Below are 54,736 nucleotides of genomic sequence, written 5' to 3' on the forward strand. Positions count from 1 at the left end.
AACCCGGAAGCTAAGCCTTACAGCGCCGATGGTACTGCAGGGGGGACCCTGTGGGAGAGTAGGACGCCGCCGAACAATTATTCAAAAAGGCCCACACCTTACGGTGTGGGCCTTTTTGCATTTCGCACTTCAGGACGGCTCCACCAGGCCCGTGTCGTAGGCCAGAATCACCGCCTGGATTCGGTCCCTCGAGCCCGTTTTGGCGAGGATGCGGCCCACATGGGTTTTCACCGTCGACTCCGCCAGGTGGAGGCGGGTGGCTATCTCGGTGTTGGTCCAGCCCTTGCCGACCACCGTGAGGATCTCCAGTTCGCGATCGGTGAGGCTGGTGAGCCGGGCGTCCACGGGGGTGGAGTCCCGGGTGTCGGCGGTGCCTGGTTTCGGCAGGTGGTGGACGTACGCGTCGAGGAGGCGGCGGGTCAGGCTGGGGGCGACCACCGCGTCGCCGGTGGCCACGGCGCGGATTCCGGAGAGGAGTTCTTCCGGCTGGGCGTCCTTGACGAGGAAGCCGGAGGCTCCGGCGCGGAGGCCGGCGTAGGCGTACTCGTCCAGGTCGAACGTGGTGAGGATCAGGACGCGGGTGCGGTCGCCGGCGGCGGTGATGCGGCGGGTGGCCTCGATGCCGTCCAGGCCGGGCATGCGGACGTCCATCAGGACCACGTCGGGGAGCAGTTCCGCGGTCATACGGACCGCCTCGCTGCCGTTGGACGCCTCGCCGAGCACCGTCATGTCGTCCTGGCTCTCCAGCAGCATCCGGAAACCGAAGCGCTGGAGGGGCTGGTCGTCGGTGATGAGAACGGTGGTCACTGCGGGAGTTCCTCCGGGAGGTGCAGATGGACGCGCCAGCCCTGTTCGGGGTGTGGGCGTGGGCCGGCCTCAAGTGTGCCGTCGTACAGGGCTGTTCGCTCGCGCATTCCGGGCAGGCCGCGGCCGTTGGTGGTGTCGGCGGGGCCGTGGGCCTTGCTGCCGGTGTCGGTGACTGTCGCGGTGACGGCGCCCTTCTCACCGTAGGAGAGCCGTATGTGGGCCGTGGTGTGGGGGCCGGCGTGTTTGAGGGTGTTGGTGAGGGCTTCCTGGATGACGCGGTAGACGGTGAGCTGGCGGCCCGGGGGGAGGGCCGGGGTGCCGTCGACGGTGGTGTGGACGGGGAGGCCGGCTGCCCGTACGCCGTCGATGAGCTGGTCGAGGTCGGTGAGTGTCGGCTGGGGGGTCAGTTCGGCTTCGGGAGTGGTGGGGTCGTGCTCCTCGCGCAGGACGTCGAGGAGGCGGCGTAGTTCGCCGAGGGCCTGGCGGCTGGTGGTGCCGATGGCGTGCAGGGCCTGGGCGGCGCGTTCCGGGGACTTGGCGGCGGCGTACTGGCCGCCGTCGGCGAGGCCGGTGATGACGGAGAGGTTGTGGCCGATGATGTCGTGCATCTCGCGGGCGATGCGGGCACGTTCGGCCGCGGTGGCCAGCTGGGCCTGCTGGTCGCGTTCGATCTCCAGGCGGCGAGCCCGGTCCTCCAGGGCTTCGGTGTGGTCGCGGCGGGTGCGGACGGTGATGCCGATGGCCGCCGCCACGGCGATGGACATCAGGAGGGGGACGATGTCCTTGTCGGGGCTTCCCTGAGGGTGGCGGGCTGCCAGTACCGCCATGGGTGCGGTGATCAGCGCCGTCGCCCACCACAGGTTGCGGGTACGGCGGCGCAGGGCGATGTGGAAGACCACGAGCAGTTGGAGCAAGGCCGCCTGGAGGGCGATCCCGGTCCAGGCGTTGACCAGGGCGAAGGGGGCCATGACGAGGAGCGTGGCCCGGGGGTGGGCGCGGCGCAGGAGAAGAGGGACGGAGAGGGCGAGGCTCAGGGCGAGGACCAGGCCGCCGGGGTTGTCCTGGGCGCGGGCCACGTTGCGCCAGCCGCCGCCGTAGTAGTCGATCAGGGCTGCCGTCACCCAGAAGCCGGTCAGGTGGAGGTCCCACAGGAGGGGGTGGCGTCGGTCGAAGACGCGTATCCGGCGGCTGATGCGCTGGATGTGCTGGGTGAGGGGTTCCGTCGTTCGCTCGGGTGTGGCCTGCTCTTCCGTCACGTCGTCCATCGTCCGGGTTGCGGTGGCGGCGGGACAGGCCCGTGGGCATCATTCCGGGTGAGCGATGTCGTACCCGGGTACTACCGTGGCCGTCATGAGCACCATGAGCCCCGGGGCCTACGTCATCCGGTCGATACGGGCCGACGAGTGGCCCGCCGCCAAGGAGTTGCGGCTGGACGCGCTGCGGGACCCGGTCGCGCCGCTTGCCTTTCTGGAGACGTATGAGGAGGCTCTGGCCCGGCCGGACTCGTTCTGGCAGGAGCGTGCCGCCCGTGCCTGCGAGGGGGCCGACGAGGCGCAGACGATCATCGCCGAGCGGCCCGACGGGGTGTGGGTCGGGACGGTGACCGTGCTGGTCGAGGAGCCGGGGACGACCGACTGGGCGGGGTTTGCCGTGGAGCGGAAGCAGGGGCATGTCGTCGGTGTCTTCGTGCGGCCCGAGGAGCGCGGGAGCGGTCTGACCGAGGTGCTCTTCGACGCCGGGCTGGAGTGGGCGTGGTCGCGGGGCGCCGAGCGGGTGCGGCTGATCGTGCACGAGGAGAACGAGCGGGCGCAGCGGTTCTACCGGAAGGTCGGGTTCGAACCCAGCGGGGTGACCGTGCCGCTCGCGGCGGCTCCGGGGCAGGTCGAGTTGGAGTTCGTCATCGAGCGGCCGTGAGGTGGTCCGCCGGGCGGGGTGTGGACGCGCCCGCTTACACCGGGAGTTCGTCGTGGGGCCAGCGGGAGCGGGCTTGTTCCCGGGACCGGAGCAGGGCCAGGGTCGGCATGCCCCGGTCCGCTCCGGTTACCAGCAGCTCCGGGAGCTGGGGAAGTGGAGCCACGGCGGCGACGTCGTCCAGGACGAGCGTCAGTGGTGGGTCGAGGCGACCGGAGGATGACCGTTCGGCCATGCGCCGGCCGCGCTCGACCACGCTCGAGACGAGGGCTGTCAGGAAGGGCATCGCGCCCGGGTTGCTCCTGGGGTCCTCGATGGATTCACCCACCACATAAAGCGTGCCCCCTTCATGGACAAAGGAATCCAAGGCAAGGGCATCAGTTCGGTTTGGAGTGCAGGCCTGGCGGATGTTCACCGTGAGGAGGGAGGCGAGGGCTCTGCCGGCCAACTCCTGGGCCATGTCCCGGCGTTCGGGGTGGGCGGTGAGGGCGGCTTCGAGTTCGCCCGCGGAGCCCGGTGCCGCCTTCGGATTGGTACGGAGGGTGCGTACGGCGTCCTGGACCTGGGTGCCCTGGGACCAGCGGTGCACATGGCGCATCGTGCGGCCGTCGATGGCGGCGGCGTGGAGGTAGCTGCGCAAGAGGGTCTCGGCGGTGTCACTGACGGCCTGGTCGAGGCGGGAGGTGGGGCGGACCGGGGTCAGCAGGGCGACCGCTCGTGAGGCGGCCGTCTGCTTGTCCTCGCAGCCGGTGGTGGGGGACCAGTGGAGGCGGGACGGGGTGTCGCAGAGGTGGGTGGGATCGTAGAGGTGGGTGGGGCCCAGTTTGGCTCTGGCGTCCTTGCTCTCCTGCCAGAGGTCCGGGTTCGAGGTGAGGACGAGGGCGGGGCCTGCCGCGTCGCGCACGGCCTGGGCCGCGGTCTGCCGGCGTTGCTCCCTCGGGGCCACGAGGATCTTCTCCGAACCGCCCACCGGCTCCGCGAGCACCGGGCTGTGGGCGTGCCGGTCGGGCTCAGGGTGTTGCAAGGGCGGTGACGGATGCACCCCCGTCGGCTGTGCCTGCGCCTGAGCCTGCGACTGCAGTTGGGGCTGGGGCTGGGGCTGGGGCAGAGGCTCGGGCTGGTGCTGGAGTCGTGGCTCCGGCCTCGGTGCCGGTACGTCGGCCGTGGCAGGGGCCGGGCCCGGTGGTGGCCCGGCCTCCTCCTGCTCCCCGGTGTTCCCGGTCTTGCCCGTCCGGCGTGCCGCGCGCACCGCTCGCCACCTGGCCACCGTCCCGAGTACGAACACGGTGAGGACGACCAGGACCATCAGCTGGCCTATGAACAGGCCCCAGAACAGGCCGTAGCCCGAGAGCTGGGGGGCCGCTGCCTCCGGCCAGGCGCCGGGGATGTCGTGGGGCTGCTCGATCAGGTGGCGCATGGCCAGGGGGGTGCGGGCGAAGGTGACGCCGGTCGGCCAGGAGCCGTGGGCGAACAGGGCGGCCAGGCCCGTCGCCGTCCACACCAGCAGGGTCATGCCGAGCAGAAAGCCGAGTAGGCCGATCAGCAGGCCATCGGGGATGCCTCCCTGGGCGTCCCGCTGGTCCCGGTGTGCGCGGCGGTCGTCCGGTCTCAACGCTTCCCCCTTACGCCACCGTCGACTCGGAGTCGCCCAGGTGCTGCTCCACGAAGGCCGCCGCTCGTTCCTCCGCCTCCAGCTCGGCGGCGCGCAGGGCGTCGTCGGCCAGGTGGTCGCTCGCCGATTCGGTCATCGCGCGGTCGGTGAAGACCAGGGGGCGTTCGGTCTCGGTGACCAGGTGTTTGACGACCTGGACATTGCCGTTGACGTCCCACACGGCGATGCCTGGGGTGAGGGAGGGGATGATCTCCACCGCCCAGCGTGGCAGACCGAGGACGCGGCCCGTCGCCCTGGCCTCGTCGGCCTTCTGGGCGTAGATCGTCCTGGTCGACGCCATCTTCAGGATCGCCGCGGCCTCCTTCGCCGCCGCGCCGTCGACGACGTCGGACAAGTGGTGGACGACGGCGACGAAGGACAGGCCGAGTCGGCGGCCGAACTTCAGCAGGCGCTGGAACAGCTGGGCCACGAACGGGCTGTTGATGATGTGCCAGGCCTCCTCGACCAGGAAGATGCGCTTCTTCCGGTCGGGGCGGATCCAGGTGTGCTCCAGCCAAACGCCGACGATCGCCATCAGGATCGGCATCGCGATGGAGTTGCGGTCGATGTGGGACAAATCGAACACAATGAGCGGCGCGTCGAGGTCGATGCCGACCGTCGTGGGGCCGTCGAACATGCCCCGCAGGTCACCGTCGACGAGACGGTCCAGCACCAGTGCCACGTCCAGGCCCCAGGCCCGTACGTCGTCTATGGCGACGTTCATCGCCTCGGCGGACTCTGGTTCGGGGTGGCGTAGCTGCTCGACGATGTCGGTCAGGACGGGCTGGCGTTCGACGATGGTCTCGTTGACGTAGGCGTGCGCGACCTTCAGCGCGAAGCCCGAGCGCTCGTCGAGGCCGTGGCCCATCGCGACCTCGATGATCGTGCGGAGCAGGGCCAGCTGGCCCGTCGTCGTGATCGAGGGGTCGAGCGGGTTGAGGCGGATGCCCATGTCCAGGGCGGCCGTCGGGTCCAGGCGGATGGGAGTTATCCCCAGCTCCTGCGCGATGAGGTTCCATTCGCCGACGCCGTCCTCGCCCTGGGCGTCCAGGACGACGACCTGCCGGTCGCGGAAGCGCAGCTGGCGCAGGACGTACGTCTTCTCCAGGGCCGACTTGCCGTTGCCGGACTCGCCGAGGACCAGCCAGTGGGGGGCGGGGAGCTGCTGGCCGTACAGCTGGAAGGGGTCGTAGATGTAGCCCTTCCCGGAGTACACCTCGCGGCCGATGATGACGCCCGAGTCGCCGAGGCCGGGGGCGGCGGTCGGGAGGTAGACCGCCTGGGCCTGGCCCGTCGACGTGCGCACCGGCAGCCGGGTCGTCTCGACCTTCCCGAACAGGAAGGACGTGAAGGCGTCGGTGAGGACGGACAGCGGGTCCCGCATCAGGTCCTACCTCCGAATGCCGGTGGCGAAGGGGAGTGTGTTGACGAATGCCCGGTGATGCTCGCGGTCGCACCATTCCAGCTTCAGATACGACTTTCCGGCCGACGCCCGGATGGTCCGCTTGTCGCGGGCGAGCGCCTCGGGGCTACGGGAGGAGACGGTGATGTAGCCGACGAGGTTCACTCCGGCGGCGCCGCTCGCGAGGTCCTCGCCGCGCTGGTCGAGGCGGTTGTGGGCGGCGACGTCGCGGGGGTCGACGGTGCGGTTCATCTTGGCGGCGCGGCTCGCCTCCGCCTCGTCGTTCGTCTTCTCGGTCAGCATGCGCTCGATGGCGACCTCGGTGGGTTCGAGATCCATCGTGACGGCGACCGTGCGGATGACGTCCGGGGTGTGGACCAGCAGCGGCGCCAGGAAGTTGACACCGACCGGGGTCATGGGCCACTCCTTCACCCAGGCCGTGGCGTGGCACCAGGGGGCGCGGGTGGAGGACTCGCGGGTCTTCGCCTGGAGGAACGTCGGCTCCATGGCGTCCAGCTCGGCCGGCCAGGCGTTGCGCTTCGTCATCGCCTGGATGTGGTCGATCGGGTGGTCCGGGTCGTACATGGAGTGGATGAGGGAGGCGAGCCGGCCCTGGCCGAGCGGCTGGCGGACCCGGATGTCGGCCTCCTGGAGGCGCGAGCAGATGTCGGTGAGTTCGCGGGCCATGACGACCGCGAGACCGGCGTCCCGGTCGACCTTGCCGCCGTGCGCGCGGGCCGCGCGGGCCATCGCGAGGGCCTCGGCGGCCAGTTCGCGGGTGAAGTGCATGCAGGCGACGAGGTAGGCGCGGTGCTGCTCGCTGCTCGTCGACACCATGGACTGGAGTTGGTCGTACGACTGCTGGAGCCAGCCCGGGGACCGCTCGTCGCCGCGTACGGCGACGTCCTTGGCGTGGGCGTCGGGGTCGGCGGGGAGGGTGCGGGCGAGCATCTGAAGGCGGGTCACGAAGCCGTCGCCGTTGGCCACATGCTTGAGCAGGGTGCCGAAGCGGTCGACGAGGGCTTCCTGGTCCTCGGAGTCCCGCAGGCCGACGCCGGGGCCCTCGATCTCGATGGCGGCGGTCACCGTGCGGCGGTCGGCGTGCAGGAGGACGGCGATCTCGTCCGGCCCGAAGGGGGCGGCGAGCCAGGTGATCCGGCCGATGCCGGGCGGCGGGCCGACCTCGACCTCGCGGCCGTCGAGGTGGGTGCCTGCCTCGACGGCCGCGGAGCGGTAGGTCGTGCCCTGGCGCAGGGTGCGCTTGTAGCTGCGGTTGATCTCGAACCACTTGTAGAAGGTCCGGTGCTTGTACGGCACGTACACCGCGGCCAGCGCGAGCATCGGGAAGCCCATGAGCAGCACGATGCGCGCCGACAGGACGGGGACGAGGAGGCCGCACATCATGCCGAGGAACGCGCCCGCGATGATCAGCGCGATCTCGCCGGTCTCACGGTTGCGTCCGACGACGGCGTTCGGCCGGGCGCGGCCGATCAGATATGTACGGCGGGGCGTGACCGGATGGGACACATGGGACTCGGTCGTCAACGCCCGTCACCTCCTGAACGATTGCTGTTGCGGGTGTTGCCGGCGTGGGGGGTGTTCACCGGGCTGCTCGAGCGGGGTGCGGGTGCGGCGGAGGGGACAGATCCGCCGCCTCCGTTCGAGGAGCGCGAGCTGTGTGCGGCGACGCCGCCGGAGGCGGGGTTGGAGGGGCGCGAGCCGCCGCCGTTGCTGTCCGCGCGGCTGCTGTGGGTCTTGATGCCCTGGGCGACGAGGGTCGCCGGGGAGCTGATGACCGCGGCGGCCTTGCCTTCGGCGCCGCGCATGATGCGGTTGTTGCGGGAGCCGGCGATCTCGTCGCCGAAGCCGGGGACGAAGCGGTAGATCATCGCGCTGGCGAAGATGGCGAGCAGGATGATGGCGAGGCCGGAGACGACGGCGGAGAACGCGTTCGGGCCGTCGTCGGAGGAGAGTGCGCCGGCGAGGCCCAGGACGATGACGATGACCGGCTTCACGAGGATGACCGCGATCATGATGCCGGCCCAGCGGCGGACGTGGCCCCACAGGTTCTTGTCGACGAGGCCGGCGTAGACGACGGTGCCGAGGAGGGCGCCGACGTAGAGCAGGGCGGCGCGGATGACGAGCTCCAGCCACAGGACGCCGGCGGCGAGGATGCTGACGAGGGAGACCACGATCAGCATGATCGGGCCGCCGCCGATGTCCTCGCCCTTCTCCAGGGCGCCGGAGAAGGTGCCGAAGAACGTGTCGGTCTGGTCGCCGGTCGTCTTCGCCAGTACGTCCGTGATGCCGTCGGTCGCCGATACGACGGTGTAGAGGATCAGGGGCGTGAACGCGGACGCCAGCACCGTCAGCCAGAGGAAGCCGATCGCTTCGCTGATGGCGGTGGTGAGGGGGACGCCCCGCACGGCCCGCTTGGCCACGGCCAGCAGCCACAGGAGCAGGGTGAGGATCGTCGACGCCGCGAAGACCACGGCGTACTGCTGGAGGAACTTGGCGTTGGTGAAGTCGACGTCGGCGGTCTCCTGCACGGCGTCACTGAGCTGCTTGACGGTCCAGCTCGCCGCGTCCGCACAGCCCTTGGCGAGGGAGCCGAGGGGGTCGAGGGTGGAGGTGGGGTCGGTGAGGGAGGGGGTGGAGCCGGAGCGGTTGGAGCCGTCGTTGTCTTGTTCGCAGTATTGCTTGGCAGGACCGATGAGCAGGTCACAAGGGTCGTCGCTGGGCGATGGTGCGGGTGTAGGTGTGGGAGCCGCGTAGGCGCGGCTGGCCAGCAGAACGACACTGGTCTGTGCGGTGACCAGCAAGGCCGTGAGCTTGAGTACGCGACGTGGGCTACCGGGCATAAGTGAACCCTCCGTACTCCTCGATGGCCTTGCTGATCTCGTCGGAGTTGGCAGCTCTGTCGTCACCAGGAACTGGCGCTGGGCCGTCCCTTTGAGTGTCCGCGGTGATCTTCCAGTCGTCGTTGATCCACTGCAGGTCGAAGGTCCAGGTTTTCCAGGTGGAACTCACGGGGTCGGTGGAGCTTTGACCGGACATGCCGATGAGGCCCATGTACCAGACGGAGACCTTCGCGCTGCCCTCGCCGAACTGCTCGACTTTGGTGCCCACAGGCACAGTCCGCGACACGAAAGTGCTGCCTTCTGGAGCGAAGCCATCGGCATCGAGGCCCAACTTGCTGAGAAAGTCAGCCGAGTATGCCTGGTCCATCGCAGCCTGGAGCTTGGCTGCTGCCGTCGGCGTGTAGATCGTGTCGACGATGCGATGCCGGCTCGCCTTGTTGAACATGCCTGTCGAACCCAGCGTCACCGCAAAGTTGGACGCCGCACTCTGCGCCCCCTGCTCATCCCGCGCGAACCCCGTCGGGATCCCCCCGGCCTTCCCCTGTACCGGCTTGGAGCCGCTTGCGGCGGTGGCCGTGGAATTCGGCTGGTTCTCGTCCCCGGCGGTGGTGTCGGAATCGTCGCCTCCACGGTTCGCGAAGGCGATCGCGGCGATGAGGAGGACCACCACGCCGACCACGGTCACCAGGCTCCGGGACGACGAGCGGCCACCTCGTCGCCCGCTTCCGTACCCGTCGGCGCCGCTCTCGGGCAGCCGTGTCCTGGTCTGACCGGTGCCTCCGTAACCGCCGGAGGACTCCCGTTCGTCTCCGAGACTCATGCCGCGCACGCCCCCTCGACGTCGGACAAAAACACGTAGGAGTACGACGGTAGCCGTGCTGGTTCCCGCATGGGTGCGGTGTGGTGACTCGACATCAGGGAAACGCAACCTCAGCCGGTTGGGCACGACGGGTGGGTGGGGGACGGGAGGGGCCGGGCGTGCCCGGAGCGGACGGAGGGATCGGGGTGAGGGGAGCCGACGAAACGGTTATACGGCCATGCCGTACACGATGGTGAACAGCGTGCCCAGTGAGCCGATGATGAAGACGCCCGTCAGACCGGCGATGATCAGACCCTTGCCCTGCTCCGCGCTGAACGTGTCGCGCAGCGCCGTGGCGCCGATGCGCTGTTTGGCCGCGCCCCAGATGGCGATGCCGAGGCAGATCAGGATGGCCACCGCCATCACGACCTCGATCATCACCTTCGCCTCGTTGCCCAGGCTGCCGAAGGGACCCCAGTCCGGAGCGATCCCGCCGATGATGGTGTTGATGTCGCCCTTATCGGCCGCAAAGAGCATGTAAGTCACCGCCCCTGTTGGGTAGTTCCGCAGTCCCCTGCGCCGCGCAGAGGTCAGGTCTCATTCTCGCCGACATTGTCGCCGTCGTATGTCGACTTGGCGTCATTGATGGGCGGGATTCGTACGAATAGCTCGTACGGTCACTCTGTGTATCACGGCAGGTCACGCCGGGCAACGAGGCCGGAGCGGAACCTGTCGTGTGGTTCCGTCGTTAGCCCTCTTCACCCCGGGTCCCGTTTCTGGCGGCCGGTCGGGTGAGCGGTCGTGCCCGTGTTCTGCGGGTGAAGGCTATCCCGGGAGGGCGAAGGGGGTGTGGCGGGGTGGCCTGCCCGTGGGGGTGGGTGTGTTGACGGGGGGTCAGGGCGCCGGGGTGGGGGGCGTCAGCGGGGTTTCAGGCCGTGCAGCAGGTGGTGGACCAGGCCCTCCACGCCCGCGAGGGCCGCTTCGGGGGTCAGCCAGCCGGCGGTGATGAAGGCGGACACGCCATGGAGGGCGGCGCCCGTGACGAGGTTCAGCTCCTCGGGGTCGCCGGGGATGATCTCGCCGCGCTTCTGGGCGTCCCCGAGGACCCGTTCGAGGGTGCCCACCGTGCGGTCCACGGCCGCTGCCATCTGTTCGGAGGCGTCGGGGTCGTGCTTACGGGCGTACATGAGCTCCAGGAGCTCGGCGTGGTCGATGGCGAAACCGAGATAGGCCCTGGCCAGGGAGGTGAGGCGGGGTTCCAGGGGGAGCTCGGGGTCGTCGGCGGTGCTCAGGGCCTGGGCGAGGCGCTCGTACCCGGCCAGGGCCAGCGCGTTGAGCAGGGCCTGCTTGTCCTTGAAGTGGCGGCCGGGGGCGGCGTGGCTGACGCCGACCTCGCGGGCCAGTTCGCGCAGGGAGAGGGAGCCGACGCCCTTCTCACGCAGGGTGCGTTCCGCGGCTGCGAGCAGGGCGGCGCGCAGGTCTCCGTGGTGGTAGGGGCGGGTCTCGGGCATGGGCACCATCGTAGCTTGATGTTGGCGTCGCCATCATTGTTGGCGGCGTCATCATTGTTGTCATTGACAGCATTGTTGGCGGCGCCTACATTCGAGACATGGCTGACCACACGAAGAAGAGCGACAAGGCATGGGACGCGGCCCGCCTCCCCGACCTCACCGGCCGCACGGCCGTCGTCACCGGCGCCAACAGCGGCATCGGGCTGACGGCGTCCGACGCCCTGGCCCGCGCGGGCGCGCATGTCGTGCTCGCCGTACGGGATCCGGAGCGGGGCCGGGCCGCCGCGGCGAAGGTGAGCGGCAGCACCGAGGTGCGGCGCCTGGATCTGGCGGATCTGTCGTCGGTACGGGAGTTCGCGGACGGCTGGCAGGGGCGGCCGTTGGACCTGCTGATCAACAACGCGGGCGTGATGATGCTGCCCCGGCAGCGGACCGCGGACGGCTTCGAGATGCAGTTCGGTACGAACCACCTCGGCCACTTCGCGCTGACGAACCTGCTGCTGCCGTACATCACCGACCGGGTGGTGACGGTCTCCTCCACAGCCCACCGTTGGTTCGGTGCGCGGATCCGCTTCGAGGACCTGGACTTCGCGTCCGGCTACGACCCGCAGCGCGCCTATGCGCAGTCCAAGCTGGCGAACCTCCTGTTCACGCTGGAACTCCAGCGCCGTCTGACGGAGTCCGGCTCCCCGGTGCGCGCCCTCGCCGCCCACCCCGGCTACGCCGCCACCAACCTCCAGAGCCACGCGGGCAACCCGGTGATGCGGGCGCTGATGAAGGTCGGCAACAGGTTCTTCGCGCAGGACGACCGGGCGGGCGCCCTGCCGACGCTGTACGCCGCCACGCAGGACCTGCCCGGCGCGAGCTACGTCGGCCCCGACGGGCTCGCTGAGATGCGGGGCACGCCGACGCTGGTGGGCCGGTCTGCGGCTGCCAGTGACGCGGCGGTGGCGCGGCGCCTGTGGACCGTGTCGGAGGAACTGACCGGGGTCGGCGCGCCTGTGGGGCAGGCGGGGCGGGCGGCTCGGGTGGACGCCGAGCGCTAGGCGGGACCGGTGGCCCGGGCCGCGCCGATGCCGGTGGCCGAGTGCTCGAAGGCCACGGAGTGCTCCGGGGCCGCGCCGAGCGCCGCGCAGGCCGTGCGGTGAAGGTCCGGCGCGGGCTTGGGTGAGCGGACCTCGTCGGCGGCGAACGAGTGGATGACATACGCGGCGAGACCGGCCGACTCCAGCGCCGTGTCCAGCAGTTCGCGCGGGCTGTTGGAGGCGACCGCTGTCTGTACGGCGTCCCGGCAGGCGCCTACCAGATCCGTCGCCCGGGGGCGGTGGCTCCCTGGGCCGGCTCCTTGCGGACCCCGGTCGGCGCCGTCCGGCAGCCCTCGGTGTCGACCGGCAGGCCGCCGCCGGAGTCGAGGACGACGCCCTGGGGCGCGGTGGGGGGCGCCTGAGTGCGCGTACTCCGGGGTATGCCGTACGCGGAGGTGATCGGACCATGCCGTCCATGCCGGTGCCCGGCCTGCTCGCCGTCTTCGCCCACCCGGACGACGAGTCCCTGTTCTCGGGCGGAGTCCTCGCCCGGCACGCCGCCGCGGGTGCCCGTACCGCGGTCGTCACGGCGACGTGGACCGCGGGCACCCGACGCGGCGCCGAACTGGCCGAGGCGCTGCGGATTCTCGGCGCGGGCGAGCCGCGGTTGCTCGGCTATGCCGACGCCGAGGTGCCACAGTCCGCGCCCGGCAGCCCGCCGTTGGTCGAGGCGCCGCTCGACGAGTCGGTGGGGAGGCTGGTCGCCCACATCCGGCGGTTCCGCCCGGAGATCGTGGTCACGCACGACGCCTACGGTGGTGTGTCCGGCCATCCCGACCATGTGCACACCCACCGGGTGACCGTCCTCGCCGTCCATGCGGCCGGGCTGGAGCGGCTCTACCCGGAGGCCGGTGAGCCCTGGCAGCCCACCGCCCTCTACCTGGCCACCCACCCGCACTCGGCCCTCGGGGCGCTCGGCGACCTGGCCCAGGCCGGCAAGGGCATGCGGACGGTGCCGGACGAGCGGGTCAGCGCGACCGTCGACGTGCGCCCCTGGCTGGAGCGGAAGTGGGCGGCCGTACTGGCTCATCGCAGTGAGGTGGAGCGGGGCGCGGCGCCGGGGCTGCTCGCCGGGTTTCCCACCGACGTCCGGGAGCGGATCCTCGGCACCGAGTGGTACATCCGGCACGACCCGGTCTCCCCCGTGTCGGGCCGGACGGAGCTGACCGCCTGAGCGCGCGTCAATCGGCGGACAGGGCCTCGCGCATGGTCTTCGCCGTGGCGGCGGGGTCGTAGCCCTCGGGGACACCCTCGACCAGGATGATGTCGCCCTCGATGTGCCGGGAGCGCAGCGGCGCGATCTCCTGGTACGCCGGTGAGTCCCACCAGGCGCGCGCCTGCGCGATCCCGGGGAAGCCGATCACCACGACATGCCCCGGCCAGCTGCCCTCCTTCGTCTCGTGCGGCGTGCCATGCACGAGGAAGTGACCGCCGTACGGTTCGAAGGTGCCGGGGATGCGCTCGATGTACTCGGCGATCTCCGGATGCGGGGCGGCGTCGCGGAGGTGGGCAATGGCGTAGGCGGTCATGGTTTCGTCCCCCTCGGTCGGGATCGGTGCCGGTGGTCATGAGCGTGGCATCCTGTCGCGCCGGGATCGATTACCCGCGAGGTAATGCGGGGCGGCCGCGGTCGGCAGGACGCCTGCGGACCGGGCCCGCCCGCCCGGGGGCGGGCAGGCGGGCCCGGTCGGCTAGGCCTGGGGTGTGGCCGGCCCCGGGGTGTCGGACACCCCCTGGGGACGGTCGAGTACCTGGGCGACGGTGAGGAAGGTTCTGACGCGGTCCGGGCGGGGTGTCTCGGCGACCGGGCGGAGATACCAGCGGGCCTTCGGGGCACGCTCGTTCCCGTTCTCCTCGCCGACCGCGGTGATGTCGTCCTCGGACACCTCGGTGAAGGCGTAGCCCTTCGCCGCGTCGCCCAGGACGGGGCAGTGCCGCACCGCCAGGCGCAGGCAGGTGCCGTGGATGGCGGACGACGTGATCACCGGCGATCCGTCCTCGGGTCGTTCGAGCGCCACCCAGGCCATGGTGTCGAGGTCGTCCCCGCACACCTGGCAGCCCCACAGACGGCGGCACAGCTCCGCCCTGATCCGCTCGACCTCCCGGAAGAGCGGCCCGCCGTCCCCCATCGGCGTGACCCAGGGAAAGGGCAGCCCGGCCACCAGGGGACGCGGCAGACCTGCCGGGTTCTGGAACTCCGCCCCCTTGTAGTGCGGCGGGTGGACGTAGACGACGTCCTTCATGCGCAGGCCGTCGTCCCGGTCACGCAGGTGGACGATCCTCTGGCCGGGGCGGACCCCCTCAGCGGGCAACGGTGCCCTCCTGAAGCCGCTCGATCATGCGCTCGGTCGTGGCCAGGGGGGCCTCCCCGGCGGAGGCGTCCGCGCCGGTGACGCCCGGCTGGTCGTTCCAGGTGTCGTGGCCCGCGAACGGGATGGTCTCGGACGGGGTGTACCGGGGCAGTTCGCGGTAGGTGTTCACACCCTCGACGGGCTTGCCGCGCACCAGTACCGGATCCAGGTACAGGCCCTGGCTCTCGATGCGGGTGGAGGTCGAGATGTAGCCGATGTCCAGCCCGCAGCGCCGCTTGGGCGAGGTGTTCGCCTCCGAGCAGTGCAGCAGATGCGGATGGTGGATGGAGACGTCGCCGGGGTTCAACTCGATGTCGACGACGCCCCGTTCCGCCGCCCACTGCGAGACCAGGTCGGTGTCGGCCTCGGAGAAGAGCATGTTGGGCTTGTCGGTGCGCAGGTTCGGCGGGTGCAGCGGCAGCTTGTGACTGCCGGGGATCATGCGCAGACAGCCGTTCTCGGTGGTGCTCTCGTCGATGGCGAGCCACACCGTCAGCGCCCGCATCGGCGCCAGCTTCCAGTAGGCGCCGTCCTGGTGCCACAGCACCGGATGGCCGTCGTACGGGGGCTTGCAGATGTAGTGCGCGGTGAAGCAGGCGAGGTCCGGGCCGAGGAAGCGCTCACCGATGTCCACCAGCCGTCGGTCCGACACCAGCCGTACCCAGAAGGCGTCGTTGCGGATCAGCGGGTGGTGAAAGTGCTCGGGACGCAGGTCCGGGTACCGGGCGGTCAGCCACTCGACGTGGCTGCGGGCCTCCCGCAGAAGGTCTTCGGGTATGACGTTGCGGATGATCGCGAAGCCGCGCTCCTCGTACTCGGCGGCGGCCTGCTCCAGTGGGGTGCTCATGTCTGTCTCCGAAAGAAGCGTTCGTCGTTTCTCTTTGGTGGTCGAAAGAATTGGTGGTCGAAAGGTGCGAGGTGCTCAGACCTCCCACTCGGCCGGGAGCGTGCGATGGCGGCGCAGCGGCGAGAGCAGCAGCAGGGCGAGGGGGAGGGCCATGACCAGCCCGCCGGCCCACAGGGCGGTCCCGGTGGACCAGTGGCCGGCGATCAGTCCGCCCACGAGCGCACCGATCGGGGTGGCGCCCTGGATGACGACGCTGTAGGCCGCGGTCACCCGGCCCATGTACGCGTCCGGAGTCACCCGTGCGCGCAGTCCCGCGGTGGAGACGGCCCGGCCGACGATGGCGAAGCCGATGAGGACCTCCGCGACCGCGATGAGAGGCACCGCGGCCTGCCGGAACACCCCGGCCAGCGGCGCCGCGACCACGGCGAAGGGGGCCAGGGCGGAGAACACCAGCGTCATGCGGATCTCGCCGAAGCGCCGGCGCAGGCGTGGCGCCAGCAGGGAGGTGACGAAGCCGGCGACGGCCCCGAGGGTGGACAGCAGGCCGTACAGCCAGGTGGCCACGCCGATCTCCCGCAGCAGGAAGACCGGCAGCATCGCCAGCAGAATGCCCGCGCCGATGTTGTTCAGTGCGGCCTGGTTGAGCAGCAGCCGCAGCAGCGGCTGCTGGAACAGGACGCGGATCCCGTCCTTGATCTCGTGCCAGAACCGCTGCTCGGCCTTGGCCGGGCCCCGCGCGACATCGCCGCGCGGGTGGAGTCCGCGCAGCAGCAGGAGCGAGGCGAGATGCCCCAGTGCGGCGGCGCAGTACAGCACCGGGGCGGCCACGCTCTGCGTCAGCACGCCCGCCACGCTGGGGGAGATGGCTCGGATGGCCGTCTCCGAGCTCTGGAGCCGGGCGTTGCCGTCCGCCACGCGCCGCCGGGGCAGCACGAAGGGCAGCACACTGCTGTGCGCCACGTCGAAGAAGACTCCGGCGAGGCTCACCACCAGGGCCACCACGACGAGTTGGGCCACGGTGAGCAGGTCGAGGAAGTAGGCGAGCGGCACACTGGCGAACGCGACCGCGTACGCGATGTCGGCGCAGATCAGCACCGGCTTCTTGCGCAGGCGGTCGATCCACACCCCGGCCGGCAGCCCGATGGTCAGGAAGCCGGCCCGGCTGCACATGAAGATCAGGCTCATCGTCAGTGGGCCGGCGTGCAGCAGGAGCAGTGCGGTGACCGGCAGGGCGAAGGAGGCCACCTCGGCAGCCGCGTAGCGGAATCCGTTCGCCGCCCAGAGCCGCCTGAAGTCAGGGACTTTGAGGACTTCTACGGCGTCATCGGCAGCGGGGTCGGCGGCGTCGGCGGACGAGGAGAGCGACACGGGGCGGTGCCTTTCTTCACTGGACGATCGTCAGCCCGGGGCTGTCGCCGAGGTCGGGCCGCGCGGCCAGCTCGGTGAGCGCGGTGCGGTCGACCTTGCCGTTGGCGTTCCTCGGCAGCTCGCCGGTGGCCAGGACGATCCGCTGCGGGATCATGTAGTGCGGCAGCCGGTCGCGCAGCAGCTGCGGCAGCGCCTTGACCTCGTCGATGCCGTCCGCGCTCACGAAGGCCGTGATGACGGTGGAGAACAGGGCGTCCGGTGTGGCCACGACCACGCAGTCGCGGATGCCGTCGACGGCGTGCAGATGCCGTTCGATCTCGCCCAGTTCGACGCGGAAGCCACGGGACTTAACCTGGGCGTCCCTGCGGCCGATGAATTCCAGCTCGCCCGCCGCGTTCTCCCGGACCATGTCCCCGCTGGCGTACCACGCGGGGCCGCCGTCCCTGGTGCGTACGAAGGCACGCGCCGTCTGTTCCGGGTCCAGGTAGCCCTCCATCAGCATGCTGCCGCGCACCAGCAGTTGGCCGGTCTCGCCGGACGCCACCGGGGCCAGGTCCTCGTCCACGACGGCGATCTCGGCGCCGGGCAGCACCCGGCCGATCGGGATGACCGCGTCGAGGGGTTGAGGGCCGCGCATCTCGTGGAAGGTGCAGACGTTGCTCTCGGTCGGCCCGTACACGTTGAGCAGCCGTATTCCCGGGACGGCTGCGAACAGGGCGTTCACATCGCCCGGCGGCAGCACCTCGCCGCCCACCACGGCGGCACGCAGCGACCCGAGCCGCGGCAGCAGCTCGGTGCCCCGGCGGGCGAGCCAGACCAGGGTCGACGTCACGGCGTACCAGACGGTGCCGCCCACCTGGTGGCAGAAGTCGATGTAGGCGGCCGGGAAGGGTGCCGCCGAGGCGGGCATCAGCGCGACGGCGGCGCCGACCCGAGCCGCCCCGAACAGGTGCAGGGTGGTCGGGTCGAAGTGCAGCGGCGCCGAGTTGACGATGACGTCCTGCTCGGTGAGCTCCAGCTCGGCGACCGACCAGTCGACGAAGGCGGAGGCGCTCGCGTGGGTGTGCACCACGCCCTTGGGGTGGCCGGTGCTGCCGGAGGTGTGGAACACGTAGGCGAGGTCCGGCAGGGGTGGCCGGGGGGTGGTGGCCGGGATCGCGAACCACAGGGGGTCGTGCGCCGAGGGCCCGGTCGGCAGCGGCAGCCAGGTGAGTCCGGGTGCCACCGTGAGCCACTGGTCGCGGGCCCGCGTGTCGGTGACGATGACGCGGGGCCGGCTGCGCTCGACGATGAGCCGGGCGCGGGCGACGGGGCCGTCCGGGTCGACAGGTATGTAGCCGGCGCCGGAGCGGAGGATGCCGTGCACGGCGGCCACGGCCGGACAGGATTTCGCGCCGTGCCAGGCCACGCTGTCCCCGGGCCGGACGTCCGCCCCGCGCAGCGCCTCGGCGATGACTTCGGCCATGGCGTCCAGCCGGGCGTAGTCGATGCTGCCGGTGCCGTCGATGACGGCGGTGCGCTCGCCATGACGGGCGGCGGTGGCCCGCAGGTCGTCCACCAGCGAGGGGCGGGCGGCCATCACAGCCCCTTGGACTTCAGGAACGCGCGGACGGCGAGCGGGGTCTCGAAGTGCGCCGGGAGGATCTCCGAGTCGCGCACGGTGACCGCGAACTCCTTCTCCAGCAGCGCCACCAGGCTGAGCAGCGACAGGGAGTCGATGATCCGGTGGGCGATGAGCTGGGTGTCCTCGCTCACCTCGGCGTCCGGCGCCACCTCGCGCACGGCCGCGAGCACCGCCCGCAGTACGGAGTCTTCTGCCATCACAAACCCAGCCCTTCCGCGATGATCTTCATCTGCATGTCCGAGGTCCCGGAGTAGTACCTGCTGGCCACCGCGTCGGTCAGCAGGGCGGCCGCCCCTGTCTCCGGCAGCAGTGCGTAGCCGCCGTACACGTCCGGGAGTTCCTGGCAGAACCGGTTGAACTCGGTGCTGACGTGCAGTTTCGTCAGGGAGGAACGGCCGTGGTCGAGGGCGCCCGCATCGGCCTGGCGAGCCGTGGCGAGCAGCAGCTCGCGTGCGCTGGTCAGGCTCATGTGCATCCGGACCAGACGCCTGCGGATCGTGTCGTACGAGGCGAGGGGCTGCCCGAACTGGCTGCGGGAGCGGGCGTGTTCCACGGCCTTGCGCAGGGCGCGTGCCATCAGCCCGAGGGTCGGGGCGAGGATGAACGCCCGCTCGTGGCGCATGGCGTGCATGAGGACGGCGAATCCGCCGCCGGGGCCGCCGAGCAGGTCGCCGTCGTCGACGACGCAGTCGTCCAGGTGCAGGGAGCCCAGGTCGGCGCCGGCCAGCCCGGTCTTGTCGATGACCGTGCCGATGTGCAGTCCGGGGGTGCCGCGCGGGACGAGGAACGCGGTGAGTCCGGACAGGGCGCTGCCGTCGGCCGTGCGGGCGAGGACGAGGAAGACGTCGGCCGCCGGCCCGTTGGTGACGAAGGTCTTGGCGCCGCTGAGCCGCCAGCGTCCCCCGGCGTCGCGTTCGGCGCTCGTGCGCAGGGACAGCAGATCGGAACCTGAGTCGTACTCGGTGGCCGCGAAGGCGCCTACCGCGGTGCCCGCGAGAAGCGGTGCCAGATACCGCTTGTGCTGGGCCTCGGTGCCGAACTCGAGCAGGGGTTCCTGGCAGGCCCACATCTGGGCGGCCATCGCGAAGGGCGGGCCGCTCAGACCGCTCTCCTGCGCGAAGGCCTCCAGCGCCAGGCACGCGGCCTCGTACCCGGCACCGCTGCCGCCCGCGGACTCGGGGACGGCGAGGGACATCAGGCCCTGGGCGGCGGCCGTGCGCCACAGGCCGTCGCTGTCGGGGGACTTGGCCGCCCAGGACCGCAGACCGCTCAGCCAGCCGGCGAACTCCGCCGGTGGCGAGGTCGGGTGCGTCACCACTGCTCGCCCTCCTCCCGGACGGGCCACCGGAACACATGGTGGGACTCGGTGAGCCCGAACTTGTCGAAGGTGGAGGGGCGTTGGCCGAGCGAGGCCAGCGCCAGAAGCTCCTGGTCCCGGCCCACGCCGAGGGTGGTGCCCAGCCAGTGGAAGATGTCCTCGGCGATGCCGGTGCCGCGGTCGTTCGGGCGCAGCTTGATCTCGTGGAGGATCAGCCGGCTCTTGCCGCCCGGCCGCAGCCGGCCGAGTGCGGTGAGGGCGAAGGCCGCGACGACCCGGCCGTCCGCCTCGGCGACATAGTGCGTGGTGCCGGGGGCGTGGGCGCGGTCCGTCATCCGGCGGGCGAACTCCGCGGTGTCACCGCCGCCGTAGATCTCACGGAGGGCCGCCACGTCGGCCTCGGTCGCCTCGCGGACGGTCCGTCGGCGTACCGGGCTAGCCACCGGCCACCGCCGACATGATCAGCACGGTGGTGCGCGGCGCCACTTCGACGTCCAGTGAGCCGAGATCGCGGATGTTGTCCTCTCCGAGATAGACGCTCACGAAGGGCAGAAAGCTCCCGTTGCCGTCCGCCAGGCGCCGGCGCAGTGCCGGGTGGCGTTCGTAGACCTTGTCGATGACCTCGCGGAAGGTGCCCGCGGGCACCGGGAACTTGGTCTCGCCGCCGGCGAACCGGGCGAGCGGGGTGGACAGGACGACCTCGACGTCCACGTCGGGCTCGGACATGGCGTGCTCCCTCCTGGGCGGCTCGGCCGCGTTCATGCGGTGGTGCTCCCGGTCGTGACGGCCCGCTCGGCGCGGTAGCGCTCCCAGCCCTCGACGGCCTGCCGGAGCTGGGCGTCGTAGTCGGCGTCCTGGATGAAGCCGTGCCCCCGGCCGTCGCGGAGCATCACGGCTCGCGCGCTCGGGTGGCCGCCCAGGCCGGCCATGATGGGCCGCAGGTGGTGCAGCGCGAAGTAGGAGTCCTTCTCCGACACCAGGGCGTGCAGATAGCGCCCGGCGCCGGGCGCGGCCCAGTCGGCGATGGTGTCGGTCGTCCTGTGCGGCGCGGCCATGCCGGGAAGGTGGGCGAAGGGCAGTGCCTCGCGTTCCCACTGGGGCAGGACCGTGGGGTCGTCGTGCGGGGAGATGACGAAGGCGAGGTCGTCGCCACCGGCTCGCATGCAGTGCTTGAGTGCCGCGTAGCCGCCCGAGGACAGGCCGTGCCAGACGGTGCCGCGCAGGCCGTGGCGGGACAGCAGGCCGGCGCGCAGGTCGTACATGCGCGGCGCGAACTCCTCCTCGCCCAGCAGGAACCAGCCGCAGCACGAGTCCTGCGTGTGCAGATGGATCGGGTCGGAGAAGGACAGGCACACGGACCGCTCGGCCTGCTGCCACTGCTTGCGGGCGAAGACCGGCGGCACATGTTTCTCGATGCGGCTGAACCCGTGGAAGAGGATGTGCAGATAGGGGCTCTCGACGACATCGGGCACGGTCACCTCGTACTCGAGGACGTAACCCTCCGGGTGCCGGAACCGGTCCCGCTGAATCTTCACTGAAAACCTCGCATTGGCTGGTCCTGGGCTTTGCGTGCGCTGGTCGTCAGGCGGACAGGGTGCGGCCCTCCGCGAAGGACAGTCCCGGGCAGACGACCCGGACGACGCTGAACGGTTCGGCCGGGCCGGTCAGCGGGACGACCAGCGGGGCGTGACCGGTGACGCCGGCGATCCGCCGGGTCACGTCGGCCAGTTCCCGCTCCATGTCCGAGTGGGCGGCTCCGTGGCGGCGCAGCGCCTCCTCGAGGCCGGTCGCCTCCTGGCCGGCGGGGAAGGGCGGCTGTGCGCTCGCGTCCCGCACGGTGTCCTGGTCGGAGGGGATGTCGTCACGGGTCGCGCTGATCTCGGTCAGCCGGCTCTGCACCGCCTCGGTCACCGCACGGGACAGGGCGACGACCGGGTCCAGGTGGCTGCCCGAGCCGGCGCACACGATCGGGAAGAGGGGCGACCACACGTACGCGGCGAACGTCGGCACGCCGAAGCGATTGGGAACGCAGGAGAGGTGGACGTCCACCCCGGCGTCCGTGAGCAGACCGAGCAGCGACCGCAGGTGCGGGTCCTGGATCGTGTCCGGGTCGATCCGCAGCCGCCCGGGGTCGGTGGCGGCCGGGTGGGCGGCCAGTACGTCGCGTTCGACCGCCTCGTACAGGGCGTGCAGCACGGCCTCGGTGAACGTGTTGCCGGAGGCCAGCCCGGTGCTGCTGGACTCGAACAGGCGCGGACGCCAGAAGTGCGGGCCGCTGTAGGAGAGCCGGACGAGGTCGAGGGGCACCGGTACGACCTGGCCGTCCGTCAGTGCCCGCGCCCGCACCCAGTCCAGCCGGACCTCGCCGGTCCACTCGTCCGTGACCCGGAGGTTCAGGTCGGTCAGCGCGTACGGGAGCCGCAGCTCCGCGGCGGTGGCGCCGAAGGCGTCCAGCTGCGGCCGCTCGGCATGCCACAGCTCGATGGACTCCATGACCGCGGAGAGCTTGGCCAGGAGCGGCGAGGCCCCCTTGCCCTGGGACACGGCCAGGGTCTCCGACTCCGGCCGGACGGCGAGGAAGACGGGGATGCCGATGGTGTCCAGGCGGGTGACGTCGGCGACCCGGGTGATGCCGTAGCGGTCCAGGAGCGGGGCGATCCGCTCCCATGTCGTCTCGGGGGCGACCGCACGGTGGGTGCCGGGCAGCGTGAGCTTACGCATGTGCCTCGCCTCCGACCGGTGCCGGCGCCTTGAGGGAGCTCAGACAGCCGAGGGCGAAGGGGCGCAGGGCGAGGGCGGCACGGCTCAGGGAGGGCAGACCGCGCCGGGCGCACTGGGTGAGCAGGGCGGCGTCCGTGTCCACGCGCCGGATCAGCCGGAGCAGCCGGGCGCAGGTGGCGTCGGAGATCTGGGTGAGGCTGCGCTCGGGGTGGGCGTCCAGATGGCGCCGGGTGAGCTCCAGCCATTCGGTGACGCGGGCCCGGTCCTCGGCCGACTCGTGCCGCAGCAGCAGCTTCACCTCGTCGGGGTCGGTCAGGTCGGGCAACGGGCACAGCAGGGCGGTGATGCGGGGACGCATCGCCGGGTCGTCGTACCAGTCGCCCGCGGCCGGGCCGAGGTGGTGCAGGACGTGGTCCCGCAAGCCGCGGGCGGCGCCGTCGGGCGCGGCGGGCGTGTGCCGGCGCAGGTATTCCCACCAGGTGTCGGGGAAGTCCTCGGCGAAGATCTGTTGGTAGGCGACGCGGTGCCGGAGCGCGGAGTCGTCGGGTGCGAAGGCGTTGCGCCAGCGTCGGTGGTATTCGGTACGCCAGTCCCGGGCCGTCGTCGCGACGGTTCCGCCTGTCAGCCGGCCTGTCCGCGGCCGGCCGGTGGTGGAGGGGGGCGACGTGGTCTGCGGTGCCCGGGAGTGCAGGCGTTCCGCCAGGGCCAGGGCTTCGAGGGCGTCGGCGCGCTTCTGGTCGAACGCGGCCGGATCGGCGGCCAGATGCTCGGCGTACCAGTCGGCGAAGGCGTTCTGCCCGCGCTCCCGTGCCACGGCGAGGATCCGTTCCCGGGTGCGCAGCGGGTAGTACTCCCGCTCCGTGTGCCGCATCAGGTCACGGACGGCCTCGGGGGTGAGGACGCCGGCCTCCTGGGCCGTCATGACCGCGGTGTACAGATTGACCAGGGGAACGTTGAGGCCGGTGAGCGAGCCCGTCTCGCCGTGGGCCACGCTGACGGCGTCGTCCCCGTCGAACACGCCGTCGCGGTACCAGCCGTAGATCCGGCCGACGCCGGTCATGCCGGACCGGTCCAGTTCGGCGGCTCGCAGCGCTCCGATGCTGGCCGCGCCGAGGACGCTCACCCCGCGGGACAGTGCGTCCAGGATCTCCTTGTGCCGCAGGGCGAGACGGTGGTGGTAGATCCCGTCCACGATGACGACGACGTCCCCGGCGGCGAACATCCGCGGGAACAGGTCGCCGTGTCGGACCGGGCCGTGCACCACGACGTCCGGATGGTGCTGCCGCACCAGAGGTTCGGGGCACGACGGCCCGACGAACACATGAACCGCCATGCCCCTCCCCCTTCTTCAACGGCGTGCCGGCGCTCGAACCGGATCGGGCCGATCAGTCAGTGCGAACCGCCGTGCGCACGTTGTGTCAGTTGCGCACTTCGCTGTCGGTGATGATCAGCGGGGTCTCGCCGAACAGGACCTCGAAGTCCTCGCCCGTGAGCTCCTCGACCTCGCTGGTGGTCTCGGTGATGACCTCAGCCATGTGTTTCTCCCATTCATTAAATGAGGGGAACTTTCGGCACCCGGATGGCGCCGAGTGGAAGCTACAACGACCCCTGACACGTGTCCAGGGAATTCAATTCCACGCCGCTGTGCGCGAGGGCGACTTCATGCGCAAGAAATAGGTTCACCGTCATCCGGAGACTTTGCTGAGTCTTTGCAGCAACCCCATTGCTGCTTTGCTTCACCTTGACTTTGCTTTGCGCTTCCCTTGTGTACTTTGACGTCCAACTACCGTAGTCGCGCGGGCAAACGCGCAGCTCAGACGAGTGCAGAAGTGATCGCGGCGTCGGCTTTGCGCCGCGTTGCACATTGGCCGAAGTGCAACGCTTACCGTGTCCGGAATCAGGTTGTTGACTGTGTGAGCAACGGCATGCAGGATCGATCGGTGGGCGATCATCTGAATTGCCCGCGAAATAAACGGGGGTGCGAGTGAGTTTTCAGCTCACGCCTATGGCTCTGGTTGTCGCCGCGCTTCTTTTTCACCAGGTCAATCGGCTGTGGGAATACGGTTTCTCGGGTGTCGGCCAGCACTGGGCACCGGTCTTCGGTGTCCGATTGCCCCGGCGGACGGCGGCGGCCGGACAACTGGCCGCATTGCCCGCCGCCGTGCTGCTCGCCCTGACGGTCCCGTCCCTCGCCGGCCGGAGCGCCGTGGTCGCGCTGATCGCGTTCTGGCTGCTCGCCACCCAGATGCGCCTGTCGGACCACTGCTGGCTCGGGGCCGTGGCAGTGGCCGTCATGGCCTTCACCCCGACCCCCGTCCACGCCGTGCTGGCCGAGGACCTCCTGGCGGGTGTGTATCTGACGGCGGCCCTGCTGAAGGTCAACGACGAGTATCTGTTCACCGATCGCAGCGCCGGCCGCGTCGTCACGGCCCACTACCTGCGGCTGCTCGGCCTGCCGGAGTTCCCACGCCTGCTGCGCGCCATGCCCGCCCTGGTGATCGGCACCGAGCTCCTGGTCGGCGTGCTCGCCTGCGTCCCCGGCGCCGAGTTGTGGGCGCTGGGGATCGCGATCCCGATGCACCTGGTCTTCGGGGTGTCGGGCAACTACCCCTTCTCCGTGGTGGCCTTGGCCCTCTGGGTGACCGCCTTCTCCCCCGACGGCAGGATCGAACCGGACGGTCCGGCGGCCGTGCTGTGGGCGGCGGCGCTCCTCGTGGGCCTGCTCTCGACGGCCACCGGACGGACCGCAAAGGGCCGCCGGTCGACGAGCTGGCTGATCAAGGACTTCTACCAGGGGGCGGTCTACGGCGCCCTGTGCGCGACGGCGGTCCTGGCCCCGGCGTCCGGCCCCGACCGGTCCGCGTCCTGGGTGCCTTACACCCACGCCCTTCTCGCGCTCGCCTTCGCGGTGAACTTCGGCCTGGTCGTCGCCGGCGTCAAGCTCGAGTGGAGCTTCGCGATGTTCACCAGCCTGCGCCCCTTCGGCCGCTCCTGGCTGGAACGGCACCGGCTGCGCGAAGGGCCGCGCTACTACTCCCTGACCCTGCCGGCCCGCATGCCGAAGGCGCTGTTGAAGGACATCGACCCGACGTTCGTCTATCTGGCCACCCGGGAGGAGAACGTGGTGCACGAAGGCGTCGCCCACCATGTGGAGGCCGTGGCGCGCAAACACGACGTCACCTTCGCGCCCCGGGCCATGACTCAGGTCGCCGACCGCCGTGAGCTGGTCCCCGCGCCGTCCGAGCGCTCCGCCCCCCGCCGCCGCTTCCTCGACTACCCGGCCGTGACACCGAAGCACCTGGACCGCCGGTACCTCGCCTGACACCGCCGGCGCACTCAGCGGCTTCTCCCCTTCGTGCTCCTCCCTCCCCGCGGCAGTGCGGGCTCCACCGGCTCGACCGGTTGCACCGGCTTGCGGGCGGGAAACTCCTAGACTGGCGCGGGCGGTACTCCCGGCGGGCGAGGGGCGGTTGACGGTGCGTAAGGCATGGATCGTGGCGGGCTCCGCTGTCGCGGTGGGCCTCAGCTTCGTGATGCTGCTCGTCGTCGGCGTCTACATCGTCGCCGGAAACCTCGCGGGATCGGCGGGCGGAGCGGCCAGAACGCTCGCCAAGGGGGCCGTGCCCGCCGCCTACGCCGAGCTCGTGCGCAAGTGGGGCAATCTGTGCCCCGCGATCAATCCCGCGCTGCTCGCGGCCCAGCTCTACCAGGAGAGCGGCTTCAACCCGAACGCCAAGAGCCCGGCGGCGGCACAGGGCATCGCCCAGTTCATCCCGGGCACCTGGGCCACGCACGGGATCGACGGCGACGGGGACGGCGACCGCGACGTCTGGGATCCGAATGACGCGATTCCATCGGCCGCGAAGTACGACTGCACGCTCGCCAAGTACGTGAAGGACGTACCCGGCGACCCGACGAAGAACATGCTCGCGTCCTACAACGCGGGGGCGTACGCGGTCATCAAGTACGGGGGCGTGCCGCCGTACAAGGAGACCCAGAACTACGTGAAGACGATCACGACGCTCCAGGAGAGCTTCGCCGCGCCCGTCCGCCGGGTCGACCCCAGCAAGCAGGCCGCCGGGGCCATCTACTACGCGCAGAAGAAACTCGGCACGCCCTACCTCTGGGGTGGTGACGGTACTGCTCAGGACGGTGGACGGTTCGACTGCTCCGGTCTGACCAAGGCCGCGTACGACAGCGTCGGGATCGAGCTGCCGCGGGTCGCCAACGACCAGTGGAACGCCGGCCCGCACCCGGCCAGGGACGAGTTGCTCCCCGGCGATCTGGTCTTCTTCTCGAAGGACCCCGGCAACTCCCGGGCCATCCACCATGTGGGGATCTACGTGGGTGGCGGGTACATGATCGACGCGCCGAGGACGGGCGCCGTGATCCGGTTCGACCCGATCGACACCGCGGAGTACTTCGGGGCCACCCGCGTCACCGAAGATGGCGCAAAAGCGCTCCCCACGCCCGCCTGAGACGGAGCGTGAAGCGACCCCCTGAGCTGCGGCGATGGGTCTCTCTTCGATAACGTCTGCGTGATCATTCAGTGGAGTGCGGAACGTATCAACAGGAGCCGTGCGTTCCTGGTTACGTAGCCGGATCTACACCACGGGGGTGGGCGGAGCGGCGTACGCACGATGCGCCGTAGAGAAGATGAAGGGGCCGCAGCGACATGGCTGGACTCGCAGAATCCGGGTCGAACCCCGACGTCGAGCTGCTTTACGACATCAATGGCCTGGCCAAGGACGCGCCGCACTGGTTCGACCGGGTCATGGAGTACGTCGGTGAGTACGGTCTGCTGCTCGCCCTGATCATGCTCGGCGTGTGGTGCTGGTGGTCCGTGCGGCGGCGCGGCGGGCAGGACGCCGCCTCGTCGGTTGCCGCACTCGTGTGGGCGCCGCTGGCCGCCGGGATCGCGGTGCTGGTGAACGTGCCGATACGAGGGTTCGTCGAGCGGCCCCGTCCCTTCAAGGACCATCAAGGGCTTGAAGTCCTGGTCACCGGCAAGACCGACTTCTCCTTCGTGAGCGACCACGCGACGATCGCGATGGCCCTGGGCGTCGGACTGTTCGTCGCCAACCGGAAGTTCGGGCTGATCGGGATCGGGCTCGCCCTGCTCGAAGGGTTCTGCCGGGTCTACATGGGCGTGCACTACCCGACCGACGTCATCGGCGGATTCGCGCTCGGCACGGCCGTCGCGCTGCTGCTGTCGCCGCTCGCCATGGCCCTGCTGACGCCCTTGATGTCCGCCATCGAGCGCTCGCCGCGGGGCGGTTGGCTGATCCGGGCGCGGGGTGCGTCGAGGTCGGAGGGACAGGACGCGGTGATTCCGGGAGCCCGGACGGAGACCGCGGGGGCCGAGGAGCGGGATCTGGCCGCCTAGGAGTGTCTGACACCCGCTGGACGGCGGCCGTTCCCCCCAGGGAGCGGCCGTTCCCCGTTGTTGTGCCCGGCCCTTCGCTACAGCGCCTGCGGGTAGGTGAAGAACTTCTGCGGGTCGTACTGCTTCTTCAGCTGCGTCAGGCGCGCCGCGGCGTCCCCGTAGTACGCCTTGCGCCAGTTGGTCAGACCCGGGTCGGCGTAGTTCTGGTACGCGGCGCCCGAGGCGTACGGCCGCATCGCGTCGTGGGCCGACTTCAGCCAGGCCTGTGACGCGGAGCCCGAGGTGCCGGCGCGCCAGGAGCCGAGGTACTGGGCCAGCATGCGGGAGCGGCGGTGGACGAAGGCCGTCGCGGTCGGGGAGACGCGGTTGACGGCTCCGCCGAGGGCCGTGAGGGCGATGCTTCCGGCGCCGCCGCGGACCGACTGAACCTGCTTCAGCAGCGTCTGGATGCCCGCCGCGGAGAGCGAACGGTCGAAGAAGTCCGACTTCGCGGCGTACGTCTCCCGGCCCAGCTTGCCCTGCGGGGAGCGGCCCGGCGTGGAGCCGGGAAGGTGGCACTGCGCGTCCGTGGCGAACGACGAGCAGCCGGCGTAGAGCTCCATCGACTCCTCGTACGAGCGGCGCTTGAGGGTGACGGAGCGGGCGGGGCCGGGGCCGCCGGGACGGTCGGCGAGCCGGTCCACGGCGTTCTGGAGTTCGCGGTAGGTGCCGAGGGAGAACGCGGCCACGGAGATGGAGGGGGTGCCGCCCGCGCGGTTCGACAGGTGCAGGGAGGACCAGATCTCGTCGGGCTGGCTGGGGCCCCACTCCTGCCATGCCTTGATGAGCGCGGCGGCCTTCGACCAGGGCCAGGTCATGTACGCCGTCACCGCCTGGGGGGCGGGGTGGGTCCTGAAGTGCAGTTCGGTCACGACGCCGAAGTTGCCGTTGCCCGCTCCGCGCAGGGCCCAGAAGAGGTCCTTGTTGGTGGTGGAGTCGGCCGTGAGCTGCTTGCCGTCGGCGGTGATCAGGGTGGCCCGGGTGAGGCTGTCACAGGTCAGGCCGTAGGCCCGGGAAGTCACGCCGTGGCCGCCGCCGAGGGTGAGACCGGAGACGCCGACGGTGGGGCAGGAGCCGGCCGGGATGGTGCTGCCCTTGGCCGCGAGGGCCCGGTAGACGTCGATGAGTTTGGCGCCGGCGCCGATGACCGCGGTGTTGCCGGAGGCCCGGACGCGGTTGAGCTTGCTGACGTCGACTATGAGGCGGCCGGTGCCCGAGGACCAACCGCCGTAGGAATGACCGCCGTTGCGGATGGCCACGCGGAGTCCGTGGGCGCGGGCGTGGGCGAGGGTGGTGCGGATGTCGTCGGGGTGGGCGACATAGGCGACGGCGGCGGGCTTCAGGGCGTCGAAGCGGGTGTTGTAGAGCTGGTGGGCCGCCTTCCAGTCGGCGTCACCCGGGCGTATGAGGGGGCCGTCGAGGTCCCGGGCGAGGGCGGCCCAACTGGCCGGGGTGGCGGCGCGCGCGGAGGCGGTGGTGCGCAGGGAGGAGGTCCGGGTGCGGGTGGCCGTGCCGGTGGTCGAGCCTGGCCCCGCACCTTCGCCCGGCCCTGAGGTGCTGTCGCAGGCGGTTGCCGCGAGGGCGGTGAGGGCTGCCGCGCCACCACCGATGAAGGTACGCCGTTCCATGTCGCCTCCTGGGGGGTTACGTGGAACGAGACGGGGTGGTGGGGGCCGAGGTTCCATGGTCCGCGGATCGTCCCGTCCGGCCCGCGACCGGGTGCCCTCCTGTCCCTGCCGCGGTCGCTTCGCGTCTCAGTCCTCAGGCCCGTCGCTACGCGTCTCAGCCCCCAGGCCCGGCGCTACGCGTCTCAGTCCCCAGGCCCGTCGCTGCTCGTCTCAGCCCCCGGGCCCGGGGGCATGCCCCTCCGCGTCCGCCCGTGCCAGGCTTCGCGCCCGTCTCGCCGGGCCCCGCCAGCCGCAGATGCAGTGGGCGGTGCAGAAACGGCCTTTCTCCACGGTCGTCGTGCGGTGCCCCTCGAAGTCCTGGGGTGTCGGGGGAGACGTCGGTCCGTCCTGGTGCGCCACGTCGGCAACGTTACCCAAGGCAAGTGGACGCAACGCCCCCGGTCGGCGTGACGGGGGAACTCAGCGGTCGTTAAACCGGAACGACAGGGGGCCCGTGACGGACGTACCGGCTGGGGGTAGGACGGCGATGACGCAGCGGCAGCAGCACAGGCGCAGGCATGGGGCGGGCGTCGCGGCCGGGGTCTTGTGTGTCTGTCTGGCCGGCAGCGGGTGCGCGCAGAACGGGGCCGCCGCCGAGGACTCGCGGGGCAGCGACGCCGTGAAGGTCGTCCGTGACGCGGCCGACGCGCTCGTCGGGGCCCGCAGCGCCAAGGCCCGTACGTCGATGGAGATGGCCACCGGCGGTACCCGGGTCACCATCCGCGGGGAAGGCGTGTACGACTTCCGGGAGCGGGTCGGGCGGTTGAAGGTGCTGCTGCCGCAGGACCCCGCCGGGGCGGTCCCGCATCGGCCGATCATGGAGCTGCTCGCTCCCGGCGCGCTGTTCATGAAGAACCGTGGTGCCGGTGTGCCCGCCGACAAATGGGTGCGCGTCGACACCCGCTCGCTCTCCGACGGCAACCTCGTCACCGGCGGCGCCACCGATCCCTTCGTCGCCGCCGAGGTGCTGCGCGGGGCCCGGACCGCGAAGTACGTGGGGGAGGAGGACGTCGCCGGTACGGCCGTGCGGCACTATCGGGGGACCGCCGATCTGGACGCCGCCGCGCGGGGCGCCTCGGGCGGGAACAGGGAAGCACTGGCGGCAGCGGCGAAAGGGTTCGCCACGGATCAGGTGCCGTACGACGTCTATCTCGACGACGCCGGGCGGATCCGCAAGGTCAGACACCGGTTCAGCTTCGTCAACGGGCAGCAGAAGGACGCGGTCGCCGTCGCCTCGACGACCTTGCTCTACGATTTCGGCGCCCCCGTGGACGTACGGCTGCCGGACGGCGACGACATCTACGCCGGCAAGATCGCCGAGCGGTGAGGGGCGGGGTATGCGCGCGTGACGGGCGTCAAGAACTAGCCCGTCCGTGCCATGCGCGGTGTGTAGGCCGCTCCCTACTCTAGGAAGTCGGTAACGGCAGAGAAGAGGTGATGCGCGTGGCTCCGGTCGGCGGTACGGCAGTTCAGGACCACGTGGCCCTCGCCGAGATCGAGCTGTGCGGAGAGCTGATCATCGCGGCCTCGGCCGCCCGTGAGGAACGGCTCAGTATGGCGAGCATCGACGAGGTGCTGCGCGTCGCGGAGGAACGGGACGGACCGGGCGAGTGAGCCGGGTGTGTTCGCTCACACTCACGTCCTCAGCAGCCGGCCGATCGCCTTCGTCGCCTCCTCCACCTTCGCGTCGATCTCCGCACCGCCCTTGAGGGCCGCGTCGGCGACGCAGTGGCGCAGATGTTCCTCCAGCAGCTGGAGGGCGAAGGACTGCAGGGCCTTGGTGGAGGCGGACACCTGCGTGAGTATGTCGATGCAGTAGACGTCCTCGTCGACCATCCGCTGAAGGCCCCGGATCTGGCCCTCGATCCGGCGCAGGCGCTTGAGGTGCTCGTCCTTCTGCTTGTGGTAGCCGTGGACGCCGCGGTCGTGGTCCGTCACGATGTCCGCGCCGGCCGTCGTGACGGCATCATCGGCGGCGGAGGGCGCACCAGCGCCGGCCTCGGTGGTCGTCATGGCGTCCTCCAGATGTGACCGCTATATACCCCTACTGGGTATATCGTATCGAACTTTGCTGGGTAGGGGGCCTGTGGCCGATGACGAGAAACGGCCGTTGGACTGGACCACCGGGCAGCCCCCGTGCCGACCACTGTGCCTGATGGGCGACACTGGAGGACGGCCCGATAGCCGTGGCCGGATGATGCGCCTAGCATCAGCCTGACCGAAACCGATGCTTCCTGAGGACCCCACGTGCGATTTCGTCTGACCCCCCGGGAGACGAGCTTCTACGACATGTTCGCCGCATCCGCGGACAACATCGTCACGGGCTCGAAACTCCTGATGGAACTGCTCGGGGCGGACACCGCCGGCCGGGCCGAGATCGCCGAGCGTATGCGGGCCGCGGAACACGCAGGTGACGACGCCACGCATGCGATCTTCCACCAGCTGAACTCCTCGTTCATCACGCCGTTCGACCGCGAGGACATCTACTCCCTCGCCTCGTCCCTCGACGACATCATGGACTTCATGGAGGAGGCCGTCGACCTGGTCGTCCTCTATAACGTCGAGGAACTGCCCAAGGGCGTCGACCAGCAGATCGAGGTGCTGTCGCGGGCCGCGGAACTCACCGCCGAGGCCATGCCGCACCTGCGGACGATGGACAACCTCACCGAGTACTGGATCGAGGTCAACCGGCTGGAGAACCAGGCCGACCAGATCCACCGCAAGCTGCTCGCTCATCTCTTCAACGGCAAGTACGACGCCATCGAGGTGCTCAAGCTCAAGCAGATCGTGGACGTCCTGGAGGAAGCGGCGGACGCCTTCGAGCACGTGGCGAACACGGTGGAGACTATCGCCGTCAAGGAGTCCTGAGACCCTCCCATGGACACCTTCGCGCTGGTCGTGACCATTGCGGTCGCGCTCTTCTTCACGTACACCAACGGCTTCCACGACTCGGCGAACGCGATCGCCACGTCCGTCTCGACCCGGGCGCTGACGCCGCGGGCCGCGCTGGCCATGGCCGCTGTCATGAACCTTGCCGGTGCCTTTCTCGGCTCCGGCGTCGCCAAGACGGTCAGTGAGGGCCTGATCGCGACACCCGAGGGCTCGACGGGGATGGGGATCCTCTTCGCGGCACTGGTGGGTGCGATCACCTGGAACCTGATCACCTGGTACTTCGGCCTGCCCTCGTCCTCCTCGCACGCGCTGTTCGGCGGCATGGTCGGGGCGGCGCTGGCCGGCGGGACGACCGTGTACTGGCACGGCGTGCTGGAGAAGGTCGTCATCCCGATGTTCGTCTCGCCCCTCGTGGGACTGTGCGCGGGCTATCTGGTGATGACGGCGATCATGTGGATCTTCCGGCGTGCCAACCCGCACAAGGCCAAGCGGGGATTCCGTATCGCCCAGACCGTCTCGGCGGCGGGCATGGCGCTCGGACACGGTCTCCAGGACGCCCAGAAGACGATGGGCATCGTGGTGATGGCGCTGGTCATCGCCGACGTCGAGGACTACGGCGACCCCATCCCGGTGTGGGTCAAGATCGCGTGTGCCGTGATGCTGTCGCTGGGCACCTATGCCGGTGGCTGGCGGATCATGCGGACGCTGGGCCGGAAGATCATCGAGTTGGACCCCCCGCAGGGGTTCGCGGCCGAGACGACCGGCGCGTCGATCATGTTCGTCACGGCCTTCCTCTTCAAGGCGCCGATCTCGACGACCCATGTGATCACCTCGGCGATCATGGGTGTGGGCGCCACGAAGCGGGTGAACGCCGTGCGGTGGGGTGTCGCCAAGAACATCGTCCTGGGGTGGTTCATCACGATGCCGGCGGCGGCGCTCGTGGCGGCCGGGGCCTTCGGGGTCGTCAAACTGGCGTTCCTGTAGGGGCGGGGGCGAGCAAAGCCCCTACCCCTCCCATCCTCAAGGGGCTGCCGCCCCTTCGACCCCGGCTGCTGGGGGCCTGCGGCCCCCAGAGCCCCGCTGTCGGCCCTGCACGGCGCCGGACGGGCTGGGAGGCCGGGCTCGGCCTGGAAAGCAGACGCGGGCCCGCCCCCCGGGAGCCAGGGGGCGGGCCCTTTATCTGCCTCGCGGTGGCACCGCCATGCAGCACCGCGAGGGGTCTTGTCGTCGGGCGTCGGCTCAGCCGAAGCGGCCCGAGATGTAGTCCTCCGTGGCCTGGACCGACGGGTTGGAGAAGATGCGCTCCGTGTCGTCGATCTCGATCAGCTTGCCGGGCTGGCCGACAGCCGCGAGGTTGAAGAAGGCGGTGCGGTCGGAGACCCGGGCGGCCTGCTGCATGTTGTGCGTCACGATGACGATCGTGAAGCGCTCCTTCAGCTCGCCGATCAGGTCCTCGATCGCCAGTGTCGAGATCGGGTCCAGGGCCGAGCAGGGCTCGTCCATCAGCAGGACCTTGGGCTCCACCGCGATCGCCCTGGCGATGCACAGACGCTGCTGCTGGCCGCCGGAGAGGCCCGAGCCCGGCTTGTTGAGGCGGTCCTTCACCTCGTTCCAGAGGTTCGCGCCCTTCAGGGACCGCTCGACGACGTCCTGAAGCTCGCTCTTCTTGTAGTTGCCGTTCAGGCGCAGGCCCGCCGCCACGTTGTCGAAGATCGACATGGTGGGGAAGGGGTTCGGCCGCTGGAAGACCATGCCGATCTCGCGGCGCACGGACACCGGGTCCACCCCGGCGCCGTACAGGTCCTCGTCGTCCAGCAGCACCTTGCCCTCGACCCGGCCGCCGCTGGTGACCTCGTGCATACGGTTCAGGGTGCGCAGGAACGTCGACTTGCCGCAGCCCGAGGGGCCGATGAAGGCCGTCACCGAGCGGGGCTCGACCGTCATCGAGATGTCTTCGATCGCCTTGTGGGAGCCGTAATAGGCGGTGAGTCCGCTTACGTCGATTCGCTTGGCCATGTCTACTTCACTTCCAGAAAAATCAGATCGGTCGCTGAGTGGTCGCCCGCGCGGCGCCTGCCGCGCTCGGATGCTTTAGCGACCGGTCTTCGGGGCCTTCCAGCGGGCGATGGCCCGGGCCACGAGGTTGAGGATCATCACGAAGGCGATCAGCGTGAGCGACGCGGCCCACGCACGGTCGTACGCCGCCGGTGAACCCGCACTGTTCGCGTACTGCTGATAGATGTACAGCGGCAGCGACGCCTGCGCACCCTCGAAGGGGTTGGCGTTGATGAACGAGTTGCCGAACACCAGCAGCAGCACGGGGGCGGTCTCACCGGTGATACGGGCGACCGCCAGCATGATGCCGGTCGTGATGCCGCCGACGGAGGTCGGCACGACCACCTTCAGGATGGTGCGCCACTTCGGGACACCGAGCGCCAAGGAGGCCTCGCGCAGCTCGTTCGGGACGAGCTTGAGCATCTCCTCCGTGGAGCGGACGACCACCGGCATCATCAGGATCGCGAGCGCGAGCGAGCCGGCGAAGCCGAAGGGCTGCATCTCGAGCATCAGCATGAGGCTGAGGATGAACAGACCCGCGACGATCGACGGGATGCCCGTCATGACGTCGACGAAGAAGGTGATCGCCCGGGCGAGGTTCCCACGGCCGTACTCCACCAGGTAGATCGCGGTGAGCACGCCGATGGGCGCGGCGATCAGGGTGGCGAGGCCGACCTGCTCCAGGGTGCCGAGGATGGCGTGGTAGATGCCGCCGCCCGCCTCGGAGTCGGCGACCACACCCATGGAGTGGGTGAGGAAGTAGACGTCGAGGACCTTCACCCCGCGCTCCACGGTCGCCCAGATCAGGGAGGCCAGCGGGACGACGGCGAGCAGGAAGGCGACCCAGACCAGCGACGTGGCGATACGGTCCTTGGCCTGTCGGGAGCCCTCGACGCGGGCGGCGATGACATAGGTGCCGAAGACGAAGAGGAGACCGGCGATCAGCCCCCACTGGATCCGGCTGTGCAGTCCGGCGGCCAGGCCGATGCCGACGGCGACGGCGACGGAGCCGGCCGCGATCGCGTACGGCGCCCACTTGGGCAGGCGGGCACCCTTGAGGGTGCTGACGGTGACGGCGGTGCTCATGCGTTGGCCCCCGAGTACTCCTTGCGGCGGGCGATGATCGCGCGGGCCGCGCCGTTGACCAGCAGGGTGATGACGAACAGGACGAGACCGGAGGCGATCAGCGCGTCCCGGCCGAACTCGCTCGCCTCACCGAACTTGCTCGCGATGTTCTGGGCGAAGGTGCCGCCACCGGGGTTGAGCAGGCTGGCGTGGATGTCGAAGTCGGGGGAGAGCACGGTGGCCACGGCCATCGTCTCGCCGAGCGCGCGGCCGAGGCCGAGCATCGAGGCGGAGATCACGCCGGAGCGGCCGAAGGGGATCACCGCCATGCGGACGACCTCCCAGCGGGTGGCGCCGAGCGCCAGGGCCGCCTCCTCATGCATCTGCGGGACCTGGCGGAAGACCTCGCGGCTCACGTTGGTGATGATCGGCAGGATCATGATCGCGAGCAGCACGCCGACCGTCAGCATCGAGCGGGGGGCGCCCCCGTCCCAGGAGAAGATGCCGGTCCAGCCGAGGTACTCGTCGAGCCAGCCGAACAGGCCGTCCATGTGCGGTACGAGGATCAGGGCGCCCCACAGGCCGTACACGATGGACGGCACGGCGGCGAGCAGGTCGATCACATAGGCGATCGGGCCGGCGAGTCTGCGCGGGGCGTAATGCGTGATGAACAGCGCGATGGCGACGGCGATCGGGACCGCGATGACCATGGCGATGACCGAGGAGACGATGGTGCCGTAGACCAGGACCGCGATACCGAACTTCGGCGGGATCACGCCGGTGTTCCACTCGAAGGCGGTGAGGAAGTTCGCCTCGTCCTTGCCGATCGCGAGGGTCGCGCGGTAGGTGAGGAAGACCGCGATGGCGGCCATGATCACCAGCAGGAAGATGCCCGACCCGCGGGAGAGACCGAGGAAGATCCGGTCACCGGGTCGGGTGGCACCCCGGGCGGCGCGCTTGTGCTCGGCCGGCGAGGGCTGTGGGGCGGGGGGAGGAGCTTGGATGTTCTTCGTCGATATGTCCATCGGGTTCTCCGGTCTGCGGAGCCGCATGCGGTCTGCGGCGGCTCGGAGGAGCCGGGTGTGAGACACGGCTCCGGGCGGCGGTGCACCGGACGGTGCGGTCCGGTCCGGGAACTGGGCCCCGGACCGGACCGCACTCGGGTCAGTTCAGGCCCTCGATGGTCTTGCGGACCTCGGAGATGATCTCCGCGGGCATCGGGGCGTAGTCGTTCTCCGCGAGGATCTTCTGGCCGTCCTCGGAGGCCATGTAGCGCAGGAACGCCTTGGTGCCGGGGAGGGTCTCGGCCTTGTTGCCCTTGTCGCAGACGATCTCGTACGTCACCAGGGTGATCGGGTAGGCGCCGTCGGCCTTGGTGGCGTAGTCCAGCTCGAGCGCCATGTCCTTGCCGGTGCCGACGCGCTTGGCGGCGGCGATCATCTTGGTGGCGTTGGCGACATTGGCCTCGACGGGCTCGGCGGCACCGGTGTCGATCTTGACCGCGTCGATGCCGTCCTTGGCGTACGACAGCTCCATGTAGCTGATGGCGCCGGAGGTCTGCTTGACCTGCTGGGCGACACCCGAGGAGCCGGCGGCGGACTGGCCGCCCTTGGCCTGCCAGGCCTTGCCGCCCTCGTAGGGCCACTCGGACTTGGCGCCGGCGATCAGGTACTTGGTGAAGTTGTCCGTGGTGCCGGACTCGTCGGAGCGGTGGAACGCCTGGATCTTGAGGTCGGGAAGCTTCGCCTCGGGGTTCAGCTTCGCGATCGCCGGGTCGTTCCAGTTCTTGATCTTGTCGTTGAAGATCTTGGCGAGGGTCGGCGCGTCCAGGACGAGGTCCTCGACGCCCGGGACGTTGTAGCCGACCGCGATCGGGCCGCCGACCATCGGCAGGTCGATGCCCTGGCCGCTGGAGCAGACCTTCTTGGAGGCGGTGATCTCCTCCTCGTCCAGTGCGGAGTCGGAGCCGGCGAAGGCGACCTGGCCCTGCGTGAACGCGGTGACGCCGGCGCCGGAGCCGCCGCCCTTGTAGTTGATCTGCACGCCGTTGCAGGCCGCGGTGAACTGCTTGACCCAGGCGTCGATCGCGTTCTTCTGGGCGGACGAGCCGTCGGCGAGCAGCTGGCCCTGGGCGTCGTCGCACTTGATGTTGCCGGCCGCGGCGCTGGAGGCACCGCCCCCACCGTTGTTGCCGGTCTCGTCGGAGCCGCACGCCGTGAGGGCCAGGGCGCCGGAGACGGCGAGAGCGCCGAGAGCGAGAGCCCGCCGGTTCTTGCGCTGAAGCTTCACTTGAGGGAGTTCCTTCCAGGAGCCGCCGTCCTGAATTCGGCGGCGTGCGAAGAATGGGTGATGCGGACGCTCCCCCCGGGCGCGGTCCGCACCGCGTAAGGCTGAAATTAGGCAGATCAGGTGAAGCCGCCGATGGGCGTACATGAACGAGGGGTGAACCCCTGGGGACGGTGCGGTGAGGTCACGGAACGCTTACGTCGAGGACACGGGGGCATTCCGAGAATTTGTGCGGATTGCTTCGCACTAGGCGAGGCGCAGGGACTCCAGTAGGGCGTCCACGAGGGTGCGGTCTCTCGGCTGGGTCAGACGGCGCCGGGCGGCCGTGGGCGACAGCCACAGCATGCGGTCCACCTCCGTGCCCGGGGTGAAGGCACCGGGGCCGGCTTCGGCGGCCCAGTAGCGTACCTACCAGTCGGCGTATGAACTTTAACCACAGTGGAAAAAGTCGCAGGTCAGGGCGCCTTCGACACTTTGGCGGCACCATGGACCACATGGATCGAGCGTATGTCGTTCGTGCTGCGGGCTGCCTGTTGTGGCGTCGCTCGTCGGCCGGGCTGGAGCTGGCGGTGGTCTACAGACCGAAGTGGTCTGACTGGTCCTGGCCCAAAGGCAAGCTCAAGCGGGGGGAAGCGCCTGAAGCGGGGGCACGCCGCGAGGTGCTGGAAGAGACCGGCTACATGTGCCGACTGGGAACGCAGCTCCCCTCGTCGCAGTACACCGATCATCAGGGGCGTCCCAAAGAGGTCTCTTACTGGGTGGCGGAGGCAACCGACGGCGCCTTTGAGCCGAACCAGGAAGTCAGCGATCTTGTCTGGCTCCCGCCCGACGGTGCTCGTGAACGACTCACGCATGAGAGGGACCGGCATCTGATCCCTGCCGCGCTTATCGCCATTGGTAACGACGAAGACGCGAGGGGGCTGTGATGCCGGAGCAGCAGGAGCGACGTTGGGAGGGGCCAGACGGTCAGCGTCGCTGACTGGGTGGCTGCCGAACTGGAGAGGGCGCCAGAGCCCAGCGAGGATCCGCCTCGCCCCGGTGAATGCCCACCTGCGGGCTCTGACGGCGGCCTGCTGGCGCCTGGGCGGCCTACCCGAATTGGAGGAATCAGGCTCCGGGCCTGGGCTCACACCCTCGGCTACCGGGGCCCCGTCCTCACCAAATCCACCCAGTACTCCACCGCATACGGAGCCCTGAGCCAGGTGCGCGCGGACCACCAGAACGGCGGCGGCCTCCTCGCTCTGGAAGACCGAGACACCGTCACCGAATCCGCCTGGCGCTACGTCGGCTCCGGGCACTCCCCGGCCGAATCCGATTTCGCGGTCGGTATCACCGAAGACCTCGCAGCCCTACGCGAAATCAGAAGAGACATGATCGCCGAGGGGTGGCGGTATGCCTCGCAAGGAAAGTGCCGCACAGGAAACCCCCGGCAGGAAGCCTGGGGCCTGGAATGGGAAGGCTCTTCAATAGATGAATGGGTGCAGGCTCAGCTAGCCAATGCGCCTGAACCGGGCCCTATGCAACGTCAGACGTTGGCAGCGATTCTTGGTCTTGACTCTGAGGATTAGCCTGCTTGTCCTTGCGCCAAGAGACCTGCAAGAGGTTGGGATCAAACGGGGCCTTGTCGCCTCGCTCTCGGGGCACTGGCAGAACTACAACTGAGGTGAGAACTTGAGAGATGGCCTCCTTCTTCTCGTTCAGTTCCATTTTGCCCCATTTCTTTTGGCTCCAGCCCGTGAGTAGATTCCTCTTGGACTCTGCCCGGAGGTGTTCTTGTTCCTCCGCCTCAAGTGTTTTGATGTTCCTGTTGAGGCGCGTGATCATGTCGTGTACGTCGTCCCAGTCGGCTTCTCCGTTTGCCACGGAGTCTTTGATTTTCTTGCGCTGGGTGATGAGCCCGGCCAGCTTTTGTTTTCCCCTCCATGGCGTGGTTTTGGGTTTGGTTCCCGAAAAGTGCTTGTCTAGATAGGCCAAGACCAGCTCTTCAAGGTATTTATCAACCGGTGCCACGCGGCTGCCTACGCCTTTGCAGTTGGCGTCACCGCACCGGTAGTAATCGCCATACTTTGCGTTCTTCCCGGTGGCTTTATTGCCGTTGAGTTTTGAGTAGCAGACCTCGTTCAGGTCGTTGATCCGTCCGCAACGGAGAATCCCTGAGAAGAGATACTTTCCAACGCGGGTGCTCTCGCCCTCTGTTGTAATGGTAGAGGGTTTAGTCATGCCTCGGTGTAGGCGGTTCGCATTCACCCCGGCCATGATCTGTTTCCAAGTGTCGTAGTCCACCTGGTCAACCTCGGGGTCGGCGTATTCCCATTTCCCCAGCTTGGGTTCTTCCGTGTCGGGGTCCTTGACGATTTCTCCATCAAGGATCCGTCCACCCCACCAAGCGGGATTTGTAACTGCCCCTTTGACACCTTGTTCGGACCATTTACCTCCCCGCGCGGTGAGGATGGGGTTCCCGTCCTTGTCTCTCTCGCGGTTGATCCAACCCGTGATGTGGCGCCAAGAACGGCCGTCTGCCCGCTTCTTGATCATTTGAATCAAGTAGGGCCACTCAGCGGGGCTCTTCTTCTCGTTACCCAAGCGCCCTTCCCGCTTGTCCACTCCAAGCCAACCGAAGCGGCGGGGGCCACCGGGAACACCGCCTTCCTCGGCCCGGTCCTTGGCGTTTCGCCTCGTCCTCTTCCGAACCTTGCGAACCTCTGCCTCGCCCGTACCGGAGGTCACCAGACCGGCGATGATCGTGCCGTCATCGTCTACGAGATTCAGAGGGGTCTTGTCTTCGATGAAGGTCCCTGTCCCGTTCAGTACCAACGCGTCCTGGAGGGCGACGAAGTCACGGGGGAGTCGGTATACCCGCTCACGTTCCACCGCGATACAGCCCTTGAGCGGGATGCCTGTCTCTTCCTCGTGACCGTGGGTGATGTCCTTGATCATTTGGAGGAAGGCGGGACGGATGACCTCACGCTTGGCTGCCGTGATGTTGTTGTCCTCGTAGTGCACGACGACGGCGCAACCGTGCAGGTCTGCGTTACGTGCGTTGTTTTTGTGCTGGCGGCTTACGCCGATCGCGTCACCCTTCAGCCGGTCGGCGGAGATGCGGGCCATGGAGGCAACAGGCGTCCTCCCGCCTAGCCACTCCTCGACCGTGCCCCCCTGGTCCAAGTGTGATTGCAACTCAGGGGCGACATAGGAGCGGGAGAACGTCTTGGACGGTCGTGCCGGGTTCCTGGTGTCGATCATGCGACGCAGCGTAGGCACTGTGATAGTCGGTTCTACGATTCGTCGTGCTTCGGCCGGTGGATGAGGCATATCTCCAGCTCACCGCCTTCCGGTCCACGGCGCCACAGCACGCAACCGGCCGCATGGACGACGAGGTCGTTCGCCTGAGTCACCGGACACGCCTCCTTCCTCTCCTTCCTCAGGTCCACAGGTCCTCAGGTCCTCTGGTCCTCAGGGCCTCAAGGCATCGGCACCGTCTGCATCTGCCAGGACTGCTGGAACGCGAACCGTGCCGCCTCCACCTCGTGCCGCTGGTCGGCGTGCAGCACGCCGAGGGCGTACGCCGTCGCCGGGGCGATGCGCGGGGTGCGGGCCGCCTGGGCCGCGGCGGCTGCCGCCTCGGAGGCGTCCCGGTGCCGGTCGAGGGCCTGCCCGGACGCCGACAGGCGTACGTCGACGGGGGCGTCGTCGCCGTCGAGGACCTCGCGGGCGTAGCGGTGCAGGCGCAGCAGCAGCCGGACCTGGTGCCAGGGGGCGTCCTGCGGGTGCGGTGCCGGGTCCGGGGACAGGCCGTGGATCAGGGCCTCGGCGTTGTAAGGGTGGCCGGCGGTCACCAGGGGAAGCGCGGCGACGGCGTCGGTGAGGCGCTCCTCGGCCGCGGCTGCGAGGGGGCGCAGATCGGCGTCGGCCGCGGCGGGGGTCAGGGGGACCTCGCTGGCCAGTACGGCGATGCTGTCGGCGACGGCATGGAAACGGCTGCTGCCGAGAGCCTGGAGCGCGGTGCTGTGCGCCCGTGTCCGGGCGAGGGTGAGCTGCCGCTCGAGCAGCGCACCCGCCTTGGCGGCACCGACGGTGAGGTTGCCGCGGTCGGGGGCGGGGGCGGGCGCGGCGTGGGCGACGGGGCCGCTGCCGTGGCCCGCGTCCGCCTTCCGCACGAGAGCCGCCGCGCCGGGGGCACGGGGGCCCGCGGGGGCGTCGGCGGGGTTGGCCGCGGTGGCGTCGGTACGGGTGAGGGTGGTGACGCCGGGGCGTTTGGTGGTGGCTGCGTCGGTGCGGCCGGTGGTGGTGTCGGCTGTGTGCGTGTCGGCGCGGTCGGCGTCGGCGCCGGTGATGTGGGTGCCGGTGGCTGCGTCGGCGTGCCTGACCGCGTCCGTGCCGGGGCGGGCGGCGGTGGCTGCGCCCGAGCGGCTGCCCGCGGCTGCGTCAGGGGGGCCGGCCGTGGCCCGCTCGGCTGGAGCGGACGTGGTGCCGACCGCCCTGCGAGAGGTCGCACGGCCCGCCCCGCCGGCCGGCGAGGGGTCGGCGGCGCCTGCTGAGGAGCCGCCTGTCGTCGGCACGGCAGAGCTCGCAGAGGAGCCGCTGGCTGTCGGGTCCGCCGTGTCCGCCGAGCTCGCGTCCCCGGCCGGGGTGGACCTGTCCGCCGAGCCCGCGCTCCCCGCCGGGTCGGACCCGTCGGCCGCACCTCCCTGGCCGGCCTGGGCGGCCACGCTCGCCGAAGACCCGGTTCCGGCTTGGCCGACCCCGCCCGGCGAGCGCACGCTTTCGGCCCGGCCGGCCCCCTCCGCGGAGCCCCCGCCCCCGCCCCCGGCGCGGTAGGTGCCGCCCCTCGTTGCGATGCCCGTTGCCGGGCCCTCCGCGACGGCGGTACCCGGCTGGGACGGGAACGCCGGTGCGCCCGACAGGCGGTGCAGGGCCAGCAGCAGGCGGTCCAGGCGGGCCGCGTGGGCGTGTTCCATGGCGAGGGTGCCGGAGAGCCAGGCCAGTTCCGGGCGGATGGACTCCGCCCAGTCGGGGTCCAGCAGGGGGCGGAAGGTGTGCAGGCTGGCGCTGATGCGGCGGGCCGAACGGCGCAGGGCCCGGGCCGCTTCGACGGAATCCACCGAGCCGTTGCCCGCCGGCCTGGACCTCGCCCGGGCGGGACCCGCGTCGCCGCCGGTCTCCCGGTGCAGGCGCAGGGCTCGGAGGAACTCCGTGGCCTGGGCGCGCAGGTAGCCCGCGAGGGCGTCCCCGGTCACCGCCCCGGCCAGGGGGTCCGTCGGGTCAAGGTGTCGCTGTGCCACGCCGGCGCCTCCGGGCGTCTATGAGCATCTCCTGGACATTGCGCAGGGGCTGGCCCTCCGCGTCCGTCGCGTGCCGGGTCCACTCGCCCTCCGGGCCCAGATGCCAGGACGCGGTGGTGTCGGACATTCCGGTCTCCATGAGCCGGTTCAGCGCGGCGCGATGGGCCGGGTCGGTGACCCTGACCAGGGCCTCTATACGGCGGTCGAGGTTGCGGTGCATCATGTCGGCGCTGCCGATCCAGACCTCCGGCTCGCCGCCGTTGCCGAAGCCGAAGACCCGGGAGTGCTCCAGGAAGCGGCCGAGGACCGAGCGCACGCGGATGTTCTCCGACAGCCCCGGCACACCGGGCCGGACCGCGCAGATCCCGCGGACCCAGATGTCGACCGGCACGCCCGCCTGGGACGCGCCGTAGCAGGCGTCGATGAGTGCCTCGTCGACGATCGAGTTGACCTTGATGCGGACGTGGGCGGGACGCCCGGCACGGTGGTGCTGGACCTCCTTGTTGATCCGTGAGATCAGCCCGTCCCGCAGCGACTTGGGGGCGACCAGCAGGCGCCGGTACGTCTCGCGGCGGGAGTAGCCCGACAGCCGGTTGAACAGGTCGGACAGGTCGGCGCCGACCTGCGGGTCGGCCGTCAGCAGGCCCAGGTCCTCGTAGAGGCGGGCCGTCTTGGGGTGGTAGTTGCCGGTGCCGACATGGCTGTAACGCCGTAGCGTTTCGCCTTCCTGGCGGACCACCAGGGACAGCTTGCAGTGGGTCTTCAGGCCGACGAGGCCGTAGACGACATGGCAGCCGGCCTCCTCCAGCTTGCGCGCCCACTTGATGTTGGCGTGCTCGTCGAAGCGGGCCTTGATCTCGACCAGCACGAGGACCTGCTTGCCGGCCTCGGCGGCGTCGATGAGCGCGTTGACTATGGGGGAGTCGCCGGAGGTCCGGTACAGGGTCTGCTTGATCGCGAGGACGTCCGGGTCGTCGGCCGCCTGCTCCAGGAACGCCTGCACCGAGGTGGAGAAGGAGTCGTACGGGTGGTGAAGCAGGACGTCCCGCTTGCGCAGGGCGCCGAAGATGTCGGGCGCGGACGCCGACTCGACCTCGGCGAGGTCCCGGTGGGTGCCGGCGACGAACTTCGGGTACTTCAGCTCGGGCCGGTCGATGGAGGCGATGCGGAAGAGGCCGGTGAGGTCCAGGGGGCCGGTCAGCGGGTAGACCTCGGCCTCGCTGATCTTCAGCTCGCGTACCAGCAGGTCCAGGACCTCCTGGTTGATGTTCTCCTCGACCTCCAGGCGCACCGGCGGCCCGAAGCGGCGCCGCATGAGCTCCTTCTCCAGGGCCTGGAGCAGGTTCTCCGCGTCGTCCTCCTCGACCTCCAGGTCCTCGTTGCGGGTGACCCGGAAGGCGTGGTGCTCCAGCACCTCCATGCCCGGGAACAGCTCCTCCAGGTGCGCGGCGATGACGTCCTCCAGCGGGACGTACCGGCCGGGGGAGGCCTCGAGGAAGCGGGAGAGCAGCGGGGGCACCTTGACGCGGGCGAAGTGCGGGGTGCCGGTGACGGGGTTGCGGACCCGTACGGCCAGGTTCAGGGAGAGCCCGGAGATGTACGGGAAGGGGTGCGCGGGGTCGACCGCCAACGGGGTCAGGACCGGGAAGATCTGGTGCCGGAACAGGGTGAACAGGCGGGCCTGCTCCTTCTCCTGCAGCTCGTTCCAGCGGACCAGGTGGATGCCCTCCTCGGCGAGTGCGGGGGCGACGTCCTCGTGGTAGCAGGCGGCGTGCCGGGCCATGAGCTCACGGGAGCGGGCCCAGATCATCTCCAGCACCTCACGGGGCTGGAGGCCGGACGCGGAGCGGGTGGCGACGCCGGTGGCGATCCGGCGCTTCAGACCGGCCACCCGGACCATGAAGAACTCGTCCAGGTTGCTGGCGAAGATGGCCAGGAAGTTCGCCCGTTCGAGTAGCGGGGTGTTGGGGTCCTCGGCGAGTTCCAGGACGCGCTCGTTGAACGCGAGCCAGCTGCGTTCCCGGTCCAGGAAGCGGCCCTGGGGCAGCTGGACGCCCTCGACCTCGGTGACCTCGTACGAGTCGAGGTCGGCGTCGATGTCGGGTTCCAGGTCGGAGACGACAGCCGAGGTGACCGTGTGCGGGCGGTGCGCCGCGATGGAGCCCACGGAGGGCTGCGCGTGCTGGGCGTTCGCCTGGGCGTTTGTGGACTGGCTCATGTGCCCATTGTTCCGCGCGTCGAGGCTCACAGGCGCGTCGGAACGGGCGGGCGGGAGCGCGGTGGCGAGGCGTCGGGCGTCCCCGTTCCTCGCGCTCCCCTCCGCGGTCGGCGAAGGCTCTGGCACGACGGGCGTCATTGGCCGAGCGTCGCAAGCCCGTCTGAACCACTGGTTACGGAGACATGGCGTGCGGGATAGCGGGGGGCGGCTCGCGGGCGTCCGGCACCCGGTCGTCGGCCGGGGGCCGCACGTCCCTCCCCCGTGGAGGGGCGTGCGGGGGTCTCACGGGGTGCGGCGGCGCAGGATCCCGAAGGCGGCGAGGGTCGCGGCGGCGGCCACGGCGAGCAGGACGCCGCTTTCCACGAGCTGCAGCGGCCAGTGGTGGGACACGGGGTGGAAGACCTGGCCGGCCCCCTCGTCGTCCAGCTGCCAGGCCGAGCGCGGCAGCTCCGGACGCCCCTGGTCGTCGCGGGTGACCGCGGGCCACAGGTGCGCACGGAAGCGGTCCAGCAGGACGTAGAGGACGAGCGTGGACGCGAAGCCCACGGCGGCGGCCGGCAGGGCCCGGCGCAGCAGCAGCCCGGCGAGAGCGCCCAGGGCGAGGCCGACCAGCGGGTGGGCGACCGCGGTGGGCCCGGTGCCGACGAAGACGTCCGGGTAGTACCACTCCCCGACCAGGTTCGGGCCGCTGTCCCCGCGCGCCCAGACGTTCAGCAGCACGATCACACCGGTGCCGGAGGTGAGCAGGACGGCGGGGACGGCCAGTTTGACGGCCAGCCAGCGGGCCGGTGTGACCGACTGGGTCCAGGCCAGCTGCGCGGTGCCGCTCTCCAGCTCCCGTCCGATGAGCGCGGCCCCCGCCCAGGCCGCCACGGGCAGGATCGCGTAGGCCAGGGCGGTCGTGACCAGCTCGATCCAGCCCGCGTAGACCTGGTCGACGGTGATCGCGTCGATGGTCACGCAGCCGGGGAAGCCCGCTCTGGCCGGGGTGGCGCACGGGACGTCGCCCCGGCGGGCCTCGTCCGCGATGGCGTACATCCAGATCAGTACGGCCGTGGCGGCCACCAGTGCGAGACACCACAGCGTCAGCGCCGCCCGGTGCAGGCGCAGCACGGCCCGGATCAGGCCCCGGAGGCCGGCCGGCGTCGCTCGCGCGGTGCGCGCCCGAGTGTCGTGCAGCGCGGTCATACGGCGGCTCCGGTACGCCGCTTCAGCAGCCGGAACGCGGCCAGGACCGCCAGGGTCGCGAGGGCGAGCACGATGCCGGTCTCCACGAGCTGCAGCGGCCAGAAGTGCGACGCGGGGTGGAAGTCGCGGTAGAAGCCCACGATGTCGTGCTCGGCGAGGCACTTGGCGTCCTCGACGCAGATCGGGTCGGCGATCCGGGCACCGGTGGAGGTGAGCGCGCCCTCCTCGATGACCATGCCGATGTAGGGCGGGTACTCGTCCTTGCCCACGAGCGTCTCGACCGGCCACAGGTAGGGGCGGACGGCGCCGATCGCGGTCGCGAGGACGGCCAGGCCCACGACCGCCGTGCCGAGCGCGGGCAGGGCGCGGCGCTGGAGCAGGCCCGCCAGGACGCCGAACGCGAGGCCGAGGAGCACATAGGCGGTGGCGAGGGTGCCGTTGGTCTCGAAGGTGGGGCCGTGGTGCCACTCGCTCGAGCCCATCACCACCCGCAGCGGGCCGTCCGCCGACCACACCAGGCGGTGCAGCAGGGTGAGCGCCAGCGTGCCGGCGGCGAGCAGGACGGCCGGCACGGCGAGCTTGGCGGCCAGCCAGCGCGCCGGGGACACCGACTGCGTCCACGCCAACTGGGCGGTGCCCTGCTCCAGTTCACGCCCGATGAGCGCGCCGCCCGCCCAGGCGGCGGTCAGGAACGGCAGCAGGCCGAGGAGCCCCGCGCCGACCGCGACGGCGGTGTTGTACCGGCCGTAGGCGGGGCCGGAGATGTCGCAGCCCAGTTCCGGCTGAGCGGTGTCGCAGTTCCTGCGGTACTCGGCCCAGGCGGCGTCCGAGCCCGGACCGTACGCCCACAGCAGGGCCCCGGCGGCCACGACCACCAGCATCACCCAGAACCACAGCGCCGAGCGGTGCACTCGCAGCATCGCCCAGAGCAGTCCGCCCGGCCCCCGGGAGGGCTCGACGGCGGCGGACCTCTGGAGGGTCACGGCGGTCATGCGGCGACCTCCTGGACTCCGTCGAAGCGCAGCGCCGGTGCCTCGGGGGCGCGCAGATGGGCCAGGACCAGCTCCTCCAGTGTCGGGGCGGAGGTCTGCCAGCTGTCGCCGAGCGGGCCCTCGGGGCGTATCAGTGCGGTGAGTTGGCGTCCGGTGGTGCGGGACTCGATCACGGTGTGGGGGGCAAGCGGAGTCTCCGACCGGGCCTTGACGAGCCGGTGCGCGGCGAGCAGGTCGTCGAGGGGGCCCGCGAGACGGATGCGTCCGGCGCCGAGGAGCAGCAGGTGGTCGCAGGCGCCTTCCAGCTCGGCGACGACGTGGGAGGACATGACGACGGTGGTGCCGTGCTCGGCCGCGTCGGCCATGAGCGTGGCCATCAGCTGGTGCCGGGCGAGGGGGTCCAGATCGGCCATCGGCTCGTCCAGGAGCAGCAGTTCGGGGCGCTTGCCGAGGGCGAGGGCGAGCGCGACGCGGGTGCGCTGGCCGCCGGAGAGCGTGCGGATCTTGACGTCCGGGTCGAGTTCGCCCTCGGCGACGATCCGCTCGGCGGCCTTGGCGTCCCAGCGGCCGGGGTTGAGCTCGCGTCCGAAGCGCAGGGTGTCGGCGACGGTGAGCTGCGGGTGCAGGGGCTTGTCCTGGGCGACGTACGCGAGGCGCTCGCGGGCGGCGGCCGGAGGCCGGCCGAGGACGCTGATCGTGCCGCTGGTGGGCCGCAGCAGTCCGGCGGCGAGGGAGAGCAGGGTCGACTTGCCGGCGCCGTTCGGTCCGACCAGCGCGCAGACGCGGCCGGTCGGCAGCCGGAGGGCGCAGCCGTCCAGCGCCGGTGTGCGGCGGCGCCCGAACCTCTTGCTCAGTGCCGCCGCCTCGATGGCGGTGTCGGTCATGAGTCGTCCCCCTTGAAGTGCGTGTCCAGTACGGAAGTGAAGAGCGCGTCCACGTCGTCGCGGTCCAGCCCGGCCTCGCGGGCCCGTGCGGCCCAGGCGTCCAGCTCGGCGCGCAGGGGCGTGTCGGCCGGGGCGGTGCCCAGTGCGCGGCGTACGAAGGTGCCGAGTCCCCGTCGTGCCTCGACCAGGCCCTCGCGTTCCAGTTCGCGGTAGGCCTTGAGGACGGTGTTGGGGTTGATGGCGGTGGCCTCGACGACCTCGCGGGCCGTGGGCAGCTTGTCGCCCGGCTCCAACAGGCCGAGACGCAGGGCCTGTTTGGTCTGCTGGACGATCTGTACGTAGGTGGCGACGCCGGAGCGCCGGTCGATGCGGTAGTCGACCACCCGTTCCACCACCCTTTCACTAATTGAGTAGTGAAAGGATGATGGAAAGGAAGGGGCGGCGTCAAGCTCGCCGCCCCTTAGGGGAGTTATGTGCGGTACGTCGGGGTCACGTCTCCGTGCGGTACATGAGGTCCGTCTCGTACGTGGTGAAGCCCAGCCGCTCGTACACCGACACCGCCGCCTTGTTGTCGGCGTCGACGTAGAGCATCGCCGTCGGCAGCCCCTGGGCGGCCAGATGGCGCAGCCCGATCGTCGTCAGGGCCTTGCCGAGACCGCCGCCCTGCACGCCCGGCCGTACGCCCAGGACGTACACCTCACCGAGCCCCTCGTCCGCGTGCACCTTCGTCCAGTGGAAGCCGACGAGTTCACCGGCGCGCTCGGCCAGGAAGAACCCCGCCGGGTCGAACCAGGGCTCGGCCTTGCGGTCGTCGAGGTCGAGCTGGGTCAGCGAGCCCTGCTCGGGGTGGTGCGCGAACGCCTCGGCGTTCACGGCGAGCCAGGCCGCGTCGTCCTGGCCGGGCACGAAGGCGCGGACGGTGACGCCCTCGGGGAGCACCGGGTCGGGCAGGTTCAGGTCCGCGAGGGAGCGGCGCATCTGGCGCAGTTCGCGGAACAGGGTGAGGCCGAGGACCTGGGAGAGATGACGGGCGGCGGCGTGACCGCCGTGGGCCCACACGCGCAGCCGTTTGCCGGACGCGGCGAGCAGGGCCGAGCCCAGGGCGCGGCCGTGACCGTGGCCGCGGTGCGAGGGGTGGACGACCAGTTCGGCGGCCGGGGCCTCCACCGGGTCCGTGTCCTCCAGCTGGGCGTACCCGACGAGTTCGCCACCGAGGGACAGCAGCAGATGGGAGACGCCGGGGCGCTCACCGCCGCGCAGTTGCAGCCGGCCCTGCTCGGACACCGCCTGCTGCCCGTCGTTGCGGGCGGCCTCCGCGAGCAGTTCCAGCACGGCCTCGGTCTGCTCCGGGGAGAGCGCGGAGTGGGTCTCGATGGAACGGGAGGAGAGGGGGTGTGCGATGTCGTCGCTGGTCATGCGTACGAGGGTAAGGGGCGGTCCGGGCAAAGTCCCGGCACGAAGTCCCGGCACAGAAGCAATCAAGGTGTGACCACGAACCCCTAGTCGCGCTACGCGCGTTGACTCTAGGCTGCCGCCCGACGGGGCCATGTCACATCCACGACCGACAGGGGGGCGTATGCCAGCCACATCCCACCAGGACCACCGCAGACGACGTACGTATGCGCTGGTCGCGACCGCCGCCTCGCTCGCCACCGCGGGCGCGCTGGTCGCGGCCCTCCCCGGGGCGGCGACCGCGGGGGAGAGCTCCGGCAAGCACGGCGGCGGGCACCACCACAGCCGCTACCAGGACGTGCAGCTGCTGTCCTTCAACGACCTGCACGGCAACCTGGAGCCGCCGTCCGGTTCCTCCGGCCGGGTCACCGAGCTCCAGGCGGACGGCACGACGAAGACCATCGACGCGGGCGGTGTGGAGTACCTCGCCACCCATCTGCGCCAGGCCCGCGAGGGCAACAAGTACTCCATCACCGCGGCCGGCGGCGACATGGTCGGCGCCTCCCCGCTGATCTCGGGCCTCTTCCACGACGAGCCCACCATCGAGGCGCTGAACAAGCTCGACCTGGACGTCACCTCCGTCGGCAACCACGAGTTCGACGAGGGCGCCAAGGAACTGGCCCGTCTCCAGAAGGGCGGCTGCCACCCGACGGCCGGCTGCTACACGGACAAGAAGTTCAAGGGCGCCGACTTCCCGTACCTCGCCGCGAACGTCCTGAACGAGAAGACCGGCAAGCCGATCCTCAAGCCCTACTGGGTGTGGAAGAAGCGGGACGTCAAGGTCGGCTTCATCGGCGTGACCCTGGAGGACACCCCGGGTGTCGTCTCCGCCGAGGGCGTCAAGGGCCTGAAGTTCAAGGACGAGGTCGAGACGATCAACAAGTACGCCAAGGTGCTCCGGCGCCAGGGCGTGAAGTCGATCGTGGCGCTCATCCACGAGGGCGGGGCCCCGGCCTCCACCTCGTACAACTACGACTGTGACGCGCCGGGCGCGGGCGACGGCATCTCCGGCCCGATCGTCGACATCGCCAAGAACATCACGCCGCAGGTCGACGCGCTGGTCACCGGCCACACGCACGCCGCGTACGTGTGCAGCATCGACGACCCGTCGGGCAAGCCCCGCATGGTCACCTCGGCGGCGTCGTTCGGCCGCCTCTACACGGACACCACGCTGACCTACGACCGCTACACCGGCGACATCGCCCGTACGTCCGTGAAGTCGGCGAACCGCGTGGTCACCCGGGACGTCCCCAAGGCTCCCGACATGACCCGGCTGATCGGCAAGTGGAACACCCTCGCGGCGCCCATCGGCAACCGCGCGATCGGCCACATCTCGGCCGACATCCCCAGCACCGGCACCGAGTCCCCGATGGGCGACCTGATCGCGGACGCCCAGCTCGCGCACGGCAAGGAGCTGGACCCGGAGACCGACCTGGCGCTGATGAACCCCGGCGGCATCCGGGCCCCGCTGACCTACGCGGCCAAGGCCGCCGAGGGCGACGGTGTGGTGACGTACGCCGAGGGCTTCACCGTGCAGCCGTTCTCCAACACCGTGAACCTCCAGGACTTCACCGGCGCCCAGCTGATCCAGGTGCTCAAGGAGCAGGTCAGCGGCACGAACGCGGCGGCGCCGAAGGTTCTCCAGGTGTCGTCGGGTCTGACGTACACGCTGGACCTGACGAAGTCGGGCGCGGACCGTGTCGTGACGGACTCGATCAAGCTGAACGGCGAGGCGATCAACCCGACGGCCACCTACCGGGTCGCGACGAACAGCTTCCTCGCGGGCGGCGGCGACGGCTTCCCGACCCTGGGCCAGGGCACGAACGACCTGGTCGGCTCGGACGACCTGACGGCGCTGGAGAAGTACCTGACCGCCAACTCCTCGGCCGCGAACCCGATCGCTCCGCCGGCGGCGAACCGGATCACGGTCGTGCAGCAGTGAAGTGCGGTCGGGAAGTGAATCAGCGAGGTGAAGTGAATTAGCGTGAACTAGATCGCAAACCCCCGGTAGAGGTTGCGGGTGGGGGGCGTGCGCATGGTCGGATGGGCCGATGCGTTCCCCCCACCACATAACGGCGCATCCATATACAAATCCATACGAAGAACTCGCCACCTTGGACGATGGTCCACCGGACCACGGCCCGCTGGACGAGTTCCTTCGCGAGGACCTGCCGGACGAGCGCGGTGAGGCGGAGGCCCAGGACGATCCCTGGGCCCCGCCCAACCACCGCCGAGGCAGCCGCCGTCGCCGGCGCGGTCGCTTCGCGGGGCTGCCGCTCGCCATGAAGGCCGTGGTCGGCCTGGTCGTCCTCGCCGCCTTCCTCACCCTCGCGGACCGCTGGGCCCTGCTGTACGCCGAGCGCAGAGCCGCGGACACCCTCAAGGACCGCCTGCATCTGACGGCGGCACCCGAGGTGGAGATCGCCGGCTTCCCCTTCCTCACCCAGCTCGCCGACGAACGACTGGACTCGGTCAAGGTGACCGTCCCCGACGTCGCCGCCGACCGGGTCTCGCTCGCGCAGGTCACCGCGACCGCGAAGGACGTACGGCTGGACACCGACGGCCCGGTCTCGGTGCGCGGCGCCGACGTCCCCCACCTGGAGGGCGACGTCCTGCTCTCCTTCGCGGACCTGAACCGTGAGCTGGGCGCCTCCCAGGTGACGTTCACCGGAGAGGGCCGCAACCGGGTCCGGGCGCGCGGCACCCTGCCGGTCGCCGGGCACGACCTGCGGCTGCGTGCCGAGGCCAGCATCGTGCGCGAGGGCGAGCGCGGCATCGCCACCCATATCGCCGGCATGCGCCTGGAGATCGGGGACCTGGCCACGTACCGCCCGGGCGCCCGGGCCTCCGACGGTCTGCATCTGAGCCCGCGGTCGGTTGAGCGCATCGCCCGGGAGACCCGCAAGGCCAAGGCGCTGCTGTCGATCCCCTCGGTCGTACGGCGCCTCGGGGTGCCCGACTCGATGGTGCGCGAGGCCCTGCGCAACGAGGCCAAGCTCAGCGAGCTGACCGGAACCCCGCGCTTCGCCCAGCGCGCGATGAAGCTCAACCTCATCGACCTGGCCCTCGACCACCCCGAGCTCCTCAAACTCCTCGGCTTCGACCCCGCCCTCCTCGACGCCCTCCCCCGCCTCACCCGCCCCGTCCTCGCCGACCAACTCTCCCTGGGCTTCCGCCTCCCGGAACCGCCGAGTGGGGACGTACGGCTGCGGGATGTGCGGGTGGAGGAGGACGGGATCAGGGTGCGGCTGGAGGGGGCGGGGTTGGCGGTCGGGGGCAAGTAGAGCCCGAGGGTGTCGTCAGGTGATACGTCCACCACGGCTGACCGCGATACGGAGTACGTCCTCCAGGGACTCCGCTGCACGCGCGAGCGCGAAACGTACGGCGCGTTCGCCGGCCTTGGCGTCGGTGAGGACGGCCCTGGCTCCGGCGAGCACCTGTTCACCCGAGTCGAGTTGCGCCGCCTCCAGGTCGTCGGCGAGCCGGGAGAGTCTGCCGTGCTCGCTCTCGGTGCTGAGGTAGCAGGGGTTGCCGTCGGGGGTGGTCCAGGGCAGGAGGCGAAGTTCTTGGGAGGCACTCATGAGGGGGCCCCTTGTCCGGCCCTGCGGCGCAGCTCGGCGTCGATGCCGTAGGTGGCGACCCAGTGGGCGCGGCGGCGTTGCAGGATGCGTTCGCGCTCGCAGCGGCACAGGGGTACGGGGGCAGGACGATGGGGTGGTGCGTCCAACTTCCCAGTGATGAGCGGGGCTTGGGGCGGAGCTGCTCGGTGCCGCTCCCGGCTGGGGAGCAGCACCCGTACGAGTGCGATCAGTAGCGATCTGATGAGTCCGGCGGTACGTTCGCGCATGTCGGCGACCTTTCGTGGAGACGCGTCGGCCACGCCCCCGGACCGAGGTGCATCGGTCGCGGGGGTTCTGGCATGACTGGGGCCTGACGAGCGGTGATTACCGTTCGTGCCTAGATCGTCACAGCTGCGGCGTACGCTGCGGAAGAGGTTCGGTGTTGCCTGGGGCGCCAGGCAACGGGGAGGGGTGACGTGGGCGAAGCCGTTGACGGGGAGCGGGAGTCGGGGCGTGCTGTGCTGGGGCGGACGCTGAAGTTCCTTCGGGAGAAGGCGGGTAAGACGCTGGGACAGCTGGCCGATGACACCGGGTACGACAAGAGCTACCTGAGCCGGCTGGAGACGGGTGAGCGGCTGTCCAAGGTGACCGTCATGGAGGACCTGGACGGGTACTACGGGGCCGGTGACCTGCTGGTTCGGCACTGGCATGCGGCGCGGCTGGATGCGTTCAAGGACCAGTACAAGCGGTTCATGGAGCTGGAGGCGACGGCTCGGATCATGTGGAAGTTCGCTCTCGGGATTCCCGGACTTCTTCAGACGGAGGACTTCGCCCGGGGGGTGTTGTCTGGGGCTCAGACAACGGCTGACGGTGGGGAGGCTGTCGAGGAGCAGGTGATGGCACGGCTCGGACGGCAATACCTCCTGCAGCAGAAGCCTGAGCCCGAAGTGCGCATCATCATGGACGAGTTCGCGCTCAAGCGACCGGCAGCCCACGGCAAGACGTGGCACGACCAGCTACTACGTCTTGAAACCGCTGCGATGCTGCCCAACGTGGCGCTGCAAGTACTCCCGTTCTCGGCGGGGGCGCACCACCATATGAACGGGTCGCTGACCCTCTTGTGGCAGGGGGACGGGAGTGCCGTTGCCTATAAGGAAGGCAACGGCTGCAGCCGGTTGATCGAGGATCCTGACGACGTTCTGCGGCAGCGATTGTCCTACGATCGGCTCCGCGACCTGGCGCTGTCCCCGTCGGACTCGCTCGCGCTCACCAGGGACGTTCTGGAGGATCACAGATCATGAAGCGCACCCCCGACCTCAGTGCCGCCGTGTGGCGCAAGTCGAGCTACAGCGAAGGCGGAGACAACGATTGCGTCGAGGTCGCCGACGGCTACCCCGGCATAGTCCCCGTCCGCGACAGCAAGGTCCCCGCGGCACATCCGCTGATCTTCGGGGCGTCGTCGTGGGGGCCGTTCGTAGCGGCTGTGAAGCGAGGGGCGCGTCCGCGCACATTCG

Annotated in this window: 56 protein-coding genes, 1 rRNA gene and 3 pseudogenes (1 of these 60 cut by a window edge); 18 read left to right on the forward strand and 42 right to left on the reverse strand. The window is 70.1% G+C overall.

What is annotated here, in order from left to right; genetic code table 11:
* Positions 1 to 75: ribosomal RNA gene (rrf, locus tag ACHBTE_RS31205) — 5S ribosomal RNA — on the forward strand; the annotation flags it as partial.
* A 54-nt stretch (positions 76 to 129) separates the two neighbouring features.
* Here the strand turns inward: rrf and ACHBTE_RS31210 are convergent.
* Complete coding sequence (locus ACHBTE_RS31210; RefSeq protein ID WP_394728244.1) at positions 130 to 807, reverse strand: response regulator; 678 nt, start codon at positions 805 to 807, stop codon at positions 130 to 132.
* Positions 804 to 2,072 (reverse strand): sensor histidine kinase, encoded by a 1,269-nt coding sequence (locus tag ACHBTE_RS31215; RefSeq protein ID WP_394728246.1) that lies wholly within the window; start codon positions 2,070 to 2,072, stop codon positions 804 to 806. The genes ACHBTE_RS31210 and ACHBTE_RS31215 overlap by 4 nt, the downstream gene beginning before the upstream one ends.
* A gap of 85 nt (positions 2,073 to 2,157) precedes the next feature.
* Here ACHBTE_RS31215 and ACHBTE_RS31220 point away from each other — a divergent pair, with 85 nt between their 5' ends.
* Positions 2,158 to 2,721 carry a GNAT family N-acetyltransferase gene (locus ACHBTE_RS31220; RefSeq protein ID WP_394728248.1) on the forward strand — a complete coding sequence of 188 codons (564 nt, stop codon included), beginning with the start codon at positions 2,158 to 2,160 and terminating at the stop codon, positions 2,719 to 2,721.
* A gap of 34 nt (positions 2,722 to 2,755) precedes the next feature.
* On the opposite strand, the gene ACHBTE_RS31225 is transcribed toward ACHBTE_RS31220, so the two are convergent.
* From ACHBTE_RS31225 to ACHBTE_RS31255, 7 genes are all read right to left on the reverse strand, one after another.
* Complete coding sequence (locus tag ACHBTE_RS31225; RefSeq protein ID WP_394728249.1) at positions 2,756 to 4,330, reverse strand: type IV secretory system conjugative DNA transfer family protein; 1,575 nt, start codon at positions 4,328 to 4,330, stop codon at positions 2,756 to 2,758.
* A gap of 10 nt (positions 4,331 to 4,340) precedes the next feature.
* Positions 4,341 to 5,753 (reverse strand): ATP-binding protein, encoded by a 1,413-nt coding sequence (locus ACHBTE_RS31230; RefSeq protein ID WP_394728251.1) that lies wholly within the window; start codon positions 5,751 to 5,753, stop codon positions 4,341 to 4,343.
* 6 nt (positions 5,754 to 5,759) lie between these two features.
* Positions 5,760 to 7,316, reverse strand: a complete 1,557-nt coding sequence (locus ACHBTE_RS31235) for an SCO6880 family protein (protein ID WP_394728253.1) — start codon at positions 7,314 to 7,316, stop codon at positions 5,760 to 5,762.
* Positions 7,313 to 8,632: a hypothetical protein gene (locus ACHBTE_RS31240; protein WP_394728255.1), complete on the reverse strand. Its 1,320-nt coding sequence runs from the start codon at positions 8,630 to 8,632 to the stop codon at positions 7,313 to 7,315. Before ACHBTE_RS31240 ends, ACHBTE_RS31235 begins: the two co-directional genes overlap by 4 nt.
* Complete coding sequence (locus ACHBTE_RS31245) at positions 8,622 to 9,452, reverse strand: hypothetical protein (RefSeq protein ID WP_394728257.1); 831 nt, start codon at positions 9,450 to 9,452, stop codon at positions 8,622 to 8,624. Before ACHBTE_RS31245 ends, ACHBTE_RS31240 begins: the two co-directional genes overlap by 11 nt.
* A gap of 207 nt (positions 9,453 to 9,659) precedes the next feature.
* Positions 9,660 to 9,968, reverse strand: coding sequence for a hypothetical protein (locus tag ACHBTE_RS31250; protein ID WP_004000049.1), 309 nt, complete (start codon positions 9,966 to 9,968; stop codon positions 9,660 to 9,662).
* Positions 9,969 to 10,348: 380 nt separating this feature from the next.
* On the reverse strand, positions 10,349 to 10,951 hold the full coding sequence (locus ACHBTE_RS31255; protein ID WP_394728259.1) for a TetR/AcrR family transcriptional regulator: 603 nt from the start codon (positions 10,949 to 10,951) through the stop codon (positions 10,349 to 10,351).
* A gap of 89 nt (positions 10,952 to 11,040) precedes the next feature.
* On the opposite strand from ACHBTE_RS31255, the gene ACHBTE_RS31260 reads away from it, so the two are divergent.
* On the forward strand, positions 11,041 to 11,988 hold the full coding sequence (locus ACHBTE_RS31260; protein ID WP_394728261.1) for an oxidoreductase: 948 nt from the start codon (positions 11,041 to 11,043) through the stop codon (positions 11,986 to 11,988).
* On the opposite strand, the gene ACHBTE_RS31265 is transcribed toward ACHBTE_RS31260, so the two are convergent.
* Entirely contained in the window at positions 11,985 to 12,248 is a 264-nt protein-coding gene (locus ACHBTE_RS31265) for an HAD family hydrolase (RefSeq protein WP_394728391.1), read from the reverse strand. The two genes, ACHBTE_RS31260 and ACHBTE_RS31265, sit on opposite strands and share 4 nt — an antisense overlap.
* Between ACHBTE_RS31265 and ACHBTE_RS31270 the strand changes: the two genes are divergently transcribed.
* Positions 12,138 to 12,389 (forward strand): hypothetical protein, encoded by a 252-nt coding sequence (locus ACHBTE_RS31270; protein WP_394728263.1) that lies wholly within the window; start codon positions 12,138 to 12,140, stop codon positions 12,387 to 12,389. The two genes, ACHBTE_RS31265 and ACHBTE_RS31270, sit on opposite strands and share 111 nt — an antisense overlap.
* 53 nt (positions 12,390 to 12,442) lie before the next feature.
* Positions 12,443 to 13,201 (forward strand): PIG-L family deacetylase, encoded by a 759-nt coding sequence (locus ACHBTE_RS31275; RefSeq protein WP_394728393.1) that lies wholly within the window; start codon positions 12,443 to 12,445, stop codon positions 13,199 to 13,201.
* A 7-nt stretch (positions 13,202 to 13,208) separates the two neighbouring features.
* On the opposite strand, the gene ACHBTE_RS31280 is transcribed toward ACHBTE_RS31275, so the two are convergent.
* The 12 genes from ACHBTE_RS31280 to ACHBTE_RS31335 form a co-directional block, all read right to left on the reverse strand.
* Positions 13,209 to 13,556 (reverse strand): DUF1330 domain-containing protein, encoded by a 348-nt coding sequence (locus ACHBTE_RS31280; RefSeq protein ID WP_394728265.1) that lies wholly within the window; start codon positions 13,554 to 13,556, stop codon positions 13,209 to 13,211.
* Positions 13,557 to 13,718: 162 nt separating this feature from the next.
* Positions 13,719 to 14,339, reverse strand: coding sequence for a hypothetical protein (locus ACHBTE_RS31285; RefSeq protein WP_394728267.1), 621 nt, complete (start codon positions 14,337 to 14,339; stop codon positions 13,719 to 13,721).
* The gene (locus tag ACHBTE_RS31290; RefSeq protein WP_394728269.1) at positions 14,329 to 15,225 is read right to left on the reverse strand and encodes a phytanoyl-CoA dioxygenase family protein; all 897 of its coding nucleotides are present in this window, start codon (positions 15,223 to 15,225) and stop codon (positions 14,329 to 14,331) included. Before ACHBTE_RS31290 ends, ACHBTE_RS31285 begins: the two co-directional genes overlap by 11 nt.
* Before the next feature lie 75 nt (positions 15,226 to 15,300).
* Positions 15,301 to 16,593 (reverse strand): MFS transporter, encoded by a 1,293-nt coding sequence (locus ACHBTE_RS31295; RefSeq protein ID WP_394728271.1) that lies wholly within the window; start codon positions 16,591 to 16,593, stop codon positions 15,301 to 15,303.
* 16 nt (positions 16,594 to 16,609) lie between these two features.
* Complete coding sequence (locus ACHBTE_RS31300) at positions 16,610 to 18,172, reverse strand: amino acid adenylation domain-containing protein (protein WP_394728273.1); 1,563 nt, start codon at positions 18,170 to 18,172, stop codon at positions 16,610 to 16,612.
* Positions 18,172 to 18,414 carry a phosphopantetheine-binding protein gene (locus ACHBTE_RS31305; RefSeq protein WP_394728276.1) on the reverse strand — a complete coding sequence of 81 codons (243 nt, stop codon included), beginning with the start codon at positions 18,412 to 18,414 and terminating at the stop codon, positions 18,172 to 18,174. The genes ACHBTE_RS31300 and ACHBTE_RS31305 overlap by 1 nt, the downstream gene beginning before the upstream one ends.
* On the reverse strand, positions 18,414 to 19,532 hold the full coding sequence (locus ACHBTE_RS31310; protein WP_394728278.1) for an acyl-CoA dehydrogenase family protein: 1,119 nt from the start codon (positions 19,530 to 19,532) through the stop codon (positions 18,414 to 18,416). Before ACHBTE_RS31310 ends, ACHBTE_RS31305 begins: the two co-directional genes overlap by 1 nt.
* Entirely contained in the window at positions 19,529 to 19,978 is a 450-nt protein-coding gene (locus tag ACHBTE_RS31315; protein ID WP_394728280.1) for a GNAT family N-acetyltransferase, read from the reverse strand. Before ACHBTE_RS31315 ends, ACHBTE_RS31310 begins: the two co-directional genes overlap by 4 nt.
* The gene (locus ACHBTE_RS31320) at positions 19,971 to 20,261 is read right to left on the reverse strand and encodes a hypothetical protein (RefSeq protein ID WP_394728282.1); all 291 of its coding nucleotides are present in this window, start codon (positions 20,259 to 20,261) and stop codon (positions 19,971 to 19,973) included. Before ACHBTE_RS31320 ends, ACHBTE_RS31315 begins: the two co-directional genes overlap by 8 nt.
* Positions 20,262 to 20,293: 32 nt before the next feature.
* Positions 20,294 to 21,070, reverse strand: a complete 777-nt coding sequence (locus tag ACHBTE_RS31325; protein ID WP_394728284.1) for a hypothetical protein — start codon at positions 21,068 to 21,070, stop codon at positions 20,294 to 20,296.
* Positions 21,071 to 21,116: 46 nt separating this feature from the next.
* Complete coding sequence (locus tag ACHBTE_RS31330) at positions 21,117 to 22,256, reverse strand: YcaO-like family protein (RefSeq protein WP_394728286.1); 1,140 nt, start codon at positions 22,254 to 22,256, stop codon at positions 21,117 to 21,119.
* On the reverse strand, positions 22,249 to 23,589 hold the full coding sequence (locus ACHBTE_RS31335) for a TfuA-like protein (RefSeq protein WP_394728288.1): 1,341 nt from the start codon (positions 23,587 to 23,589) through the stop codon (positions 22,249 to 22,251). Before ACHBTE_RS31335 ends, ACHBTE_RS31330 begins: the two co-directional genes overlap by 8 nt.
* 672 nt (positions 23,590 to 24,261) lie before the next feature.
* On the opposite strand from ACHBTE_RS31335, the gene ACHBTE_RS31340 reads away from it, so the two are divergent.
* The 3 genes from ACHBTE_RS31340 (at position 24,262) to ACHBTE_RS31350 (ending at position 27,642) form a co-directional block, all read left to right on the forward strand.
* A complete protein-coding gene (locus ACHBTE_RS31340; protein WP_394728290.1) occupies positions 24,262 to 25,578 on the forward strand; it encodes a hypothetical protein in 1,317 nt (438 codons plus the stop codon).
* Positions 25,579 to 25,726: 148 nt separating this feature from the next.
* Positions 25,727 to 26,734 carry an NlpC/P60 family protein gene (locus ACHBTE_RS31345; protein WP_394728292.1) on the forward strand — a complete coding sequence of 336 codons (1,008 nt, stop codon included), beginning with the start codon at positions 25,727 to 25,729 and terminating at the stop codon, positions 26,732 to 26,734.
* A gap of 197 nt (positions 26,735 to 26,931) precedes the next feature.
* Positions 26,932 to 27,642 carry a phosphatase PAP2 family protein gene (locus tag ACHBTE_RS31350; protein ID WP_394728294.1) on the forward strand — a complete coding sequence of 237 codons (711 nt, stop codon included), beginning with the start codon at positions 26,932 to 26,934 and terminating at the stop codon, positions 27,640 to 27,642.
* 77 nt (positions 27,643 to 27,719) lie between these two features.
* Here ACHBTE_RS31350 and ACHBTE_RS31355 read toward each other — a convergent pair whose 3' ends face one another.
* Positions 27,720 to 29,309: an FAD-binding oxidoreductase gene (locus tag ACHBTE_RS31355; RefSeq protein ID WP_394728296.1), complete on the reverse strand. Its 1,590-nt coding sequence runs from the start codon at positions 29,307 to 29,309 to the stop codon at positions 27,720 to 27,722.
* A gap of 210 nt (positions 29,310 to 29,519) precedes the next feature.
* Positions 29,520 to 29,708, reverse strand: a complete 189-nt coding sequence (locus ACHBTE_RS31360) for a hypothetical protein (RefSeq protein ID WP_394728298.1) — start codon at positions 29,706 to 29,708, stop codon at positions 29,520 to 29,522.
* 127 nt (positions 29,709 to 29,835) lie between these two features.
* Here ACHBTE_RS31360 and ACHBTE_RS31365 point away from each other — a divergent pair, with 127 nt between their 5' ends.
* Complete coding sequence (locus tag ACHBTE_RS31365) at positions 29,836 to 30,675, forward strand: hypothetical protein (RefSeq protein WP_394728300.1); 840 nt, start codon at positions 29,836 to 29,838, stop codon at positions 30,673 to 30,675.
* Positions 30,676 to 30,785: 110 nt separating this feature from the next.
* A complete protein-coding gene (locus ACHBTE_RS31370) occupies positions 30,786 to 30,962 on the forward strand; it encodes a hypothetical protein (protein WP_394728302.1) in 177 nt (58 codons plus the stop codon).
* A gap of 21 nt (positions 30,963 to 30,983) precedes the next feature.
* Here the strand turns inward: ACHBTE_RS31370 and ACHBTE_RS31375 are convergent, their stop codons facing one another.
* A complete protein-coding gene (locus tag ACHBTE_RS31375) occupies positions 30,984 to 31,361 on the reverse strand; it encodes a metal-sensitive transcriptional regulator (RefSeq protein ID WP_394728304.1) in 378 nt (125 codons plus the stop codon).
* A gap of 234 nt (positions 31,362 to 31,595) precedes the next feature.
* On the opposite strand from ACHBTE_RS31375, the gene ACHBTE_RS31380 reads away from it, so the two are divergent.
* Together ACHBTE_RS31380 and ACHBTE_RS31385 are read left to right on the forward strand one after the other, a co-directional pair.
* Positions 31,596 to 32,216: a DUF47 domain-containing protein gene (locus tag ACHBTE_RS31380; protein ID WP_394728306.1), complete on the forward strand. Its 621-nt coding sequence runs from the start codon at positions 31,596 to 31,598 to the stop codon at positions 32,214 to 32,216.
* A gap of 9 nt (positions 32,217 to 32,225) precedes the next feature.
* Entirely contained in the window at positions 32,226 to 33,224 is a 999-nt protein-coding gene (locus ACHBTE_RS31385; protein WP_394728308.1) for an inorganic phosphate transporter, read from the forward strand.
* Between the two features lie 255 nt (positions 33,225 to 33,479).
* Here ACHBTE_RS31385 and pstB read toward each other — a convergent pair whose 3' ends face one another.
* The 5 genes and pseudogenes from pstB to ACHBTE_RS31410 all read right to left on the reverse strand — a co-directional run.
* Complete coding sequence (pstB, locus tag ACHBTE_RS31390; protein ID WP_394728310.1) at positions 33,480 to 34,256, reverse strand: phosphate ABC transporter ATP-binding protein PstB; 777 nt, start codon at positions 34,254 to 34,256, stop codon at positions 33,480 to 33,482.
* Positions 34,257 to 34,331: 75 nt separating this feature from the next.
* The gene (pstA, locus tag ACHBTE_RS31395) at positions 34,332 to 35,381 is read right to left on the reverse strand and encodes a phosphate ABC transporter permease PstA (RefSeq protein ID WP_394728312.1); all 1,050 of its coding nucleotides are present in this window, start codon (positions 35,379 to 35,381) and stop codon (positions 34,332 to 34,334) included.
* On the reverse strand, positions 35,378 to 36,385 hold the full coding sequence (gene pstC / locus ACHBTE_RS31400) for a phosphate ABC transporter permease subunit PstC (protein ID WP_394728314.1): 1,008 nt from the start codon (positions 36,383 to 36,385) through the stop codon (positions 35,378 to 35,380). Before pstC ends, pstA begins: the two co-directional genes overlap by 4 nt.
* Before the next feature lie 139 nt (positions 36,386 to 36,524).
* Positions 36,525 to 37,649 carry a phosphate ABC transporter substrate-binding protein PstS gene (gene pstS, locus ACHBTE_RS31405; RefSeq protein ID WP_394728316.1) on the reverse strand — a complete coding sequence of 375 codons (1,125 nt, stop codon included), beginning with the start codon at positions 37,647 to 37,649 and terminating at the stop codon, positions 36,525 to 36,527.
* Positions 37,650 to 37,892: 243 nt separating this feature from the next.
* Positions 37,893 to 38,054: pseudogene (locus tag ACHBTE_RS31410) on the reverse strand (DNA mismatch repair protein MutT); the annotation flags it as partial.
* An 86-nt stretch (positions 38,055 to 38,140) separates the two neighbouring features.
* On the opposite strand from ACHBTE_RS31410, the gene ACHBTE_RS31415 reads away from it, so the two are divergent.
* Positions 38,141 to 38,572 (forward strand): NUDIX hydrolase, encoded by a 432-nt coding sequence (locus ACHBTE_RS31415; RefSeq protein ID WP_394728318.1) that lies wholly within the window; start codon positions 38,141 to 38,143, stop codon positions 38,570 to 38,572.
* 57 nt (positions 38,573 to 38,629) lie between these two features.
* Positions 38,630 to 39,214, forward strand: coding sequence for a replication initiator (locus tag ACHBTE_RS31420; RefSeq protein WP_394728320.1), 585 nt, complete (start codon positions 38,630 to 38,632; stop codon positions 39,212 to 39,214).
* Here the strand turns inward: ACHBTE_RS31420 and ACHBTE_RS31425 are convergent.
* From ACHBTE_RS31425 to mshD, 10 genes and pseudogenes are all read right to left on the reverse strand, one after another.
* Positions 39,162 to 40,889 carry a recombinase family protein gene (locus ACHBTE_RS31425; protein WP_394728322.1) on the reverse strand — a complete coding sequence of 576 codons (1,728 nt, stop codon included), beginning with the start codon at positions 40,887 to 40,889 and terminating at the stop codon, positions 39,162 to 39,164. The two genes, ACHBTE_RS31420 and ACHBTE_RS31425, sit on opposite strands and share 53 nt — an antisense overlap.
* Before the next feature lie 38 nt (positions 40,890 to 40,927).
* A pseudogene (locus ACHBTE_RS31430) lies at positions 40,928 to 41,041 on the reverse strand (DNA mismatch repair protein MutT); the annotation flags it as partial.
* Positions 41,042 to 41,107: 66 nt separating this feature from the next.
* Positions 41,108 to 42,205 carry a CHAD domain-containing protein gene (locus ACHBTE_RS31435; RefSeq protein WP_394728395.1) on the reverse strand — a complete coding sequence of 366 codons (1,098 nt, stop codon included), beginning with the start codon at positions 42,203 to 42,205 and terminating at the stop codon, positions 41,108 to 41,110.
* A gap of 393 nt (positions 42,206 to 42,598) precedes the next feature.
* Positions 42,599 to 42,928, reverse strand: a pseudogene (locus ACHBTE_RS31440) (CHAD domain-containing protein); the annotation flags it as partial.
* Complete coding sequence (locus ACHBTE_RS31445; protein ID WP_394728324.1) at positions 42,909 to 45,284, reverse strand: RNA degradosome polyphosphate kinase; 2,376 nt, start codon at positions 45,282 to 45,284, stop codon at positions 42,909 to 42,911. The gene ACHBTE_RS31445 and the pseudogene ACHBTE_RS31440, both read right to left, overlap by 20 nt.
* A 144-nt stretch (positions 45,285 to 45,428) precedes the next feature.
* Entirely contained in the window at positions 45,429 to 46,334 is a 906-nt protein-coding gene (locus ACHBTE_RS31450) for a hypothetical protein (RefSeq protein ID WP_394728327.1), read from the reverse strand.
* Positions 46,331 to 47,326, reverse strand: coding sequence for an ABC transporter permease (locus ACHBTE_RS31455; protein ID WP_394728329.1), 996 nt, complete (start codon positions 47,324 to 47,326; stop codon positions 46,331 to 46,333). Before ACHBTE_RS31455 ends, ACHBTE_RS31450 begins: the two co-directional genes overlap by 4 nt.
* Positions 47,323 to 48,210, reverse strand: a complete 888-nt coding sequence (locus tag ACHBTE_RS31460; protein WP_394728331.1) for an ABC transporter ATP-binding protein — start codon at positions 48,208 to 48,210, stop codon at positions 47,323 to 47,325. Before ACHBTE_RS31460 ends, ACHBTE_RS31455 begins: the two co-directional genes overlap by 4 nt.
* A complete protein-coding gene (locus tag ACHBTE_RS31465; protein WP_394728397.1) occupies positions 48,207 to 48,593 on the reverse strand; it encodes a GntR family transcriptional regulator in 387 nt (128 codons plus the stop codon). The genes ACHBTE_RS31460 and ACHBTE_RS31465 overlap by 4 nt, the downstream gene beginning before the upstream one ends.
* Before the next feature lie 106 nt (positions 48,594 to 48,699).
* Entirely contained in the window at positions 48,700 to 49,626 is a 927-nt protein-coding gene (gene mshD, locus ACHBTE_RS31470; protein ID WP_394728333.1) for a mycothiol synthase, read from the reverse strand.
* Between the two features lie 160 nt (positions 49,627 to 49,786).
* On the opposite strand from mshD, the gene ACHBTE_RS31475 reads away from it, so the two are divergent.
* Positions 49,787 to 51,604 (forward strand): bifunctional metallophosphatase/5'-nucleotidase, encoded by a 1,818-nt coding sequence (locus tag ACHBTE_RS31475; RefSeq protein ID WP_394728335.1) that lies wholly within the window; start codon positions 49,787 to 49,789, stop codon positions 51,602 to 51,604.
* 109 nt (positions 51,605 to 51,713) lie between these two features.
* Positions 51,714 to 52,946: a DUF2993 domain-containing protein gene (locus ACHBTE_RS31480; protein WP_394728337.1), complete on the forward strand. Its 1,233-nt coding sequence runs from the start codon at positions 51,714 to 51,716 to the stop codon at positions 52,944 to 52,946.
* Positions 52,947 to 52,961: 15 nt separating this feature from the next.
* Here ACHBTE_RS31480 and ACHBTE_RS31485 read toward each other — a convergent pair whose 3' ends face one another.
* Both ACHBTE_RS31485 and ACHBTE_RS31490 read right to left on the reverse strand, forming a co-directional pair.
* A complete protein-coding gene (locus ACHBTE_RS31485; RefSeq protein WP_394728339.1) occupies positions 52,962 to 53,243 on the reverse strand; it encodes a hypothetical protein in 282 nt (93 codons plus the stop codon).
* Positions 53,240 to 53,509 carry a hypothetical protein gene (locus tag ACHBTE_RS31490; protein ID WP_394728341.1) on the reverse strand — a complete coding sequence of 90 codons (270 nt, stop codon included), beginning with the start codon at positions 53,507 to 53,509 and terminating at the stop codon, positions 53,240 to 53,242. The genes ACHBTE_RS31485 and ACHBTE_RS31490 overlap by 4 nt, the downstream gene beginning before the upstream one ends.
* Positions 53,510 to 53,698: 189 nt before the next feature.
* Between ACHBTE_RS31490 and ACHBTE_RS31495 the strand changes: the two genes are divergently transcribed.
* A complete protein-coding gene (locus ACHBTE_RS31495) occupies positions 53,699 to 54,523 on the forward strand; it encodes a helix-turn-helix domain-containing protein (RefSeq protein WP_394728343.1) in 825 nt (274 codons plus the stop codon).
* Positions 54,520 to 54,736, forward strand: partial view of a DUF397 domain-containing protein gene (locus tag ACHBTE_RS31500; RefSeq protein ID WP_394728345.1) — the 5' portion only. 5 nt of this gene lie beyond the right edge of the window; 217 of the gene's 222 nt are visible here — the first part of the coding sequence; its start codon is at positions 54,520 to 54,522; the stop codon falls past the right edge of the window. Before ACHBTE_RS31495 ends, ACHBTE_RS31500 begins: the two co-directional genes overlap by 4 nt.

This window comes from Streptomyces sp. M41, assembly GCF_043673425.1.
Lineage (GTDB): Bacteria > Actinomycetota > Actinomycetes > Streptomycetales > Streptomycetaceae > Streptomyces.

Coding starts and splice junctions, on each gene's coding strand:
- ACHBTE_RS31290 (WP_394728269.1), bottom strand. CDS start 15,225: ATGAGCACCCCACTGGAGCAGGCCGCCGCCGAGTACGAGGAGCGCGGC.
- ACHBTE_RS31320 (WP_394728282.1), bottom strand. CDS start 20,261: ATGTCCGAGCCCGACGTGGACGTCGAGGTCGTCCTGTCCACCCCGCTC.
- ACHBTE_RS31275 (WP_394728393.1), top strand. CDS start 12,443: ATGCCGGTGCCCGGCCTGCTCGCCGTCTTCGCCCACCCGGACGACGAG.
- ACHBTE_RS31280 (WP_394728265.1), bottom strand. CDS start 13,556: ATGACCGCCTACGCCATTGCCCACCTCCGCGACGCCGCCCCGCATCCG.
- ACHBTE_RS31365 (WP_394728300.1), top strand. CDS start 29,836: ATGACGCAGCGGCAGCAGCACAGGCGCAGGCATGGGGCGGGCGTCGCG.
- ACHBTE_RS31230 (WP_394728251.1), bottom strand. CDS start 5,753: ATGCGGGACCCGCTGTCCGTCCTCACCGACGCCTTCACGTCCTTCCTG.
- mshD (WP_394728333.1), bottom strand. CDS start 49,626: ATGACCAGCGACGACATCGCACACCCCCTCTCCTCCCGTTCCATCGAG.
- ACHBTE_RS31480 (WP_394728337.1), top strand. CDS start 51,714: ATGCGTTCCCCCCACCACATAACGGCGCATCCATATACAAATCCATAC.
- ACHBTE_RS31250 (WP_004000049.1), bottom strand. CDS start 9,968: ATGCTCTTTGCGGCCGATAAGGGCGACATCAACACCATCATCGGCGGG.
- ACHBTE_RS31305 (WP_394728276.1), bottom strand. CDS start 18,414: ATGGCAGAAGACTCCGTACTGCGGGCGGTGCTCGCGGCCGTGCGCGAG.
- ACHBTE_RS31335 (WP_394728288.1), bottom strand. CDS start 23,589: ATGGCGGTTCATGTGTTCGTCGGGCCGTCGTGCCCCGAACCTCTGGTG.
- ACHBTE_RS31485 (WP_394728339.1), bottom strand. CDS start 53,243: ATGAGTGCCTCCCAAGAACTTCGCCTCCTGCCCTGGACCACCCCCGAC.
- ACHBTE_RS31350 (WP_394728294.1), top strand. CDS start 26,932: ATGGCTGGACTCGCAGAATCCGGGTCGAACCCCGACGTCGAGCTGCTT.
- ACHBTE_RS31245 (WP_394728257.1), bottom strand. CDS start 9,452: ATGAGTCTCGGAGACGAACGGGAGTCCTCCGGCGGTTACGGAGGCACC.
- ACHBTE_RS31460 (WP_394728331.1), bottom strand. CDS start 48,210: ATGACCGACACCGCCATCGAGGCGGCGGCACTGAGCAAGAGGTTCGGG.
- pstB (WP_394728310.1), bottom strand. CDS start 34,256: ATGGCCAAGCGAATCGACGTAAGCGGACTCACCGCCTATTACGGCTCC.
- ACHBTE_RS31255 (WP_394728259.1), bottom strand. CDS start 10,951: ATGGTGCCCATGCCCGAGACCCGCCCCTACCACCACGGAGACCTGCGC.
- pstA (WP_394728312.1), bottom strand. CDS start 35,381: ATGAGCACCGCCGTCACCGTCAGCACCCTCAAGGGTGCCCGCCTGCCC.
- ACHBTE_RS31375 (WP_394728304.1), bottom strand. CDS start 31,361: ATGACGACCACCGAGGCCGGCGCTGGTGCGCCCTCCGCCGCCGATGAT.
- ACHBTE_RS31490 (WP_394728341.1), bottom strand. CDS start 53,509: ATGCGCGAACGTACCGCCGGACTCATCAGATCGCTACTGATCGCACTC.
- ACHBTE_RS31370 (WP_394728302.1), top strand. CDS start 30,786: ATGCGCGTGGCTCCGGTCGGCGGTACGGCAGTTCAGGACCACGTGGCC.
- ACHBTE_RS31450 (WP_394728327.1), bottom strand. CDS start 46,334: ATGACCGCGCTGCACGACACTCGGGCGCGCACCGCGCGAGCGACGCCG.
- ACHBTE_RS31455 (WP_394728329.1), bottom strand. CDS start 47,326: ATGACCGCCGTGACCCTCCAGAGGTCCGCCGCCGTCGAGCCCTCCCGG.
- pstC (WP_394728314.1), bottom strand. CDS start 36,385: ATGGACATATCGACGAAGAACATCCAAGCTCCTCCCCCCGCCCCACAG.
- ACHBTE_RS31300 (WP_394728273.1), bottom strand. CDS start 18,172: ATGGCCGCCCGCCCCTCGCTGGTGGACGACCTGCGGGCCACCGCCGCC.
- ACHBTE_RS31475 (WP_394728335.1), top strand. CDS start 49,787: ATGCCAGCCACATCCCACCAGGACCACCGCAGACGACGTACGTATGCG.
- ACHBTE_RS31425 (WP_394728322.1), bottom strand. CDS start 40,889: ATGATCGACACCAGGAACCCGGCACGACCGTCCAAGACGTTCTCCCGC.
- ACHBTE_RS31215 (WP_394728246.1), bottom strand. CDS start 2,072: ATGGACGACGTGACGGAAGAGCAGGCCACACCCGAGCGAACGACGGAA.
- ACHBTE_RS31240 (WP_394728255.1), bottom strand. CDS start 8,632: ATGCCCGGTAGCCCACGTCGCGTACTCAAGCTCACGGCCTTGCTGGTC.
- ACHBTE_RS31330 (WP_394728286.1), bottom strand. CDS start 22,256: ATGCGTAAGCTCACGCTGCCCGGCACCCACCGTGCGGTCGCCCCCGAG.
- ACHBTE_RS31415 (WP_394728318.1), top strand. CDS start 38,141: ATGGATCGAGCGTATGTCGTTCGTGCTGCGGGCTGCCTGTTGTGGCGT.
- ACHBTE_RS31220 (WP_394728248.1), top strand. CDS start 2,158: ATGAGCACCATGAGCCCCGGGGCCTACGTCATCCGGTCGATACGGGCC.
- ACHBTE_RS31340 (WP_394728290.1), top strand. CDS start 24,262: ATGGCTCTGGTTGTCGCCGCGCTTCTTTTTCACCAGGTCAATCGGCTG.
- ACHBTE_RS31385 (WP_394728308.1), top strand. CDS start 32,226: ATGGACACCTTCGCGCTGGTCGTGACCATTGCGGTCGCGCTCTTCTTC.
- ACHBTE_RS31260 (WP_394728261.1), top strand. CDS start 11,041: ATGGCTGACCACACGAAGAAGAGCGACAAGGCATGGGACGCGGCCCGC.
- ACHBTE_RS31355 (WP_394728296.1), bottom strand. CDS start 29,309: ATGGAACGGCGTACCTTCATCGGTGGTGGCGCGGCAGCCCTCACCGCC.
- ACHBTE_RS31445 (WP_394728324.1), bottom strand. CDS start 45,284: ATGACGCCCGTCGTGCCAGAGCCTTCGCCGACCGCGGAGGGGAGCGCG.